General features: G+C 68.2%; 64 protein-coding genes (1 of these 64 only partly in view). 4 read left to right on the top strand and 60 right to left on the bottom strand.

Going from position 1 to position 54,967, the window contains the following annotated elements; translation table 11 throughout:
- Together ACIA8X_RS23905 and ACIA8X_RS23900 are read right to left on the bottom strand one after the other, a co-directional pair.
- On the bottom strand, positions 1 to 665 hold the 5' portion of the coding sequence (locus ACIA8X_RS23905; protein WP_393453298.1) for an ABC transporter permease. The gene continues 151 nt to the left of window position 1, outside the view; only the first 665 of its 816 coding nucleotides appear in the window; the start codon lies at positions 663 to 665; its stop codon lies off the left edge, out of view.
- On the bottom strand, positions 662 to 1,678 hold the full coding sequence (locus tag ACIA8X_RS23900) for an ATP-binding cassette domain-containing protein (protein WP_399459044.1): 1,017 nt from the start codon (positions 1,676 to 1,678) through the stop codon (positions 662 to 664). Before ACIA8X_RS23900 ends, ACIA8X_RS23905 begins: the two co-directional genes overlap by 4 nt.
- 183 nt (positions 1,679 to 1,861) lie before the next feature.
- Between ACIA8X_RS23900 and coaA the strand changes: the two genes are divergently transcribed.
- Both coaA and ACIA8X_RS23890 read left to right on the top strand, forming a co-directional pair.
- Complete coding sequence (gene coaA, locus ACIA8X_RS23895) at positions 1,862 to 2,830, top strand: type I pantothenate kinase (RefSeq protein WP_177000955.1); 969 nt, start codon at positions 1,862 to 1,864, stop codon at positions 2,828 to 2,830.
- 47 nt (positions 2,831 to 2,877) lie between these two features.
- Positions 2,878 to 3,825, top strand: a complete 948-nt coding sequence (locus tag ACIA8X_RS23890; protein ID WP_399459043.1) for a DUF389 domain-containing protein — start codon at positions 2,878 to 2,880, stop codon at positions 3,823 to 3,825.
- Here ACIA8X_RS23890 and ACIA8X_RS23885 read toward each other — a convergent pair.
- The 5 genes from ACIA8X_RS23885 to ACIA8X_RS23865 all read right to left on the bottom strand — a co-directional run bounded on the left by ACIA8X_RS23885 (position 3,822) and on the right by ACIA8X_RS23865 (position 8,649).
- Positions 3,822 to 4,352, bottom strand: a complete 531-nt coding sequence (locus tag ACIA8X_RS23885; RefSeq protein ID WP_393453288.1) for a hypothetical protein — start codon at positions 4,350 to 4,352, stop codon at positions 3,822 to 3,824. The genes ACIA8X_RS23890 and ACIA8X_RS23885 overlap by 4 nt on opposite strands.
- Positions 4,353 to 4,464: 112 nt before the next feature.
- A complete protein-coding gene (glmM, locus tag ACIA8X_RS23880) occupies positions 4,465 to 5,823 on the bottom strand; it encodes a phosphoglucosamine mutase (protein ID WP_399459042.1) in 1,359 nt (452 codons plus the stop codon).
- Between the two features lie 234 nt (positions 5,824 to 6,057).
- Positions 6,058 to 6,582: a 30S ribosomal protein S9 gene (rpsI, locus tag ACIA8X_RS23875; RefSeq protein ID WP_393453282.1), complete on the bottom strand. Its 525-nt coding sequence runs from the start codon at positions 6,580 to 6,582 to the stop codon at positions 6,058 to 6,060.
- 42 nt (positions 6,583 to 6,624) lie between these two features.
- Entirely contained in the window at positions 6,625 to 7,068 is a 444-nt protein-coding gene (rplM, locus tag ACIA8X_RS23870) for a 50S ribosomal protein L13 (RefSeq protein ID WP_030046395.1), read from the bottom strand.
- Positions 7,069 to 7,356: 288 nt separating this feature from the next.
- Positions 7,357 to 8,649 carry a glycosyltransferase family 87 protein gene (locus ACIA8X_RS23865; RefSeq protein WP_399459041.1) on the bottom strand — a complete coding sequence of 431 codons (1,293 nt, stop codon included), beginning with the start codon at positions 8,647 to 8,649 and terminating at the stop codon, positions 7,357 to 7,359.
- A 73-nt stretch (positions 8,650 to 8,722) separates the two neighbouring features.
- Between ACIA8X_RS23865 and ACIA8X_RS23860 the strand changes: the two genes are divergently transcribed.
- Positions 8,723 to 9,607, top strand: a complete 885-nt coding sequence (locus ACIA8X_RS23860; RefSeq protein WP_393453276.1) for a hypothetical protein — start codon at positions 8,723 to 8,725, stop codon at positions 9,605 to 9,607.
- Between the two features lie 77 nt (positions 9,608 to 9,684).
- On the opposite strand, the gene ACIA8X_RS23855 is transcribed toward ACIA8X_RS23860, so the two are convergent.
- From ACIA8X_RS23855 to ACIA8X_RS23600, 52 genes are all read right to left on the bottom strand, one after another.
- Entirely contained in the window at positions 9,685 to 10,458 is a 774-nt protein-coding gene (locus ACIA8X_RS23855) for a polyprenol monophosphomannose synthase (RefSeq protein WP_399459040.1), read from the bottom strand.
- Positions 10,459 to 10,486: 28 nt separating this feature from the next.
- Positions 10,487 to 11,797 carry a UDP-glucose dehydrogenase family protein gene (locus ACIA8X_RS23850; protein ID WP_399459039.1) on the bottom strand — a complete coding sequence of 437 codons (1,311 nt, stop codon included), beginning with the start codon at positions 11,795 to 11,797 and terminating at the stop codon, positions 10,487 to 10,489.
- Between the two features lie 42 nt (positions 11,798 to 11,839).
- On the bottom strand, positions 11,840 to 13,672 hold the full coding sequence (locus ACIA8X_RS23845; RefSeq protein WP_399459038.1) for an ArnT family glycosyltransferase: 1,833 nt from the start codon (positions 13,670 to 13,672) through the stop codon (positions 11,840 to 11,842).
- Positions 13,672 to 14,694, bottom strand: a complete 1,023-nt coding sequence (locus ACIA8X_RS23840; RefSeq protein ID WP_393453264.1) for a glycoside hydrolase family 26 protein — start codon at positions 14,692 to 14,694, stop codon at positions 13,672 to 13,674. The genes ACIA8X_RS23845 and ACIA8X_RS23840 overlap by 1 nt, the downstream gene beginning before the upstream one ends.
- A complete protein-coding gene (locus ACIA8X_RS23835) occupies positions 14,694 to 16,112 on the bottom strand; it encodes a glycosyltransferase family 2 protein (RefSeq protein ID WP_393453900.1) in 1,419 nt (472 codons plus the stop codon). The genes ACIA8X_RS23840 and ACIA8X_RS23835 overlap by 1 nt, the downstream gene beginning before the upstream one ends.
- Before the next feature lie 420 nt (positions 16,113 to 16,532).
- A complete protein-coding gene (truA, locus tag ACIA8X_RS23830; protein WP_399459037.1) occupies positions 16,533 to 17,399 on the bottom strand; it encodes a tRNA pseudouridine(38-40) synthase TruA in 867 nt (288 codons plus the stop codon).
- Between the two features lie 144 nt (positions 17,400 to 17,543).
- Positions 17,544 to 18,053, bottom strand: coding sequence for a 50S ribosomal protein L17 (gene rplQ, locus ACIA8X_RS23825; protein ID WP_399459036.1), 510 nt, complete (start codon positions 18,051 to 18,053; stop codon positions 17,544 to 17,546).
- Positions 18,054 to 18,241: 188 nt separating this feature from the next.
- A complete protein-coding gene (locus ACIA8X_RS23820; RefSeq protein ID WP_003966937.1) occupies positions 18,242 to 19,264 on the bottom strand; it encodes a DNA-directed RNA polymerase subunit alpha in 1,023 nt (340 codons plus the stop codon).
- Between the two features lie 148 nt (positions 19,265 to 19,412).
- Complete coding sequence (rpsK, locus tag ACIA8X_RS23815) at positions 19,413 to 19,817, bottom strand: 30S ribosomal protein S11 (RefSeq protein WP_003956432.1); 405 nt, start codon at positions 19,815 to 19,817, stop codon at positions 19,413 to 19,415.
- Between the two features lie 66 nt (positions 19,818 to 19,883).
- Positions 19,884 to 20,264, bottom strand: coding sequence for a 30S ribosomal protein S13 (gene rpsM, locus ACIA8X_RS23810; protein WP_391239637.1), 381 nt, complete (start codon positions 20,262 to 20,264; stop codon positions 19,884 to 19,886).
- Positions 20,265 to 20,459: 195 nt separating this feature from the next.
- A complete protein-coding gene (gene rpmJ / locus ACIA8X_RS23805) occupies positions 20,460 to 20,573 on the bottom strand; it encodes a 50S ribosomal protein L36 (protein ID WP_003998809.1) in 114 nt (37 codons plus the stop codon).
- Positions 20,574 to 20,637: 64 nt separating this feature from the next.
- Positions 20,638 to 20,859 carry a translation initiation factor IF-1 gene (infA, locus tag ACIA8X_RS23800; RefSeq protein WP_003948620.1) on the bottom strand — a complete coding sequence of 74 codons (222 nt, stop codon included), beginning with the start codon at positions 20,857 to 20,859 and terminating at the stop codon, positions 20,638 to 20,640.
- Positions 20,860 to 21,013: 154 nt separating this feature from the next.
- Positions 21,014 to 21,850 carry a type I methionyl aminopeptidase gene (gene map / locus ACIA8X_RS23795; protein WP_393453254.1) on the bottom strand — a complete coding sequence of 279 codons (837 nt, stop codon included), beginning with the start codon at positions 21,848 to 21,850 and terminating at the stop codon, positions 21,014 to 21,016.
- 139 nt (positions 21,851 to 21,989) lie between these two features.
- The gene (locus ACIA8X_RS23790; protein ID WP_393453251.1) at positions 21,990 to 22,652 is read right to left on the bottom strand and encodes an adenylate kinase; all 663 of its coding nucleotides are present in this window, start codon (positions 22,650 to 22,652) and stop codon (positions 21,990 to 21,992) included.
- A complete protein-coding gene (secY, locus tag ACIA8X_RS23785; protein WP_399459035.1) occupies positions 22,652 to 23,965 on the bottom strand; it encodes a preprotein translocase subunit SecY in 1,314 nt (437 codons plus the stop codon). Before secY ends, ACIA8X_RS23790 begins: the two co-directional genes overlap by 1 nt.
- Positions 23,966 to 24,210: 245 nt before the next feature.
- On the bottom strand, positions 24,211 to 24,666 hold the full coding sequence (gene rplO, locus ACIA8X_RS23780; protein ID WP_003974249.1) for a 50S ribosomal protein L15: 456 nt from the start codon (positions 24,664 to 24,666) through the stop codon (positions 24,211 to 24,213).
- Between the two features lie 2 nt (positions 24,667 to 24,668).
- A complete protein-coding gene (gene rpmD / locus ACIA8X_RS23775) occupies positions 24,669 to 24,851 on the bottom strand; it encodes a 50S ribosomal protein L30 (protein WP_003974250.1) in 183 nt (60 codons plus the stop codon).
- A 2-nt stretch (positions 24,852 to 24,853) separates the two neighbouring features.
- On the bottom strand, positions 24,854 to 25,459 hold the full coding sequence (gene rpsE / locus ACIA8X_RS23770; RefSeq protein ID WP_015658456.1) for a 30S ribosomal protein S5: 606 nt from the start codon (positions 25,457 to 25,459) through the stop codon (positions 24,854 to 24,856).
- A gap of 41 nt (positions 25,460 to 25,500) precedes the next feature.
- The gene (rplR, locus tag ACIA8X_RS23765; protein WP_007494754.1) at positions 25,501 to 25,884 is read right to left on the bottom strand and encodes a 50S ribosomal protein L18; all 384 of its coding nucleotides are present in this window, start codon (positions 25,882 to 25,884) and stop codon (positions 25,501 to 25,503) included.
- A 3-nt stretch (positions 25,885 to 25,887) separates the two neighbouring features.
- Positions 25,888 to 26,427, bottom strand: a complete 540-nt coding sequence (gene rplF / locus ACIA8X_RS23760) for a 50S ribosomal protein L6 (RefSeq protein ID WP_393453243.1) — start codon at positions 26,425 to 26,427, stop codon at positions 25,888 to 25,890.
- Between the two features lie 24 nt (positions 26,428 to 26,451).
- Positions 26,452 to 26,850, bottom strand: a complete 399-nt coding sequence (gene rpsH, locus ACIA8X_RS23755; protein ID WP_007384075.1) for a 30S ribosomal protein S8 — start codon at positions 26,848 to 26,850, stop codon at positions 26,452 to 26,454.
- 213 nt (positions 26,851 to 27,063) lie between these two features.
- Positions 27,064 to 27,249, bottom strand: coding sequence for a type Z 30S ribosomal protein S14 (locus ACIA8X_RS23750; RefSeq protein ID WP_003948630.1), 186 nt, complete (start codon positions 27,247 to 27,249; stop codon positions 27,064 to 27,066).
- Positions 27,250 to 27,254: 5 nt separating this feature from the next.
- Entirely contained in the window at positions 27,255 to 27,812 is a 558-nt protein-coding gene (gene rplE / locus ACIA8X_RS23745) for a 50S ribosomal protein L5 (protein ID WP_020135807.1), read from the bottom strand.
- Positions 27,812 to 28,135 carry a 50S ribosomal protein L24 gene (gene rplX / locus ACIA8X_RS23740; RefSeq protein ID WP_053674523.1) on the bottom strand — a complete coding sequence of 108 codons (324 nt, stop codon included), beginning with the start codon at positions 28,133 to 28,135 and terminating at the stop codon, positions 27,812 to 27,814. Before rplX ends, rplE begins: the two co-directional genes overlap by 1 nt.
- Positions 28,136 to 28,137: 2 nt before the next feature.
- Positions 28,138 to 28,506, bottom strand: a complete 369-nt coding sequence (gene rplN, locus ACIA8X_RS23735) for a 50S ribosomal protein L14 (RefSeq protein ID WP_003998823.1) — start codon at positions 28,504 to 28,506, stop codon at positions 28,138 to 28,140.
- A gap of 102 nt (positions 28,507 to 28,608) precedes the next feature.
- Entirely contained in the window at positions 28,609 to 28,896 is a 288-nt protein-coding gene (rpsQ, locus tag ACIA8X_RS23730) for a 30S ribosomal protein S17 (RefSeq protein WP_046263523.1), read from the bottom strand.
- A complete protein-coding gene (gene rpmC / locus ACIA8X_RS23725) occupies positions 28,896 to 29,120 on the bottom strand; it encodes a 50S ribosomal protein L29 (RefSeq protein ID WP_005481220.1) in 225 nt (74 codons plus the stop codon). Before rpmC ends, rpsQ begins: the two co-directional genes overlap by 1 nt.
- Complete coding sequence (gene rplP, locus ACIA8X_RS23720) at positions 29,120 to 29,539, bottom strand: 50S ribosomal protein L16 (protein ID WP_004927269.1); 420 nt, start codon at positions 29,537 to 29,539, stop codon at positions 29,120 to 29,122. Before rplP ends, rpmC begins: the two co-directional genes overlap by 1 nt.
- 5 nt (positions 29,540 to 29,544) lie before the next feature.
- Positions 29,545 to 30,369 (bottom strand): 30S ribosomal protein S3, encoded by an 825-nt coding sequence (gene rpsC / locus ACIA8X_RS23715; protein ID WP_147995161.1) that lies wholly within the window; start codon positions 30,367 to 30,369, stop codon positions 29,545 to 29,547.
- Entirely contained in the window at positions 30,369 to 30,716 is a 348-nt protein-coding gene (gene rplV / locus ACIA8X_RS23710) for a 50S ribosomal protein L22 (protein WP_393453236.1), read from the bottom strand. Before rplV ends, rpsC begins: the two co-directional genes overlap by 1 nt.
- Positions 30,717 to 30,759: 43 nt before the next feature.
- A complete protein-coding gene (rpsS, locus tag ACIA8X_RS23705; protein ID WP_093905264.1) occupies positions 30,760 to 31,041 on the bottom strand; it encodes a 30S ribosomal protein S19 in 282 nt (93 codons plus the stop codon).
- A 12-nt stretch (positions 31,042 to 31,053) separates the two neighbouring features.
- A complete protein-coding gene (gene rplB, locus ACIA8X_RS23700) occupies positions 31,054 to 31,890 on the bottom strand; it encodes a 50S ribosomal protein L2 (protein WP_007494772.1) in 837 nt (278 codons plus the stop codon).
- 40 nt (positions 31,891 to 31,930) lie between these two features.
- Positions 31,931 to 32,350, bottom strand: a complete 420-nt coding sequence (rplW, locus tag ACIA8X_RS23695; protein ID WP_399459034.1) for a 50S ribosomal protein L23 — start codon at positions 32,348 to 32,350, stop codon at positions 31,931 to 31,933.
- Positions 32,350 to 33,015 carry a 50S ribosomal protein L4 gene (gene rplD / locus ACIA8X_RS23690; protein ID WP_393453230.1) on the bottom strand — a complete coding sequence of 222 codons (666 nt, stop codon included), beginning with the start codon at positions 33,013 to 33,015 and terminating at the stop codon, positions 32,350 to 32,352. Before rplD ends, rplW begins: the two co-directional genes overlap by 1 nt.
- A gap of 8 nt (positions 33,016 to 33,023) precedes the next feature.
- Positions 33,024 to 33,668 carry a 50S ribosomal protein L3 gene (gene rplC / locus ACIA8X_RS23685; RefSeq protein ID WP_093905267.1) on the bottom strand — a complete coding sequence of 215 codons (645 nt, stop codon included), beginning with the start codon at positions 33,666 to 33,668 and terminating at the stop codon, positions 33,024 to 33,026.
- Positions 33,669 to 33,685: 17 nt separating this feature from the next.
- Positions 33,686 to 33,994, bottom strand: coding sequence for a 30S ribosomal protein S10 (gene rpsJ / locus ACIA8X_RS23680; protein WP_003948644.1), 309 nt, complete (start codon positions 33,992 to 33,994; stop codon positions 33,686 to 33,688).
- A 406-nt stretch (positions 33,995 to 34,400) separates the two neighbouring features.
- The gene (gene pqqE, locus ACIA8X_RS23675; RefSeq protein WP_399459033.1) at positions 34,401 to 35,558 is read right to left on the bottom strand and encodes a pyrroloquinoline quinone biosynthesis protein PqqE; all 1,158 of its coding nucleotides are present in this window, start codon (positions 35,556 to 35,558) and stop codon (positions 34,401 to 34,403) included.
- Positions 35,555 to 35,827, bottom strand: coding sequence for a pyrroloquinoline quinone biosynthesis peptide chaperone PqqD (gene pqqD, locus ACIA8X_RS23670; RefSeq protein ID WP_399459032.1), 273 nt, complete (start codon positions 35,825 to 35,827; stop codon positions 35,555 to 35,557). Before pqqD ends, pqqE begins: the two co-directional genes overlap by 4 nt.
- Positions 35,824 to 36,561: a pyrroloquinoline-quinone synthase PqqC gene (gene pqqC, locus ACIA8X_RS23665; RefSeq protein ID WP_399459031.1), complete on the bottom strand. Its 738-nt coding sequence runs from the start codon at positions 36,559 to 36,561 to the stop codon at positions 35,824 to 35,826. The genes pqqD and pqqC overlap by 4 nt, the downstream gene beginning before the upstream one ends.
- A complete protein-coding gene (locus ACIA8X_RS23660) occupies positions 36,558 to 37,406 on the bottom strand; it encodes an MBL fold metallo-hydrolase (protein ID WP_399459030.1) in 849 nt (282 codons plus the stop codon). Before ACIA8X_RS23660 ends, pqqC begins: the two co-directional genes overlap by 4 nt.
- Before the next feature lie 38 nt (positions 37,407 to 37,444).
- A complete protein-coding gene (locus tag ACIA8X_RS23655; protein ID WP_399459029.1) occupies positions 37,445 to 38,548 on the bottom strand; it encodes a PQQ-dependent sugar dehydrogenase in 1,104 nt (367 codons plus the stop codon).
- Between the two features lie 145 nt (positions 38,549 to 38,693).
- Positions 38,694 to 39,179 carry an adenylyltransferase/cytidyltransferase family protein gene (locus ACIA8X_RS23650; protein ID WP_393453212.1) on the bottom strand — a complete coding sequence of 162 codons (486 nt, stop codon included), beginning with the start codon at positions 39,177 to 39,179 and terminating at the stop codon, positions 38,694 to 38,696.
- On the bottom strand, positions 39,176 to 40,699 hold the full coding sequence (locus ACIA8X_RS23645; protein ID WP_399459028.1) for a fibronectin type III domain-containing protein: 1,524 nt from the start codon (positions 40,697 to 40,699) through the stop codon (positions 39,176 to 39,178). The genes ACIA8X_RS23650 and ACIA8X_RS23645 overlap by 4 nt, the downstream gene beginning before the upstream one ends.
- Positions 40,700 to 40,790: 91 nt before the next feature.
- The gene (locus ACIA8X_RS23640) at positions 40,791 to 42,335 is read right to left on the bottom strand and encodes an oligosaccharide flippase family protein (protein WP_399459026.1); all 1,545 of its coding nucleotides are present in this window, start codon (positions 42,333 to 42,335) and stop codon (positions 40,791 to 40,793) included.
- Positions 42,332 to 43,939, bottom strand: coding sequence for a hypothetical protein (locus ACIA8X_RS23635; protein WP_399459025.1), 1,608 nt, complete (start codon positions 43,937 to 43,939; stop codon positions 42,332 to 42,334). Before ACIA8X_RS23635 ends, ACIA8X_RS23640 begins: the two co-directional genes overlap by 4 nt.
- Positions 43,936 to 45,405 carry a hypothetical protein gene (locus ACIA8X_RS23630; protein ID WP_393453200.1) on the bottom strand — a complete coding sequence of 490 codons (1,470 nt, stop codon included), beginning with the start codon at positions 45,403 to 45,405 and terminating at the stop codon, positions 43,936 to 43,938. Before ACIA8X_RS23630 ends, ACIA8X_RS23635 begins: the two co-directional genes overlap by 4 nt.
- Positions 45,406 to 45,555: 150 nt before the next feature.
- Positions 45,556 to 46,764 carry a glycosyltransferase family 4 protein gene (locus ACIA8X_RS23625; RefSeq protein WP_393453197.1) on the bottom strand — a complete coding sequence of 403 codons (1,209 nt, stop codon included), beginning with the start codon at positions 46,762 to 46,764 and terminating at the stop codon, positions 45,556 to 45,558.
- A 28-nt stretch (positions 46,765 to 46,792) separates the two neighbouring features.
- A complete protein-coding gene (locus ACIA8X_RS23620; RefSeq protein WP_393453194.1) occupies positions 46,793 to 47,773 on the bottom strand; it encodes an NAD-dependent epimerase/dehydratase family protein in 981 nt (326 codons plus the stop codon).
- Between the two features lie 178 nt (positions 47,774 to 47,951).
- A complete protein-coding gene (locus ACIA8X_RS23615; RefSeq protein WP_393453191.1) occupies positions 47,952 to 48,797 on the bottom strand; it encodes a class I SAM-dependent methyltransferase in 846 nt (281 codons plus the stop codon).
- Positions 48,798 to 48,900: 103 nt separating this feature from the next.
- Positions 48,901 to 50,013, bottom strand: coding sequence for a glycosyltransferase (locus ACIA8X_RS23610; RefSeq protein ID WP_393453188.1), 1,113 nt, complete (start codon positions 50,011 to 50,013; stop codon positions 48,901 to 48,903).
- A gap of 20 nt (positions 50,014 to 50,033) precedes the next feature.
- On the bottom strand, positions 50,034 to 50,582 hold the full coding sequence (locus ACIA8X_RS23605; protein WP_393453185.1) for a putative colanic acid biosynthesis acetyltransferase: 549 nt from the start codon (positions 50,580 to 50,582) through the stop codon (positions 50,034 to 50,036).
- 45 nt (positions 50,583 to 50,627) lie between these two features.
- Positions 50,628 to 51,344 carry a CDP-alcohol phosphatidyltransferase family protein gene (locus ACIA8X_RS23600; RefSeq protein ID WP_393453182.1) on the bottom strand — a complete coding sequence of 239 codons (717 nt, stop codon included), beginning with the start codon at positions 51,342 to 51,344 and terminating at the stop codon, positions 50,628 to 50,630.
- Positions 51,345 to 51,575: 231 nt separating this feature from the next.
- Between ACIA8X_RS23600 and ACIA8X_RS23595 the strand changes: the two genes are divergently transcribed.
- Positions 51,576 to 53,297: a hypothetical protein gene (locus ACIA8X_RS23595; protein WP_399459024.1), complete on the top strand. Its 1,722-nt coding sequence runs from the start codon at positions 51,576 to 51,578 to the stop codon at positions 53,295 to 53,297.
- Between the two features lie 28 nt (positions 53,298 to 53,325).
- Here ACIA8X_RS23595 and ACIA8X_RS23590 read toward each other — a convergent pair whose 3' ends face one another.
- Positions 53,326 to 54,798, bottom strand: coding sequence for a sugar transferase (locus ACIA8X_RS23590; protein WP_393453176.1), 1,473 nt, complete (start codon positions 54,796 to 54,798; stop codon positions 53,326 to 53,328).
- Positions 54,799 to 54,967: the final 169 nt, after the last annotated feature.

Below are 54,967 nucleotides of genomic sequence, written 5' to 3'. Positions count from 1 at the left end.
ACGTCGCTCCACGCCTGCAGCCACCCCGGCATGGTGTCCACCATGACGAACGCGCTGCTGGTGAAGGTGATCGGGAAGATGAGTGTGAAGGCGAACGCCTGCACCTTCTCCGCGTCGCCCGCCAGCATCCCGATCAGCACCGCGCTCCACGACACGGCCGCCGCGAACACCACCACGAGCAGCGTCCCGAGCAGGAACCCGTCGACGCCGCCCGTGACCCGGAAGCCGAGCAGCAGGCCGAGGCCGATCATCAGCAGGAGGGCCCACACATGCTTGGCGAGGTCCGCGGTGATGCGGCCGATGAGCGGGGCGGAGCGGGCTATCGGCAGGCTGCGCAGACGGTCGAAGACGCCCTTGGTGAGGTCGGTGTTGAGCGCCATGGCCGTGTACATCGTCATGAACAGGGTGTTCTGGACGATGATCCCGGGCAGCGCGTACTTCAGGTACGCCTCGGGCGATCCGGCCATCTGCCCGCCCAGGACGTACGTGAAGAGGAACACGAACATGATGGGCGTGATGCTGTAGTCGACCAGCTCAAGCGGGTTGTGCTTGACCGCGACCAGGCTCCGCCAGGCCATGGTGAAGGTCTGCCGCATGCCGTCGAGCGGCCGCACGCGGCCCGATTTGGTGATCGGGGCCGTGATGGTCGTGGTGGTGGCGGTCATGACCGGCTCACCGCCTCTTCCAGATCGCTCGCATCGCCATCGTCCCGGACGGACGCGCCGCCATTGCCCTCCGGTGATCCCGGCTCTGCGCGATGGCCGGTCAGGGACAGGAAGACCTCGTCGAGCGACGAGCGGCGCAGGGCGAGCTCGCCCACCGCTATCCCCTCGCGGTCGAGCGTGCGCACCACGGCCGGCATCAGTTCGGGGTCCTTCACCGGGGCGGTGATCATCTCGCCCTCGATCCGGGCCTGCGGACCGGCGGCACCGGCCACCAGCCGGTGTGCCCGCGCGAGGTCCTGCCCCAGCACCGGCCGCAGTTCCAGCACCTGCCCGCCGACCTGGGACTTCAGCTGGTCCGGGGTGCCCTCGGCGATCACCCGGCCCTTGTCGATCACCACGATGTCGTCGGCGAGCACATCGGCCTCGTTCAGATACTGCGTGGTCAGCAGGGCCGTCGCCCCGTCCGCGACCAAGCCCCGCAGCAGGTCCCACAGCTCACCGCGACTGTGCGGATCAAGGCCGGTCGTCGGCTCGTCGAGGAAGAGGATGCTGGGCCGGCCCACCAGGCTGGCCGCGAGGTCCAGACGCCTGCGCATGCCCCCCGAGAAGGTCTTCACGGCCCGCCCGGCCGCGTCCGTCAGCTGAAAGCGCTCCAGCAGCTCGGCCGCGCGCGCCCTGGCCTCCTTCCTCGGCAGACCGAGCAGCCGACCGATGAGCAGCAGGTTCTCAGTGCCGGTCAGGTTCTCGTCCACCGCCGCGTACTGCCCGGTCAGCCCGACCATGGCGCGTACGACCCCGGCCTCCCGGACCACGTCGTGCCCGGCCACCCGCGCCCGGCCGGTATCAGGCCTGAGCAGCGTCGCGAAGATCCGCACCGCGGTCGTCTTCCCCGCGCCGTTGGGCCCCAGCAGCCCGAGCACCGAGCCCTTGCGGGCCCTCAGGTCGACCCCTGCCAGCGCCTCGGTCTCCTTGAACCGCTTGACCAGGCCTTCCGCCTCGATCGCATACGTCATGGGCCACCCCCTCGGGGTTGGTGGACCCGGCCTGGGCCCACCTCTCCCACAACTGTGACGCACGGCACTGACATTCCCCACCTTGCCCGGATTTCCGCCCATTGCGACCGCGCGTGACGGATCCCACGCCGCCGTCCGTTCGTACTGCCGTAACAATGGACTGTGATCTCTCCGGTCTCCTCGATGCCCCGGAGCGCCCACCGGCAGCGGCCGGAGGCGACTCCCTACGTCGACCTCACCCGTGCCGAGTGGAGCGCGCTGCGCGACAAGACCCCGCTGCCGCTCACCGCGGAGGAGGTTGAGAAGCTGCGCGGCCTCGGTGACGTCATCGACCTCGACGAGGTCCGCGACATCTACCTCCCGCTCTCCCGCCTCCTCAACCTCTACGTAGGCGCCACCGACGGCCTGCGCGGCGCCCTGAACACCTTCCTCGGTGAACAGGGCTCCCAGTCCGGCACCCCGTTCGTGATAGGAGTCGCCGGCTCGGTCGCCGTAGGAAAGTCCACGGTCGCCCGACTCCTCCAGGCCCTGCTCTCCCGCTGGCCCGAGCACCCGCGCGTCGAGCTGGTGACGACGGACGGCTTCCTGCTCCCCACCAAGGAGCTTCAGGCCCGCGGCCTGATGTCGCGGAAGGGATTCCCCGAGTCCTACGACCGCCGCGCGCTCACCCGCTTCGTCGCCGACATCAAGGCGGGCAAGGACGAGGTCACGGCCCCCGTCTACTCCCACCTCATCTACGACATCGTCCCGGACAGGAAGCTCACGGTCCGCCGCCCCGACATCCTGATCGTCGAGGGCCTGAACGTCCTCCAGCCCGCCCTCCCCGGCAAGGACGGCCGCACCCGCGTGGGCCTCGCCGACTACTTCGACTTCAGCGTGTACGTCGACGCCCGCACCGAGGACATCGAGCACTGGTACCTCAACCGCTTCAAGCGGCTGCGCGAGACGGCCTTCCAGAACCCCTCCTCGTACTTCCGCAAGTACACCCAGGTGTCCGAGGAAGAGGCCCTCGACTACGCCGGCACGATGTGGCGCACCATCAACAAGCCCAACCTGGTGGAGAACATCGCCCCCACCCGCGGCCGGGCCACCCTCGTCGTACGCAAGGGCCCGGACCACAAGGTGCAGCGACTGAGCCTGCGCAAGCTGTAGCGGGACTGGCGGGTCCGGCCGTAACGCGGGCCTGTTAAAAAGGCGTCATGCTGCATCTGCGCCTGATCACGCCGCCCGACAAGACGGACGACGTGGTCCGCCTGATCGAGAAGACGGTGGGCACGACCCACCTCGCCGTCCTGCCGGGCGCCGCCCGCAACCCCGCCGGGGATCTGGTGCTGTGCGACGTGGCGCGCGAGGCGGGCGACGAACTCCTCACCAACCTCCAGGAGTTGGGCATCGAGGAGAGCGGGTCCATCGCCGTCGAGAACATCGACCTGTCGCTGTCGAAGCGGGCCGACAAGGCCGAGGCGGAGGCCCCCGGCGAGGGCGCGGACGCGGTGCTGTGGGAGCACCTGGCGGACGCGACGCACGAGGAGTCGACCCTCTCCGTCACCTACCTCGCCTTCATCACGCTCGCCACGATGATCGCGGCCTGCGGTGTGGTGCTGGACAACGCGATCCTGATCGTGGGCGCGATGGCGGTCGGCCCGGAGTTCGGCCCGCTGGCGGGCTTCTGCACGGCGATCGTCCAGCGGGCGCCGCGCCTGGCGTTGCGGTCGCTGATCGCGCTACTGGTGGGCTTTGCGGTGGCCATGCTGGTCACGGTGGGCTTCAGCTACTTCATGGACTCCGTGCACCTGTTCAGTGCCGAACAGGTGGGCGCCGAACGCCCCAACACCAACTTCATCTACCGGCCCGACTGGTTCTCGTTCGTCGTGGCCGTCCTCGCGGGCTGCGCGGGCACCCTGTCCCTGACCTCGGCCAAGTCGGGCGCACTGGTGGGCGTCGCCATCTCGGTGACCACGGTCCCGGCCGCCGCGAACGCCGCGGTGGCCTTCAGCTACGCCAAGTACAAGCAGGCCTGGGGCTCCACCGAACAGCTACTGCTGAACCTGCTCGGCATCATCCTGGCCGGCACCCTCACGCTGCTGGCCCAGAAGTGGCTCTGGGCCAAGCAGCGTGACCGTACGGCGGAGGCAAGCAGCCTCTAGTACCGCACTTCGCAGTTCGCGGCGATGTTGTCACCGAGGTCGCGGATCACCACGTCGGAGCCGCCGTCACAGTTCACCGTGTCGTTCCCGGCCACGCGGTCGCTCACGCCGATCGTGTCGTTGCCGCTGCCGGTCGCCACGGTGTCGGCGCCCGTGCCGGCATCGACGGTGGTGCGGAGCGCGAGGGTGCTCCCCTGAAAACTGTCGTTCCGGTCACCCATCCCGATCGCGAGCCGGCTGACAGCGGTGACGCTGCCGCAGTCGGCGCTGGTGGCGGACACCCGGGTGCACCCCGGTCCCAGCGCGACCCCCGAGGTGTCCGTGAGGATCAGACGGCCGCCGGAGACGGTGGCCGTCATGTTGTTCTGCACGCCCTCGCTCGCACTGAGGAAGGCGATGCCGAAAAGGCGGAACGCGACGGAGCCGGGTGTCTGGGCCGCGGCCGGGGTGGCGAGCGCGGTGACGATGAGACCGGCGGCCAGGACCGGACCGACGGCTCGCTTCAGAGTGGTGCCCACGATCTTCATACAGTGTTTCTCTCTTTCGTCGAGGCAGGCGCGGAGCAGAGCCCCCCGACGAAAGTGAAACAGTCAGTTATCAGATATGCACTCTTTGTTACCTACATTGGAGTGACGGGGCCTAACCCAGCGCCGACTTCACCGCATCGGCCAAGCGTCCGGCAACGGACCGGGCCTGATCGATGTCGGCCGCCTCGACCATCACCCGCACCAGCGGTTCCGTACCCGACGGCCGCAGCAACACCCGCCCCGTGGAGCCGAGTTCCCGCTCCGCCTCGGCCACGGCAGCGGCGAGCTCGGCCGAGTTCCCGACCCGGGACCTGTCGACATCCGGCACATTGATGAGCACCTGCGGCAGCCGCTCCATCACGGCGGCGAGATCCCGCAGCGTACGCCCGGTCTCCGCGACCCTCGCCGCCAGCAGCAGCCCGGTCAACGTACCGTCACCGGTCGTGGCGTGATCGAGGATGATGACGTGCCCGGACTGCTCGCCCCCCAGGGCGAACCCGCGCTCCTTCATCTCCTCCAGCACATACCGGTCACCGACCGCGGTCTGCACCAGCCCGATGCCCTCACGCTCCATGGCCAGCTTGAAGCCGAGGTTGGACATCACGGTCGCGACCACGGTGTCGGACCGCAGCTCGGACCGCTCCCGCATGGCCAGGGCGAGGACGGCGAGAATCTGATCCCCGTCCACCTCGTCCCCGCTGTGATCCACGGCGAGGCAACGGTCGGCGTCACCGTCGTGCGCGATACCCAGCGCGGCCCCGTGCTCGATGACGGCGGCCTTCAGCTTGTCCAGATGCGTGGACCCGCACCCGTCGTTGATGTTGAGCCCGTCCGGCTCGGCCCCGATGGTGACGACGTCGGCCCCGGCCCGCGCGAAGGCCTCGGGCGAGACACCCGCCGCGGCACCGTGCGCCTCGTCGAGGACGACCTTCAGCCCGTCCAGCCGGTTGGGCAGCACGCCGAGGAGGTGGGCGACGTACTCCTCGAACCCCTGGTCGTACGACCGCACCCGCCCAACGCCCGCACCGGTCGGCCGCTCCCACGGCTCACCGTGCCGGTGGGCCTCGTACACGGACTCGATACGGTCCTCCAGCTCATCGGCGAGCTTGTGGCCGCCGCGTGCGAAGAACTTGATGCCGTTGTCGGGCATGGCGTTGTGGCTGGCGGAGAGCATGACGCCGAGGTCGGCACCGAGGGAGCCGGTGAGATGCGCCACCGCGGGCGTCGGCAGCACACCGACCCGCAGCACATCGACACCCGCGCTCGCCAGGCCGGCGACCACGGCGGCCTCCAGGAACTCCCCGGACGCACGCGGGTCCCGTCCGACCACCGCGGTCGGCCGGTGGTCCTCGAAGGTGCCCGCCTCGGCCAGTACGTGTGCCGCCGCCACGGACAGACCGAGCGCCATCTCGGCCGTCAGATCCGCGTTGGCGACGCCGCGCACGCCGTCCGTGCCGAAGAGTCGTCCCACTTGTCCTCCTGAGGAAACATCAGTTCCGAGAAGCGGAGCCGGTGCGTGCGATACGCCGCCGGGGGGCTCCCGCCTCCCAGGCATTCCATGCCGGGGGCATCGGATCACACAAGCCTTTGAACGCCTTGTGCCGTTATACGCCCGAGGCCGGTGATAAAACGAACGCCCCGGTGGCACTGTGGCGTGCCGCCGGGGCGTTCGGAGTACCGGAGTACGTGCAGAGGCAGCCCGCGCTTAGCGCTTGCTGTACTGCGGGGCCTTGCGGGCCTTCTTCAGACCGGCCTTCTTACGCTCGACCGCACGGTCGTCGCGCTTCAGGAAGCCGGCCTTCTTCAGCGGGCCACGGTTGTTGTCGACGTCGGCCTCGTTCAGCGCGCGGGCGACACCGAGACGGAGCGCACCGGCCTGACCGGAGACACCGCCACCGGCGATGCGGGCGATGACGTCGTAGCGACCTTCGAGCTCGAGCACCTTGAAGGGCTCGTTGACTTCCTGCTGGTGCACCTTGTTGGGGAAGTAGTCCTCAAGGGTGCGACCGTTGATCTTCCACTTGCCGCTGCCCGGCACGATGCGCACGCGGGCAATGGCGTTCTTACGACGACCCAGGCCGGCGGCGGGCTGGGGCTCACCGAAGCGCGAGGCGAGGGACTCGGAGGTGTACTCACCCTCCACCGGAACCTCGGACTCGGTGGTGTAGCTGTCGATGTCGATGTTCTCGACGTTCTCGTCGAGCGGCTGCTCGGCAGTGGTCTCGGCCACGATTCTCCTCAGATTCTCTTCAGGCTTAGGGGGTGGCCGGACTTACTGCGCGACCTGGGTGATCTCGTACGGCTGCGGCTGCTGCGCGCCGTGCGGGTGCTGGTCACCCTTGTAGACCTTCAGCTTCGAGAGCATCTGACGGCCCAGCGTGTTCTTGGGGAGCATGCCCTTGACGGCCTTCTCGATGGCCTTCTCGGGGTTCTTGTCGAGGAGCTCGTCGTAACGGACGGAGCGCAGACCACCCGGGTAGCCGGAGTGGCGGTACGCCATCTTCTGGGTCCGCTTGTTGCCGGAGAGGTGCACCTTGTCGGCGTTGATGATGATGACGAAGTCACCGGTGTCGACGTGGGGCGCGTAGATCGGCTTGTGCTTGCCCCGCAGGATGGAGGCGGCGGTGCTGGCGAGACGGCCCAGGACAACGTCCTGAGCGTCAATGACGTGCCACTGGCGCGTCACATCGCCGGGCTTGGGGCTGTACGTACGCACGGTTCGTAGCCTTCGCTTCGAGTGAATGGTCCTGACAAGGTCACCGAAACGATCACGACAGCCTGAGCCACTGCGGCGACGCATACCGCGTACGTGGGGTTGCTGGTCATCGGCCCGGTGGACCGGTGTAAGGGCCCGTCCCGTGAGAATGAGCAAGCCAATACACAACGAACATGCAGGATACCTGCGACGGCTCGGCCGGGTCAAAACGGGTTGCCACCGGGTCAGACACCACTCGACGCAGGCCCAGGCTTTTCAGCCCGTCCGGCGTTTGAGGACGAGGCCCCTTCAGGGCCGAAACGGGGGTCTGGGGGCGGAGCCCCCAGGAGGTGCCGGGGTCGAAGGGGCAGAGCCCCTGGAGGACGGGACGGGTAGGGGCGGCGGGGGCGAGAAAACCCGACCGAACCGCAAGCAGTGAACGGCGACCGCCACCGCCAGACCACACAGCGTGACCGCATCCCGAAAGGCCCGCCGCTGCACCGCTTCCAGATAGGGCCAGCTCACACCGGGAACCTGCGAAACCATCGCCATCCACACCCAGGGCCCCCGCCCCACCGCCCCCTCCCCCGGCACCCCCGCCACCAGCAGCGGCACCACAACCAGCAGATAGTGGTCGTACGACGGCCTGGAGACCAGAAACGCCGAGAGCATCAGCATCGCCGCAGTCTCCGCCAACCGCCCGGCCCCGCCCTCGCCCCCGACTCCGACCCCGCGCCCGACCCCCACACCTCCACACCCACCCCCACCCCGCCACCGCCGATACGCACACCCCACCCCCACCCCCGCCGCCACCACCGCACCCCCCGTGGCCACCACCCCCGGCACCCCCACCCTCGGCAGCACAGCAACAGGCGAGGCCTCATACAGCCGCACAAACCCATCACCACCACGCAACAGAAACGGCAGCGTCCGCGTAAAAAACCCCGCGGGATCCGGCATCAGCAACGCCGCCCCCACGGACGCCACCACCGGCACCCCGACCATCACCCCCAGCCCCCGCCACCGCCCCGCGAACACGAACAGCAACCCCACCGGCGCCAGCAACGGCTTCAACGCGACGGCCACCCCGATCACCACCCCCGCCGCCACCCACCGCCCCCGCCCCGCCAGCAGCAGCCCCCACGGCAACGCGAGCACGGCCGTGGCCGTCCAGTTCCCCAGCAGCACGAGGTGGGCGAACGGCGCGAACCCCACCGCGAGCCCGATCAGACCGAGCGCCGCGAAGCGGCTGCGCAACGCGACCCCGTGCAGTCGCAGGGCGCACGCCCAGCCACCCACCAGACACCCGGTCACCGCCACCGGCACCAGCACACCGAGCACATCCCGCGGAATCAGCGCCTGCGGAGCCGCCGCCAGAACGGCACTCGGGAAATAGAGGAAGTGGGAGTCGTCATACGGCGAGCCCCCGGCCAGCCAGACCCGCGCCGCCCGCACGACGATGGCGTTGTCCATCCCTCCGTCCGAGGTCACACGCGCCGTACGCACCACGAGCGCCGTCAGCACGACCCCGAGCACCACCCACAGATGCCACGTCGCCCGTCGTACCAACCACCCGGAGATGTCGCTTTTGCGCTCGCTCATCAATTGAACGCTAGGTGCCCATGGGCTCCTTGAGGCGGAGCGGCACACCCGCGACCCGTCTAAGATGCGCCCCATGAGCTATGGGCAGCAGGGGGGACCGCAGTCCCAGTGGGATCCCTGGAAACCGCACTCCCAGCAGCCGTGGAACAGCGGCGGTGACGAAACCCCGGACTGGGCCGCGCTCGCTGAGGCCTCCGAGTCGCGCAACAAACGGCGCCGGCTGATGTTCATCGGCGGCGGCGCGCTCGCCACCATCGCGGTCGGCACCGCCGTCGCCGTGGCCGTGGTGTCGGCGAACAGCGGCAACTCCGCCGACAACAGTCCGACTTCGGGCCAGTCCGGGACGGCTGCTCTGCCGGGCGCCACCGCCAAGGCCCCGTCGTTCGCGTCGACGAGCGCTCCGCCGCCGCTGGACCCGAAGGACTTCGTCTCCGACAAGAGCAAGGACACCGCTCCGCTCGGCGCACAGATCCTGTTCCCGGGCGCACAGCTCACCGAGGCCGGGACGCTGTACAAGAAGGGCGCGACGGACGACACGAAGAGCTGCTCGGCGGTCGCCAAGGGCGGGCTCCCGAAGATCCTCACCGACAACGACTGCACCCGCCTCCTGCGTGTCTCCTACGTCAAGGGCGGCGTCGCGGTGACGGTCGGCGTGGCCGTCTTCGACACCGAGGCCCAGGCCACCAAGGCCGCGAGCAAGGCCGACCCGCAGAAGGACTTCCTCAGGTCGCTCTCCGGCAAGGGCATCGGTGGCTTCTGCAACTCCACCGTCTGCCTGATGTCCGCCAACTCCTACGGCCGTTACGCCTACTTCACCATCACCGGCTTCACCAGCGGCAAGGACGTGACGGACAAGGACACGGCGGTCTTCCAGACCAGCAACAACCTGAAGGCCTTCACGTTCCGCCAGATCCGCACGCGGGGTGAGATCCAGGCGTCGGCGGCGGCCAACGAGTAGAACGAGTAACCGGTGAGCTGAGGCGGTGGTCGACTGCGTGTCGACCACCGCCTCGGTTCATCCGTACTCCCCCACCCTCACCGGTGCTTGAGACGCAGCCGGATCGGCACCACCGCCGACTCCAGCTGCGTCTTCAGCGTCATCTTCGACAAACCCTCGGTCCGCTCCTCGAAGCGGATCGGGATCTCCACCGCGCTGTGCCCGGCCCGTACGGCCTTGAACTTCAGCTCGACCTGGAAGCTGTAGCCCGCGCTGTCCAGGGTGGCGAGGTCGATGTCCCGCAGGGTCGCCGCCGACCACAGGTTGAAGCCGGCCGTGATGTCCCGGATCTTCGTGCCGAGCACGGTACGGGCGTAGCGGTTGGCGAACCGGGACAGCAGGACGCGGTGCATGCCCCACTCCTCGTCGAGCGAGCCGCCCTCGACGTACCGGCTGCCGACGACCAGGCCCACCCCCGAGGCCACCGCCGTCCCCAGCATCCGCGGCACCGCCTCCGCCGGATGGCTCCCGTCGGCGTCCATCTGGACGACGTACGCGGCGCCCTCCGCCAGCGCGGCGCTCATGCCAGCGACGTATGCCCGCCCCAGCCCGTCCTTCTCGGTGCGGTGCAGCACGCTCATCCGGCGCCGGCCGGCGGGTTGGTCGGCGTTGTACTTCTCGGCGAGTTCCTCGGCGAGCCGCCCGGTGCCGTCCGGGCTGGAGTCGTCGACGATCTTCAGGTGCAGCCCGTCGATCGGCAGGCCCAGCACCAGCTCGGCCATCCGCGGCAGGTTCGCGGCCTCGTTGTACGTCGGCATCACCACGGTGACCGGCACACCGGCGTGTCTGCCGTGGCTGTCGAGTTCCGTCATGTCGTTCTCTTCCCTCCCCTAGGAGCCCCTACCGGGGCGCCTCCCCAACGGGCGCGGGCCTTCCCAGCGCCCGGAACCGCCAGCCCGCCGCGGTCCAGCGGTCCGCGTCGAGCACCCCCCGCCCGTCCACGATCCGCGGACGGGAAACCAGCGACCGGGCCCGCTCCGGGTCGATCTCCCGGAACTGCGGCCACTCGGTCAGATGCAGCACGAGATCGGCGCCCCCCAGCGCCTCCTCGGCCGACAGCGCGTACCCGAGGAGCGGGAACGCCTTGCGGGCGTTGTCCATCGCCTCGGGGTCGTAGACCGTGACATCGGCGCCGTCGAGGCGCAGCCGGGCTGCGACATTGAGCGCGGGCGAGTCACGGATGTCGTCGGAGTCCGGCTTGAAGGCGGCCCCGAGTACGGCGATCCGGGCCCCCAGCACCGAGCCGCCGCACAGTTCCCGGGCCAGCTCGACGACCTTGTCGCGACGCCGCATGTTGATCGCGTCGACCTCGCGCAGGAAGTCCAGTGAGACCCCCAGCTCGTCGGCCCGGTGCGCGAAGGCGCGGATGTCCTTGGGCAGACAGCCCCCGCCGAAGCCGACGCCGGCCCGCAGGAACTTGGCGCCGATCCGGTCGTCGTACCCGATCGCCTCGGCGAGCACTCCGACGTCGCCGCTCGCGGCCTCGCACACCTCCGCCATCGCGTTGATGAAGGAGATCTTGGTGGCGAGGAAGGCGTTGGCGGCCGTCTTGACCAGCTCGGCGGTCGGGAAGTCGGCGGCGACGAGCGGGGTGCCGGCGGCGAGGACGGGCGCGTACACCTCGCGCAGGATCGTTTCAGCACGCTCCGACCGCACCCCGAACACCAACCGGTCCGGCCGCAGCGTGTCCTCGACCGCGAAGCCCTCCCGCAGGAACTCCGGGTTCCAGGCGACCTCGACCCCGGCATGCGCCTGCGCGAGCCGCCCGGCCGTCCCCACCGGCACGGTCGACTTGCCGACCACCAGCGCACCGGGAGCGGCGTACTCGGCGACGGCCGCGAAGGCGGAGTCGACGTACGTCAGGTCCGCGCCCTCGGAGTCCTTGAGCTGAGGCGTCCCGACGCACACGAAGTGCACGTCCCCGAAGGCCCCGGCCTCCGCGTAGTCGGTGGTGAACCTGAGCCGCCCGCTCGCCGTGTGCTCGGCGATCAGCTCGGGCAGCCCCGGCTCATGGAAGGGCACCCGGCCTGCCTGCAGCGCGGCGACCTTGTCCGGGTCGACGTCGACCCCGAGCACCTCGTGGCCGAGCTCCGCCATGCAGGCGGCGTGGGTGGCACCGAGGTAGCCGGTGCCGATGACGGTGAGCCGCATGGGTACGGCCTTTCTTGCTTCAGCACGGATGCACTGATGCACTCAGGAGGTCTTGATCCAGATGCGGTACTCGCTCGTACCGTTCGCGTTGCGGAACGGGATCTCGGCCAGCAGCCGGTAGTGCGAGTTGCCCTTGGCCGCGGCGGCGATGATGTCGTCCACCCTCGGGTTGGTGAGCCCGTCGAGGACGATCAGGTCGAAGTCGCCGTCCTTGACGGCCGCCTTGTAGGCCTCGTCACCGCTGTAGTACTTGCCCTTGGCGTCCTTGTACTCCATGCCGAAGAGGCTGTGCCACTGACGGTGACTGGACTTGTCGTACAGGTAGTAGACGGGCACCTCGGGCGTCGAGGCGAGGTAGTTGCCCTTGCGGTCCACATGGGGCTCGATGGAGTTGATCATCTTCGTGGAGTTCGGCCAGATGTCGAAACGCCAGTCCGCCTGCTGGATGCCCAGGCACAGCACCGCCGTCCAGAGCATGATGCCGAGCTGGGGATAGCGGAAGTGCGCGCCCACCAGGCGGGTCACGCCCACCCCGGCCATCGGCGCGGCGAAGAGCAGACCGAAGCCGACGTGCTTGAACAGCGAGACCACGGTCCCCAGATGGATCTGGTACGCCGGTGCCAGTACGGCCGTACCGCACAGCACCAGGCCGAGCAGCGCCCGCCAGCGCCAGCCGGGGTTGCCCAAGTGCAGGGCCAGCGGCGACTCGTTCATACGGCTGCGCCGGACGTACGAGACGGCGCCTCCGGCCGCGGCCAGGAACATCAGCCCGCCCCACTTGACGGTCTGCTCCAGCAGGAACGCGGTGGTGTCGGTGCCCTTGGCCCGGTCAGTGGTGGTCTGCCGCACACCGGCCATCAGGTCGGTGGTGTACATACCCGCCGCCAGCAGAGCGCCGATGCCGAGCGCGAGCAGCACCATCCGCGCGAACGCCTTTCCGCCCTTGTGCGGCCACGCGGTGAGCAGCGCCAGCACGACGATGGTCGGCAGATACAGCGCGGAGGCGTACTTCACGCCGACCGCCAGCACCCCGACGGGCGCGGCCAGCAGCACGGCGAACACCGGCGCCCGGTCGGTGCGCACGACGATCCAGGTGGTCAGGCCCAGCAGGAAGACCGCGGCCGCGTCGTAGGTCGCGAAGTAGCCCATGACGACGGTCGACTGGAGCACCGCGAAGAGCGCGGCGGCGGCCAGCGCGGCCCGCTCGTTGAACAGGCGCCGCGTGAACGAGTACAGCAGCCCGGTCGTGCACAGCATGAAGAACAGGCTCAGCGTCCGCGCCCCGGCAAGCCCGAACTTCGCGTCCACGATCGCCGCGAGCAGCGGGTAGAGCTGCGGTGAGCCGGAGAAGTACGCGGCGTAGTCGCGGGGCAGCTCGGTGCCGTTGAGCAGATGGTCCAGCTCGGCGTGGCCGGCCGCCAGATACAGGGCCTCGTCCTGGAACGCGGTGTTGGTCAGCCGCAGCGACAGTGCCGCTTGGATGGCCATGATGCACAGCAGCACGGCCCGGCTGACCCAGGCCCGCCGCCTGCTCGCCGCCATCTCCCAGCCGGCTTCCGGCGTTTCGGGGATGTGGTACTCGGGCTCGTCCGGCACCTGCTGGTACTGGACCGTGCGCAGCGCGTACGTCGGCTGGTCCTCGTGCTGCCCCTGCGGCTGCGGCGGGATCTGCGCCGGGTAGGGCTCCTGGAACTGCTCCTGGTACTGCTGCTCCTGGTACTGCTGCTCCTGCTGGTGCCCGTACGGGGCGTCGTCGTACCCATAGCCCTGCTGCGAGGACCGCTGCCCGTTCGAGTTGAACCAGCCGGAGGCCGACTCCTCCTCGGCGTACGGATCGTACGGCTGAGGCGTGTAGTGATCGTGTCGGGAGGTCATCACGGCTTCCTGACGTCGAAGCCGAAGCTGTCGTCGGCGGCCAGGCGCTTGAACTCCTTCAGCGCCAGCGGGCTCGCCTCCAGTCGCCAGTCGGCACGCTTTTTGTGGTTGAACCAGACGAAACCGAGCATGTCGTCGTCGGCCGTGACGCCCGCGAACAGATTGCGGATGTCGGCACGTCGCCGCTCACCCGCCATCGCGGCGGTCTCCAGCAGGATCATCGGCTTCTTGGTGAAGGTGCGGACCTGGTCCCGGGTCGCCCCGAAGACGCTGTCGAAGGCGTTGTCCTCCTCGATCGTCCAGTAGCCGATCAGGCCGACCCAGTCGACGTACGCGTCGCCCGGGTAGTACGGCTTGAGCTTGACGCTCTTGACCGGGTTGACGATGTTGGGCGACCAGACCCAGATGACGTTCGAGGCGCCGACGTCGATGAAGGTCTCGTGGATGTGCCGCCAGGCGGCCACGTAGTCCTTCGGGGTCACGTCCTTCGTGCCCCACTTCTCCCAGTGCCCGTTGAACTCGTCGGCGAAGGAGATCACGACGGGCAGGTTCAGCTTGCGCACCGCCGTCGCGTACTCCTTGATGTACGCGTCCGACTTGCCCGCCGCGATGTCGGCGACCGGGGTGTCGAAGGGCTCCCACGACATCAGCGTCATGGCGCCCTCACGCCAGGCGTTGCGCACCCCGGTGGCGTCGAAGCCGTCGCCCCAGGCGGCGTAGTACTCGATGAGGTTCGGCTGCTTGCCGACCATCTTCGTGTACGTGTCGATGCCCTTCATGGAGTTCGGCGCGCCGTCGACCGCGGCGCCGAAGTACTTCTTGCCCGGCTTCAGCAGCGGTACGACGTCGAAGGGGACGTCGCTCTCAGCACTGGCCTCGGCGTCGGCGCCGGCCTCGCCCTGCTGCCCGGACTGCGAGGAGCCGCCCGAGTCCCCACCGAGGGCCGAGCAGCCGGTGAGAGCGAGCGCACCGCTGAGGGCGCAGGCCGCCAAAGCCGTACGGACACGAGTGAACGACCGCATCAGGCAGCCACCGCCTTCTCACGGGGCTGCACCAGAACCCGGCCCACGACGAGGGCGTAGAACAGCCCGGAGGACAGGATCAGGGCGAAGTCCGGAGCGTCCATGGTGAACGACCGGTAGACCGCTCCCAGGACCCAGATCAGCGCGGTGCCGCCGCTCCAGAGCCACATCCCGATCCAGAAGCGCCGGGTCTTGTTCTTCTTGGCGCCGGAGGAGCCGGTGGGCTGCCAGCCCATGCGGTTCTTGCGGAGGATGTCCCAGATGGCGAAGACATGGGCCCAGCCGTACATCAGACGGGCCGCCCAGGCCTCCAGGCGGTAGGGCGCCTTGTGCCACATCGGGAAGATGATCGTGGTGTAGATGATGCTGGGCAGCACCAGGATCAGATGCTCGACCATCAGCTTCTCCGGCATCATGATCAGCAGCACGATCGGGATGACCGGGGCGGCGAAGGTGAACAGCGCCGTGTGGATGTAGTAGAAGAAGCCGGACATGTAGCACAGCCGACTGGAGAGCCTGATCTTCGCCTGCCAGAACTTCCGGCTGCCAAGCAAGCTCATCGAGCCCGAGCACCAGCGGTACTGCTGGTTGAAGAAGGCGCCCGCCGTGTCGGGGCACACCCCCGTCGACACGGCGACCGGCACATACCGCAGATCCCAGCCGAGGCCCCGCAGATCGAAGCCGGTGTGCACGTCCTCGGAGTGCTCGATCAGCGTCGTACCGCCGTTGGTCTCCAGGGCCGCCCGCCGGTACACCGCGCAGCTGCCGACGCAGATCGCGCCGTCGCTGCCCTGCCTCGACACCTGCACGGACCGGTAGAACAGCTCCTGCACCGCGCCAGCGCCGCGCTCGATCCAGTTCTGCGAGTCCAGCACCCGGAAGTACTGCGGCGACTGGACGATCCCGATGCGCGGGTCCGCCTCCATGTACGGCAGCAGCTCCTGGAGCAGATCGGCGCGCGGAGTGAAGTCGGCGTCCAGGATCAGGATGTACTGGCCGTCGGACTGCCCGAACCCGAAGTGCAGGTTGCCGGCCTTCTTGAACCAGCCCCGGTTCTCCCGGGTGCCGTAGCGAAACCCGAAGTCCCGTGCCATGGCGGCCAGTTCGGGACTGGCCCCGTCATCGAGCACGAACGGCACGCACACACCCGGATACCGGTCGGCCATCTCCCGCACATGCCGCCAGGTGTTGTGCAGCACCTCGATGGGCTCGCCGCACACCGGCAGGAAGACGTCGACCGTCGGGTACACCTCGGGCCGCCAGTTGTGCACCAGCCGCTTGTGGTGCGCGATGTCGAAGTCCCGGGTGAAGCCGTTCACCCGCAGCGACACCAGGTAGTACAGGACCGTGAAGACCAGCAGCGGCGTGTAGATCCACAGCACCGGCGTCGACTGGGCCAGCTTGAACTGGCTCATCACCAGGCAGCAGAAGCTGACCAGCGAACTGATCGTCAGGATCCACAGACGCCGTCTGGCGTAGCTGTACTTCTCCTTGTCCGTCGGCGGCAGCGGCAGCAGCCCCAGCGGAGCGCCGTCACCCCGCCCCGACTTGCGCCGTCCACCGCCGCCGTTTTGACGCGCGGCGCGTCGCCCCCCGGTCCGCGCAGGACCAACTGAACTCATGACAAACCCACCCCCGGGCCTGGATAAGACCCGTTGATCCCCACCCTCTACTCGGCCGTCCCCATGTCGATTTCTCGAACAAAGGCCGAGCAGCTCGAACTGGCGCCCGAGCGACGAAAGGTTATACGAGAGGTAAGAAGGCCGTAAGGGGCATCAAGAGGACTTACGCCCAGTAAGTCCAGACATGTGCGCTATCTGACCTCAAATGTCAGGTAACTAACAGGTTTCGCATCCGGACGTCCCGGGCAGCGATCGCCTGTTTCGCGCTTCCTTGTTCCGGGCGGCGAGCAACTCGTCGGCGGGGTACCCCACTTCTTCGAGCGTCAGCCCATGCGGCCGTACGACATGCACGGCGGAGTCCCTGACCCCGGCGGCGAGCACCTTGCCGGGCCAGTCGGCGGGCCGGTGCCCGTCCCCCACGAACAGCAGCGCCCCGATGAGCGACCGCACCATGTTGTGACAGAAGGCGTCGGCCCGCACGGTGGCGGTGACGATCCCGTCGTCCCCCCGCACGAGACTCAGCTCCTGCAGCGTACGAATCGTGGTCGCCCCCTCCCGCTTCTTGCAGTAGGCGGCGAAGTCGTGCTCCCCGAGCAGCCCCCGCGCCGCCTCGTTCATGGCGCCGACGTCGAGCGGCCAGTCGTGCCAGAGGACGTGACTGCGCAACAGCGGATCCACCCCGCCCGGGTTGTCGGTGACGCGATACGCATACCGCCGCCACACCGCCGAGAACCGCGCGTTGAACCCACTGGGCGCCTCCCTGAGCGCCCACACCCGCACGTCCTTGGACAACCGCCCGGCAAGCCGCTTCAGCAACTTCTCGTGGTGCTCACGCCAGACCGCCTCCGGCAGATCGACATGCGCCACCTGCCCCCGCGCGTGCACACCGGCATCGGTACGCCCCGCGACGGTCAGCTCATACGTCGCACTCCCCGACCGCGTAACGGTCCGCAGCGCATCCTCGATCTCCCCCTGCACGGTCCGCCTACCACCGGCCTGCTTGGCCCAGCCGTGAAACGCGGCACCGTCGTAGGACAGATCAAGACGGATACGAACATGCCCGGCAGCTACTTCATCACTCACACAGAGATCCTCTCAGGAACACAAAAGCGGGCCCGCTCCTGTGAAAGGAACGGGCCCACTGAGCGCCCCGTAAGGGGCACGGGGAACTGCGCGAGCAACCACGACGAGGCCGCAGCCGCCGAACAATCAGAACCCCGCAGACGCTTACGCGTCCTTGGACTCCTCGGCCGCAGCCTCCTCGGCCTCATCGGCCTTGGCGACATCGACCTTGGCCTCCTCGACGGCCGGCGTCTCGGCGTCCTTGGCGGCACGCTTCGTCGCAGCCTCGGCCTCACCCGTGGCCTCCTGCGCCACCGTCAGCGCCTCGACCAGCTCGATGACAGCCATGGGCGCGTTGTCGCCACGGCGGTTACCGATCTTGGTGATACGGGTGTAGCCACCCGGACGGTTCTCGTACCGCGGGCCGATCTCGGTGAAGAGCGTGTGGACGATGCTCTTGTCCGTGATGACCTGGAGCACCTGACGGCGGTTGTGAAGGTCGCCCTTCTTCGCCTTGGTGACCAGACGCTCGGCGTACGGCCGCAGACGACGGGCCTTCGCCTCGGTGGTGGTGATACGGCCGTGCTCGAACAGCGCCTTCGCAAGGTTCGCGAGGAGCAGCTTCTCGTGCGCGGCACTGCCGCCCAGACGGGCACCCTTGGTGGGCTTCGGCATGGTGTTTCTCCTAGGTGTCTGCCCCGGCCGTATCAGGTACCGGGGTCAGTATCCGAGCGGGCGGTTGCCCGTCGGAGATCCGGAGCTTTTCAACTCCGGAAGGGTCCGCGCCCCCGAAGGGGCGCGGGGAACTGCGCGATCAGCCACAACGATCCCGCAGCCAAGAACCGGCAGTCGGTCCCGAGCTCTTAGTACTGCTCGGTCTCCACAAAACCGGCGTCCGCGTCGTCGTCGGCACCAAAGGCGTCGGCGGCAGCGGTCGGGTCGAATCCGGGCGGGCTGTCCTTGAGCGCGAGGCCCATACCGGCCAGCTTCGCCTTGACCTCGTCAATGGACTTCGCACCGAAGTTACGGATGTCCAGGAGGTCGGCCTCGCTGCGCGCGACCAGCTCACCCACGGAGTGGATGCCCTCACGCTTGAGGCAGTTGTACGACCGAACGGTGAGCTCCAGCTCCTCGATCGGCAGCGCCAGATCAGCGGCGAGGGCGGCGTCCGTGGGGGACGGGCCCATGTCGATGCCCTCGGCGTCGATGTTCAGCTCACGGGCAAGCCCGAACAGCTCGACCAGCGTCTTACCGGCGGAGGCCATGGCGTCACGCGGACGCATCGCCTGCTTGGTCTCGACGTCGACGATCAGCTTGTCGAAGTCGGTGCGCTGCTCGACACGCGTGGCCTCGACCTTGTACGTGACCTTCAGCACCGGCGAGTAGATCGAGTCGACCGGGATGCGCCCGATCTCCTGACCGACCTGCTTGTTCTGCACGGCGGAGACGTAACCGCGACCGCGCTCGACGGTCAGCTCCATCTCCAGCTTGCCCTTGCCGTTGAGCGTGGCGAGGACGAGGTCGGGGTTGTGCACCTCGACACCGGCCGGGGGCGCGATGTCGGCGGCGGTGACCAGACCCGGGCCCTGCTTGCGCAGGTACATCACGACCGGCTCGTCGTGCTCCGAGGAGACGACCAGCTGCTTGATGTTGAGGATCAGGTCGGTGACGTCCTCCTTGACGCCCGGCACGGTGGTGAACTCGTGCAGCACGCCGTCGATACGGATGGACGTGACCGCCGCACCCGGGATCGAGGACAGGAGGGTCCGACGCAGGGAGTTGCCGAGGGTGTAACCGAAGCCCGGCTCCAGCGGCTCGATCACGAACCGGGAGCGGAACTCGTCGACGACCTCTTCGGTCAACGAGGGACGCTGAGCGATCAGCATGTGTGGATCAGATCCTTCTTTCGTGGACGCCCGCTATTTGACGCCCGACGGAAACCGCGCCCATGAAAAGCGCGGGTATTACAAGGGTACGGGCGATACAGCCCTTACGGACCGTACCGCCCAGAACCCAAGACCTACCGGCCGTGCGTCAGACGCGACGACGCTTCGGCGGGCGGCAGCCGTTGTGCGGGGTCGGGGTGACGTCCTGGATGGAGCCGACCTCGAGACCGGTGGCCTGAAGCGAACGGATCGCGGTCTCACGACCGGAACCCGGGCCCTTCACGAACACGTCGACCTTGCGCATGCCGTGCTCCTGGGCGCGGCGGGCAGCCGACTCGGCGGCCATCTGCGCGGCGAACGGCGTGGACTTCCGGGAGCCCTTGAAGCCGACGTGGCCGGCGGAGGCCCAGGAGATCACGTTGCCGGACGGGTCCGTGATGGAGACGATCGTGTTGTTGAACGTGCTCTTGATGTGCGCGTGGCCGTGAGCGACGTTCTTCTTTTCCTTGCGGCGCACCTTCTTGGCAGCGCCCTGACGACCCTTGGGGGGCATCTATAACTCCTACGGGAGGTGGTCGGTCCTACAGCGAAGACCGCTGGACGGCGAGTCCGCTGCGGACTACTTCTTGCCCGGCTTCTTCTTACCGGCGATGGCGCGACGCGGGCCCTTGCGGGTACGGGCGTTCGTGCTGGTGCGCTGACCGCGGACGGGCAGACCACGACGGTGACGGAGACCCTGGTAGCAGCCGATCTCCACCTTGCGGCGGATGTCGGCCTGGACCTCGCGACGGAGGTCACCCTCGGTCTTGATGTTGTTGTCGACGTACTCACGAATCGCGACGAGCTGCTCCTCGGAGAGGTCGCGAACGCGGGTGTTCGGGTCGATGCCGGTCTCGGCCAGCGTCAGCTGGGAGAGCGTCCGGCCAATGCCGAACACGTAGGTGAGGGCGACCTCCACGCGCTTGTCGCGCGGGATGTCAACACCGGAAACGCGTGCCATTCAATGGCTCCTGGTGATCGTCGGAGGTCTTCCGCAGAACCGGATCCCAGCCGCCGTACCAGGTACGAACTGGGTCCCCGGCCTCCGAACCGGGGGTGTCAGACGAACGCATGCGCCGCCTGGGCTCCACGTATTTACATATTCAGCTCGCGTCGCGCGAATCCCTGCGAATGCAGAGGGAGAGATCTGCTGCGATCAGCCCTGGCGCTGCTTGTGGCGCGGGTTCTCGCAGATGACCATGACCCGACCGTGACGGCGGATCACCCTGCACTTGTCGCAGATCTTCTTGACGCTCGGCTTGACCTTCATTGGGTGAGGTTCTCCGGGTCAGTTGCCGACAGTCCCGCGCGGAAACGCGGGACCTGGGCAAGATCTACTTGTACCGGTAGACGATCCGGCCACGCGTGAGGTCGTACGGAGACAGCTCCACCACGACCCGGTCGTCAGGGAGGATGCGGATGTAGTGCATACGCATCTTGCCGCTGATGTGTGCCAGGACCTGGTGGCCGTTCTGGAGCTCGACCTTGAACATGGCGTTCGGCAGAGACTCGACGACAGTGCCCTCGATCTCGATGGCACCTTGCTTCTTGGCCACGCTTCGCCCTTCGGAATCGACTACCTTGATCGACCCCTGCACTGTTCCCTTACGGGCGCATGCGGACATGCGAGTGCACGAGAGCCGACGAGTCAGTCTACGTCAGCGCACCCGGAAAGACGAATCGGGGAAGCCTGCCCCACAGCGGTGATCATTACGCCAGCGGATCGGGCGCGGCGGTGATCCCGTACTCGGCGAGCTTCGCCTTGCCCCCGTCGGGAGCCGTGAGCACGAGCGGACCTGCCTCCGTCAGCGCCACCGAGTGCTCCCAGTGGGAGGACCATGTGCCGTCGGTGGTGATGACCGTCCAGTCGTCCGAGAGGACCTCGGTCTTCGGGGTGCCCAGCGAGACCATCGGCTCGATCGCGAGGCAGAAGCCCGGCACCAGCTTGGGGCCCTTCCCGCGCCGGCGCTCCACGTAGTTCAGCAGGTGCGGGTCCATGTGCATCTCGGTTCCGATGCCGTGGCCGCCGTAGTCCTCGATGATCCCGTACTTGCCGCCGCCGGGCTTCGGCTGACGGCGGATGTACGTCTCGATGGCGCGGGAGACGTCGACCAGACGATTGCCCTGCTTCATCGCCGCGATGCCGGCCCACATCGACTCCTCGGTCACCCGGGAGAGCTCCACCAGCTCCGGAGCGTGACCGGAGCCCACGAAGGCGGTGTACGCGGCGTCGCCGTGCCAGCCGTCGATGATGGCGCCGGCGTCGATGGAGATGATGTCCCCGTCCTTGAGGACGACGTCGTCGGACGGGATGCCGTGGACCACGACCTCGTTCGCGGAGGTGCAGATGGTCGCCGGGAACCCGCCGTAACCGAGGAAGTTCGACTTGGCCCCGTGCTCCGCGAGCACCTTGCGAGCGACCTCGTCCAGATCCTTGGTGCTGGCTCCGGGCACGGCGGCCTCGCGGGTGGCCGCGTGAATGGCGGCGACGACCAACCCCGCCTCACGCATCTTGGCGATCTGCTCGGGGGTCTTGATCTGCACCATGGGGACGGGGGCCTTTCTCGGACCGGACAACGGGACTGTTCAACCATAAGGGCGGAGTCGGCGCACCCCACCCCATGCAGCAGCCGCGGCCCCCGCATCGGGAACCGCGGCCTGAGCTGCGTACGCGCCGCGAACGCTCCTACTTGCCGTCCTCGTCGCGCTGGAGGGCCTCCATCGCGCGAGCCGTGACCTCGTCGACCTTGCCCAGCGCCGAGATGGTGACGACCAGTCCCTGCGCCTTGTAGTAGTCGATGATCGGCTCGGTCTGCGTGTGGTAGACCTCCAGCCGCTTGCGGACGGTCTCCTCGGAGTCGTCGTCCCGCTGGTACAGCTCGCCGCCGCAGGCGTCGCAGACGCCCTCCTGCTTCGGCTGGCTGTACGTGACGTGGAAGACGTGGCTGGAGTCCCTGCGGCAGACCCGCCGCCCCGCGATCCGCTTGACGACCTCTTCCTCGGGGACCTCCAGGTCCAGCACTGCGTCCAGCTTCATGCCCTCGGACTGCAGCATCTCGTCGAGCGCCTCGGCCTGGGACACATTGCGCGGGAAACCGTCCAGCAGGAAGCCGCCCTCGGCGTCCGGCTTCTCCATGCGGTCCTTGGCCATCCCGATGGTGACCTCGTCCGGCACCAGGTTGCCCGCGTCCATGTAGGACTTCGCGAGCTTCCCGAGCTCCGTCTGCTGGCTGATGTTGGCGCGGAACAGGTCGCCCGTGGAGATGTGCGGGATCGACAGGTTCTTGGCGAGGAACGCGGCCTGCGTTCCCTTGCCGGCACCCGGCGGCCCGACGAGGACGATACGCATCAGCGGAGGAACCCTTCGTAATTGCGCTGCTGGAGCTGGCTCTCGATCTGCTTCACGGTCTCGAGACCGACACCCACGATGATCAGGATGCTGGTCCCGCCGAACGGGAAGTTCTGGTTTGCCCCGAAACCAGCCAACGCCATCGTCGGCACGAGAGCGATCAGACCCAAGTACAGCGAGCCCGGCCAAGTGATCCGGTTGAGTACGTACGAAAGGTACTCAGCGGTCGGTCGGCCAGCCCGGATGCCCGGGATGAAGCCACCATACTTCTTCATGTTGTCCGCGACTTCCTCGGGGTTGAACGAGATGGCCACGTAGAAGAAGGCGAAGAAAATGATCAGGAAGAAGTAGAGGACGATGTGCGTCGGAGCGTCCGTCTTCGCGAGATTCGCTTCGATCCAGCTCTTCCAGCCGGCGTTTCCACCGGCGAACTGCGCGATCAGTGCCGGGATGTAGAGCAGCGACGAGGCAAAGATCACAGGGATGATGCCCGCCTGGTTGACCTTCAGCGGAATGTAGGTCGACGTGCCGCCGTAAGAACGGCGGCCGATCATGCGCTTCGCGTACTGCACCGGAATACGGCGCTGGGCCTGCTCGACGAAGACGACCAGGCCGACCATGAACAGACCGACGGCGATGACCGTGCCGAACTCGATCCAGCCACCGGCCAGGGAACCCTGCTCCTTGATGGCCCACAGCGCCGACGGGAAGGTCGCGGCGATCGAGATGAACATCAGGATCGACATGCCGTTGCCGATGCCGCGGTCGGTGATGAGCTCACCGAGCCACATGACGGCGGCCGTACCGGCGGTCATCGTGATGACCATCACGACGGTGGTGAAGATCGAGCGGTCCGGAACGATCTGGCCGGCCTGCTGGCAGGTCGGGAACAGCGAGCCGCTGCGGGCGGTGGCCACCAGGCCGGTGCCCTGCAGGATGGCCAGCGCCACCGTCAGGTAGCGGGTGTACTGCGTGATCTTCGCCGTACCGGCCTGGCCCTCCTTCTTAAGGGCTTCCAGGCGCGGGATCACGACGGTGAGCAGCTGAAGGATGATGCTCGCCGTGATGTACGGCATGATGCCGAGCGCGAAGATCGTGATCTGAAGCAGAGCGCCACCGCTGAACATGTTGACCAGGCCGAAGAGGCCTTGGTTAGTGCTCGCCTGGTCGATGCAAGCCTGGACGGCCCTGTAGTCGACGCCGGGGATCGGAATATGCGTACCGATCCGATAGATCACGATGATGCCGAGCGTGAAGAACAGCTTCTTGCGCAGGTCGGGCGTCTTGAACGCCCGGGCGAACGCGGTGAGCACGGTGCCTCCTGCGACCCCCGCGCTACTGCGTCAAGGGTGACGGTCTTGAGGATCGACTAATAGGAACGACTTAGCTAACGGTCAACTGCCGCTCAGAGTGCCCCACAAGAAGCACTCCGTAAAAGTGGGCAGTGCAGGCCACCATACCGGCGAGACTGCCCCCCTTGGAACGACCAACCGGGGATACCCCATTTGTGGGGTATCCCCGGTCGGGATCGCTCAAGTCATCGAGACGCCTGATGTGTTCAGACGAGCTCGGTGACGGTACCGCCGGCGGCGGTGATCTTCTCCTTGGCGGAGCCGGAGACGGCGTCGACCGTCACCTGCAGCGCCACGGAGATCTCGCCCTGGCCGAGGACCTTGACGAGGCTGTTCTTGCGAACGGCACCCTTGGCCACGAGGCCCTCGACGGTGACTTCGCCACCCTCGGGGTACAGCGCGGCCAGCTTGTCGAGGTTCACGACCTGGAACTCGGTCTTGAACGGGTTCTTGAAGCCCTTCAGCTTCGGAAGACGCATGTGGAGGGGCATCTGGCCACCCTCGAAGCGCTCCGGAACCTGGTAACGGGCCTTCGTACCCTTCGTACCACGACCGGCCGTCTTACCCTTCGACGCCTCACCACGACCCACACGGGTCTTGGCGGTCTTGGCGCCCGGGGCGGGACGGAGGTTGTGGATCTTGAGCGGGTTGTTCTCCGCCATGATCAGTCGACCTCCTCGACCGTCACGAGGTGGCGGACGGTGTGCACCATGCCGCGGAACTCGGGGCGGTCCTCCTTGACGACCTGCGTGTTGATCCCCTTGAGACCAAGGGAGCGCAGGGTGTCTCGGTGGTTCTGCTTGCTGCCGATGTAGGACTTGACCTGCGTAATCTTGAGCTGCGCCATGATTACGCACCCGCCCCGGCACGTGCACGGAGAAGAGCCGCGGGGGCGACGTCCTCGAGCGGCAGACCACGGCGGGCCGCGACCTCCTCGGGACGCTGCAGGCCCTTGAGGGCCTCCACGGTCGCGTGCACGATGTTGATCGCGTTGTCGGAGCCGAGCGACTTCGACAGGATGTCGTGGATACCGGCGCACTCCAGGACGGCACGCACGGGACCACCGGCGATAACACCGGTACCCGGCGAAGCCGGCTTGAGGAGAACGACGCCGGCAGCCTTCTCACCCTGGATCGGGTGCGGGATGGTGCCCTGGATACGGGGGACCTTGAAGAAGTGCTTCTTGGCCTCCTCAACACCCTTGGCGATGGCGGCCGGCACCTCCTTGGCCTTGCCGTAACCGACACCCACGGTGCCGTCACCGTCGCCCACTACGACGAGCGCAGTGAAGCTGAAGCGACGACCACCCTTCACAACCTTGGCGACACGGTTGATCGCGACAACGCGCTCAACGTAAGCGGTCTTCTCGGCGGCAGCTGCGCCGCCGTCACGGCCCTTCCGGTCCCGCCGCTCGCCGCCACCGGCACCGCCACCGCGGCGCTGGGGTCCAGCCATTGGAATTACCTCTCTCTTTTTCCGCTAGCTACGGAAGCGGCTCAGAACTTGAGCCCGGCTTCGCGGGCGGCGTCCGCCAGGGCGGCAATGCGCCCGGCGTACTGATTGCCACCACGGTCGAATACGACAGCCTCGACGCCGGCGGCCTTGGCGCGCTCGGCGACCAGGGCGCCGACCTGCTTGGCCTGCGCGGACTTGTCGCCCTCGCCACCGCGGATCGAGGTGTCCAGGGTGGACGCCGACGCAAGGGTGTGACCCTTGATGTCGTCGATCACCTGGGCCACGATGTGGCGGTTCGAGCGGGTAACGACCAGACGCGGACGCTCCGCCGTTCCGTTGATGTGCTTACGGATCCGGATGTGGCGGCGCTTGATCGCGGCGCGCTTGTAGGCGTCGCCCTTAAGGATCTTCTGTCCGTATGCCATGGCTTACTTACCCGCCTTTCCGACCTTGCGGCGGATGACTTCGCCCTCGTACTTGACGCCCTTGGCCTTGTACGGGTCGGGCTTGCGCAGCTTGCGGATGTTGGCCGCAACCTCGCCGACCTTCTGCTTGTCGATGCCCTCGACCGAGAACCGGGTGGGGGCCTCCACCTTGAAGGTGATGCCCTCGGGGGCCTCGACGGTGATCGGGTGGCTGTAGCCCAGAGCGAACTCCAGGTTCGAACCCTTGGCCGTCACGCGGTAACCGACACCGCTGATCTCGAGCTTCTTCACGTAACCCTGGGTCACGCCGGTGATCATGTTCGCCACCAGCGTGCGGGACAGGCCGTGCAGGGCCTTGTTCTGACGCTCGTCGTTCGGGCGGGTGACGTTCAGAACGCCGTCCTCACCCTTGACGATGTCGATCGGCGCGGCAACGGTGTGGGTCAGCGAGCCCTTGGGGCCCTTGACCGAGACCGTACGGCCGTCGATGGTGACGTCCACGCCGGCGGGAACCGTGATGGGGAGCTTGCCAATGCGCGACATAGCTGTTTCCTCCGTTCCCTTCCGCTACCAGACGTAGGCGAGGACTTCCCCACCCACGCCCTTCTTGCCGGCCTGCTTGTCGGTGAGGAGCCCGTGCGACGTGGAGATGATCGCCACGCCGAGGCCGCCCAGCACCTTCGGCAGGTTGGTGGACTTCGCGTACACCCGGAGACCGGGCTTGGAGATCCGCTTGATGCCCGCGATGGAGCGCTCACGGTTCGGGCCGAACTTCAGCTCGAGAACGAGGTTCTTGCCGACCTCGGCGTCCTCGACCTTCCAGCCCGTGATGAAGCCCTCCTGCTGGAGGATCTCCGCGATGTGCGACTTGATCTTCGATGCCGGCATCGTCACGGAGTCGTGGTATGCCGAGTTCGCGTTCCGCAGACGCGTAAGCATGTCTGCGATCGGATCAGTCATGGTCATGAATTGGCCTTCGGCCTCTCTCGCCGGGGTTTCCTGGTGCGCCATCCCTCTCCCCGATCCGAGACGGGACGGGTGCGGCGCGGTGGACCTACGGCGTAGTAAGTCGTACGGGCGACCGTCAGGCGCCCAACCCTCCAAGCCTAAGCCATGAAAGGGAGGGCGCCTGACACGCCCAGTGCTTACCGAGAGCCTCTGGAATCCCTAAAAGCGGGACTACCAGGAGCTCTTGGTCACGCCCGGCAGCTCGCCACGGTGAGCCATCTCACGAAGGCACACGCGGCACAGGCCGAACTTGCGGTACACGGAGTGGGGACGGCCACAACGCTGGCAGCGCGTGTAGCCACGCACGCCGAACTTGGGCTTGCGGGCAGCCTTCGCGATCAGAGCCTTCTTCGCCATCTCGCTCACGCCTCCTTGAAGGGGAAGCCGAGGTGACGAAGGAGGGCACGGCCCTCAGCGTCGTTGGTCGCCGTGGTGACCACGGTGATGTCCATACCCCGGGTACGGTCGATCTTGTCCTGGTCGATCTCGTGGAACATGACCTGCTCGGTGAGACCGAAGGTGTAGTTGCCACGGCCGTCGAACTGCTTGGGGGACAGACCACGGAAGTCGCGGATGCGCGGCAGCGCGAGCGACAGGGTGCGGTCCAGGAACTCCCACATGCGGTCGCCACGGAGCGTGACGTGGGCACCGATCGGCTGGCCCTCACGCAGCTTGAACTGCGCGATGGACTTGCGGGCCTTGGTGACGGCCGGCTTCTGACCGGTGATCGTGGTGAGGTCGCGGATGGCGCCCTCGATCAGCTTGGAGTCGCGGGCGGCGTCGCCCACACCCATGTTGACCACGATCTTGACGAGGCCGGGGATCTGCATGACGTTCTCGTACTTGAACTCGTCACGCAGCTTGCCCGCGATCTCCTCGCGGTACTTCGTCTTCAGACGCGGAGTGGTGGTGGTAGCCATCAGATGTCCTCACCCGTCCGCTTGGCAACGCGGATCTTGTTGCCTTCGTCGTCGAAGCGGTAACCGACACGCGTGACGACCTTGTTGCCGTCCTTCTCAACGACCAGCTGGACGTTGGAGACGTGGATCGGCGCCTCGGTCGTGACGATGCCGCCGGCCTGGGAACCGCGAGCGGTCGGGCCGGCCTTGGTGTGCTTCTTGACCCGGTTGACACCCTCGACCAGGACGCGCTCGTCGCGCGGGTAAGCGGCAATGACCTTGCCCTGCTTGCCCTTGTCCTTACCGGTGATGACCTGGACCAGGTCGCCCTTCTTGATCTTCATGCTTACAGCACCTCCGGCGCGAGCGAGATGATCTTCATGAACTTCTTCTCGCGCAGCTCACGGCCGACGGGGCCGAAGATACGGGTGCCGCGAGGGTCGCCGTCGTTCTTCAGAATGACGGCGGCGTTCTCGTCGAAGCGGATGTACGAGCCGTCCGGACGGCGGCGCTCCTTGACGGTGCGAACGATGACCGCCTTGACGACGTCACCCTTCTTCACGTTGCCACCCGGGATCGCGTCCTTGACGGTGGCGACGATGACGTCACCGATGCCCGCGTAGCGGCGACCGGAGCCACCGAGCACACGGATGCAAAGGATCTCCTTCGCACCAGTGTTGTCGGCGACACGCAGTCGCGACTCCTGCTGGATCACGTCTATCTCCTGTTTGTCTGCCGGTTCCCGGGGCGGGTGTGCAAGTTACACACCCACCCCGAGCCTGGCGGAACTGACCTGCGGGATTACCCCCGCAGGAAATTACTTGGCCTTCTCGAGGATCTCGACGATGCGCCAGCGCTTCGTCGCGGACAGCGGCCGGGTCTCCGCGAGGAGGACACGGTCGCCGACACCCGCGGCGTTCTGCTCGTCGTGCGCCTTGAGCTTGTTCGTACGGCGGATGACCTTGCCGTACAGCGCGTGCTTGACGCGGTCCTCGACGGCGACGACGACGGTCTTGTCCATCTTGTCGCTGACGACGAGACCCTCACGGGTCTTGCGGAAGCCGCGGGCCTCTGCAGTCTGCTCAGTCACGTTGCTCTCACTCATCAGGCGCTCTCCACCGTCTCGATGCCCAGCTCGCGCTCACGCATCAGGGTGTAGATCCGCGCGATGTCCTTACGGACGGCCTTGAGCCGACCGTGGTTCTCGAGCTGACCCGTCGCCGCCTGGAAGCGGAGGTTGAACAGCTCTTCCTTGGCTTCGCGGAGCTTGTTCAGCAGCTCCTCGTCACCCAGTTCGCGCAGCTCGGACGCCTTGGTACCGGCCGACATCACGCTTCACCTGCCTCGCGCTTGACGATCCGGCACTTCATCGGCAGCTTGTGGGCTGCGCGAGTCAGCGCCTCACGGGCGATCTTCTCGTTGGGGTAGGACAGCTCGAACATGACCCGGCCCGGGTGCACGTTCGCGATCCACCACTCCGGAGAACCCTTACCGGAACCCATGCGGGTCTCAGCAGGCTTCTTCGTGAGCGGGCGGTCCGGGTAGATGTTGATCCAGACCTTGCCGCCACGCTTGATGTGGCGGGTCATCGCGATACGGGCCGCCTCGATCTGGCGGTTGGTCACGTACGCCGGCGTGAGGGCCTGGATGCCGTACTCGCCGAACGCAACCGTCGTACCGCCCTTGGCCTGACCACGGCGCTTCGGGTGGTGCTGCTTGCGGTGCTTGACCCTACGGGGGATCAGCATGTCGGTCAGGCCTCCGTTCCGGTGCTCTCAGCCGGAGCGGCGGGGGCCTCGGCCTTGGGGGCCTCGGCGCCGGCAGCCTGCTGCGGCTTACGACCGCGCCGCTCGCCACCGCGGCCACCACGGGCCGGGCGGTCGGAGCCGCCGCCACCGCGAGCCGGGCGGTTACCCGCACGGGCGGCAGCGTTCTCAGCGCGGACCTCGGCGATGTTCTTGACGTCGCCCTTGTAGATCCAGACCTTCACACCGATGCGGCCGAAGGTCGTCTTGGCCTCGAAGAAGCCGTAGTCCACGTTCGCGCGGAGCGTGTGCAGGGGCACACGGCCCTCGCGGTAGAACTCCGAGCGGGACATCTCGGCGCCACCGAGGCGGCCACCGCACTGGATCTTGATGCCCTTGGCGCCGGCCTTCATCGCCGACTGCATGCTCTTACGCATGGCGCGGCGGAAGGAGACGCGGGAGGAGAGCTGCTCGGCAACGGCCTGAGCAACCAGCTGAGCGTCCGTCTCGGGGTTCTTGACCTCGAGGATGTTCAGCTGGACCTGCTTGCCCGTGAGCTTCTCGAGGTCACCGCGGATGCGGTCGGCCTCGGCGCCACGGCGGCCGATGACGATGCCCGGACGCGCGGTGTGGATGTCCACGCGGACACGGTCACGGGTGCGCTCGATCTCAACCTTCGAGATACCGGCGCGCTCCATGCCGGACGTCATCATCCGACGGATGGCGACGTCTTCCTTGACGTAGTCCTTGTACAGCTTGTCGGCGTACCAACGCGACTTGAAGTCGGTCGTGACACCGAGCCGGAACCCATGCGGGTTTACCTTCTGGCCCATTACCGGGTTCCTTCCTTGCTGCTGACGACCACGGTGATGTGGCTGGTCCGCTTGCGGATCCGGTAGGCACGGCCCTGGGCACGCGGACGGAACCGCTTCAGGGTCGGGCCCTCGTCGACGTACGCCTCGCTGATGACCAGCGAGGAGGCGTCCGTGTGGTCGTAGTTGTGCGCGGCGTTGGCAATGGCGCTGTCGAGCACCTTGCCGACCGGCTCGGAGGCTGCCTGCGGAGCGAATCGCAGGACGGCCTGGGCCTCCGTGGCGTCCATGCCACGGATGAGGTCCACCACGCGGCGGGCCTTCATGGGCGTGACGCGGATGTACCGCGCCTGGGCCCTGGCTTCCATGGTTGTCCCTTCAGTTACTTACGTGTCTGAATGCGATCCGCTACTAGCGGCGCTTCGACTTCCGGTCGTCCTTGACGTGACCCCGGAAGGTGCGCGTCGGCGAGAACTCGCCGAGCTTGTGGCCGACCATCGACTCGGTGACGAACACCGGGATGTGGGTCTTGCCGTTGTGCACCGCGAGCGTGTGGCCGAGCATGGCCGGCACGATCATGGAGCGACGGGACCAGGTCTTGATGACGTTCTTGGTGCCGGCTTCGTTCTGAGCATCCACCTTCTTGGCGAGGTGCTCGTCGACGAAGGGCCCCTTCTTGAGACTGCGCGGCATCTAAACCCGCTCCTAGCGCTTCTTGTTCGTCTTGCGGCGGCGGACGATGTACTTGTTCGAAGCCTTCTTCGGCGAACGAGTACGACCCTCCTTCTGACCCCACGGGGAGACCGGGTGGCGACCACCGGAGGTCTTGCCCTCACCACCACCGTGCGGGTGGTCGACCGGGTTCATCGCCACACCGCGAACGGTCGGGCGAACGCCCAGCCAGCGCTTGCGGCCGGCCTTGCCCCAGTTGATGTTGCTCTGCTCGGCGTTGCCGACCTCGCCGACCGTGGCGCGGCAGCGCTGGTCGACCAGGCGGATCTCACCGGAAGGCATGCGGAGGTGGGCCATCGAGCCCTCCTTCGCGAGCAGCTGCACGGAGGCACCGGCGGAGCGGGCGAACTTGGCGCCGCCACCGGGACGGAGCTCGATCGCGTGGATCGTGGTACCGACCGGGATGTTGCGGAGCGCCAGGTTGTTGCCCGGCTTGATGTCGGCCCCGGGACCGTTCTCGACGCGGTCACCCTGCTGCAGGTTGCGCGGGGCGAGGATGTAGCGCTTCTCGCCGTCGGCGTAGTGCAGCAGCGCGATGCGCGCGGTGCGGTTGGGGTCGTACTCGATGTGCGCGACCTTCGCCGGCACGCCGTCCTTGTCGTGACGACGGAAGTCGATCACGCGGTAGGCGCGCTTGTGTCCGCCACCCTGGTGGCGAACGGTCACACGACCGGCGTTGTTACGGCCGCCCTTGCTGTGCAGCGGGCGGACCAGCGACTTCTCCGGCGTGGACCGCGTGACCTCGACGAAGTCGGCGACGCTGGAACCACGACGGCCCGGCGTAGTCGGCTTGTACTTGCGGATTCCCATTTCTCAGTCCTCGTCCGATATCGGACGATCCGGACCGCCCTTAGGCGGTCGGACCGCCGAAGATGTCGATACGGTCGCCCTCAGCAAGGGTCACGATCGCGCGCTTGGTACCGGCACGCTGGCCGAAACCGGTGCGGGTCCGCTTGCGCTTGCCCTGGCGGTTGATCGTGTTGACCCCGGTGACCTTGACCGAGAAGACCGCCTGGACGGCCTGCTTGATCTGGGTCTTGTTGGCGTTCGGGTCGACGATGAACGTGTACTTGTTCTCGTCCAGGAGCGCGTAGCTCTTCTCCGACACGACCGGCTTCAGCAGCACGTCACGGGGGTCCGTGTACGCCTTGCTGGCCGGGGTGACGACGGTGTTCTTGCCCTCGGCGGCGTAGCGACGCGCCTTGGCGACGCGCGCGGCCTTGGCGGCCTTCGCAGCCTTGGAGGCAATGCTCGGGTGACGCGTAGCCATCAGGCCTCGCTCCCTTCGGTGTCAGCAGCCGACGACGAGCGCGGGCCGGACACGAAGGACTCGAACGCGGACTGGGTGAAGACCACGTCGTCCGAGACGAGAACGTCGTACGTGTTCAGCTGGCCCGGCTCCAGGATGTGGACCTGGGGCAGGTTGCGGGCGGACAGCCACGCGGCCTCGTCTGCGCGCTCGACGATCAGGAGCAGGTTCTTGCGCTCCGAGATCTTGCCGAACAGCGACTTGGCGGCCTTCGTGGACGGGTTGTCGCCCTCGATGACGCCGGAGACGACGTGGATGCGGTTGTTACGGGCCCGGTCGGTGAGGGCGTGGCGCAGGGCCGCGGCCTTCATCTTCTTCGGGGTCCGCTGCGAGTAGTCACGCGGCACGGGACCGTGCACGACGCCACCACCGGCGAACTGCGGAGCGCGGGTCGAACCCTGACGGGCGCGGCCGGTGCCCTTCTGGCGGTAAGGCTTCTTGCCACCACCACGGACTTCGCCGCGGGTCTTGGTCTTGTGCGTGCCCTGACGGGCCGCGGCCAGCTGCGCGACGACGACCTGGTGAAGCAGCGGAACGCTGATCTTCTCGACGTCGAAGATCTCCGCGGGGAGCTCGACCGTCCCGGTCTTGTCGCCTGCCGGCGAAAGGATGTCAACAGTGCTCATCGGTTACCTCAGGCCCCCTTGGCCGCGGTGCGGACCAGGACGAGGCCGCCGTTCGGACCGGGAACCGCGCCCTTGATGAGCAGCAGACCCTTCTCCGCGTCAACGGCGTGGACGGTCAGGTTCTGGGTGGTGACCCGCTCGTTGCCCATGCGACCCGCCATGCGGAGGCCCTTGAACACACGGCCCGGGGTGGCGCAGCCACCGATGGAACCGGGAGAGCGGTGCTTGCGCTGGGTGCCGTGTCCGGCGCCGAGGCCCTTGAAGTTGTGACGCTTCATGACACCGGCGAAGCCCTTGCCCTTGCTCTTGCCGGTCACGTCGACCTTGATGCCGGCCTCGAACACCTCGGCGGTGATCTCCTGGCCGAGGGTGTACTCGCTGGCGTCAGCGGTACGGATCTCGACGAGGTGGCGGCGGGGAGTGACGTCGGCCTTGGCGAAGTGGCCCTTGAGGGGCTTGTTCACCTTGCGCGGGTCGATCTCGCCGAACGCGATCTGGACCGACTCGTAGCCGTCGGCGTCGTTCGTGCGGACCTGGGTGACGACGTTGGGGCCGGCCTTGACGACGGTGACCGGAACAACACGGTTGTTCGCGTCCCACACCTGCGTCATGCCGAGCTTCTCGCCCAGGATGCCCTTGATCTGCTTAGCCATTCTCAGATCACCGGCCTTCAGAGCTTGATCTCGATGTCGACACCGGCCGGAAGGTCGAGTCGCATCAGAGAGTCAACGGTCTTGGGCGTCGGGTCGAGGATGTCGATCAGGCGCTTGTGCGTGCGCATCTCGAAGTGCTCGCGCGAGTCCTTGTACTTGTGCGGCGACTTGATGACGCAGTACACGTTCTTCTCAGTGGGCAGCGGCACCGGGCCCGCGACCGACGCACCAGTGCGGGTCACCGTCTCGACGATCTTCTTCGCCGAGGAGTCGATGACCTCGTGGTCGTAGGCCTTGAGCCGGATGCGGATCTTCTGTCCCGCCATGGCTACTCCGTAGTCCTGTCTCTTCTTACGCTCTGGAACCCGGTGTTCCCGTCCCCGCCCCTCCGACCCACGCGGTCGGGCGTGTCGCGCCCCCGCTGACACAGATGCCCCTTGTTCGAGCATCCCTTGTCTGGGAACACGGCCCTTCCGGAACCGCAAGCCGGGGGCGGAAGGCCCACCGGGTGCCTGGACGGTGCTGCACTGACACTTCCCGAAAGATTCCCGTACGTCCGCCCCAGCGCTGCCTTACGGCAGTTAGGGCGACGAGTACTGTGGGACTCGCTTTCAGTCCTCCCGGCGGGAGGCGCGCAGCATCAACACTCGACCGAGCAACCCCGCTAGTCTGCCATACGGGGCAGGGGGCTGGCCAATCGAGCCGGAGAGAATACCCCGAGGGTGACGTAGGTCAAACCCGGGCGTCCGCGCCCTTGAACCGACCGGGCACTCGACGCGTGATCTGGGCGTTTCCGGCCGTGTTGTCCTCTGTGTGGTCTTCTGTGTCGCCCTCTGCGCTCTCCTCGGCCAGCGCCCGGATCACTGCGTGGTCGGGGGACAGCCGGCACGCCGGGTCCGTGCGGGCTGCGTCTCCGGTGAGGGCGTACGCCTGGCAGCGGCAGCCGCCGAAGTCCTCGCCGCGTCGGGAGCAGCTGCGGCAGGGGTCGGGCATCCAGTCGGTGCCGCGGTAGCGGGTGAACGCCTTCGAGTGGTCCCAGATCCACTCCAAGGGATGGTCCCGGACGTTCGGCGCGTCCAGGTCCGGCAGCGTGACCGCGGCCGGACAGGGCAGGACGGTGCCGTCCGGGGTGACGGTGAGGGAGACCGCGCCCCAGCCGCCCATGCAGGGCTTGGCGACACCGTCGAAGTAGTCGGGGACGACCCAGACGAGCTCGGGTCCGGTGGTGAGCCTCTCCCGCCAGCGCCGCACGGCGTCCCGCGCCCCGGCCAGCTGCTCGCGCGTCGGCAGCAGCGCGGCGCGGTTGAGCAGGCCCCAGCCGTAGAACTGCGCGTTCGCCAGCTCGATGCGGTCCACGCCCCAGGCGACGCCCAGCTCGACGACGGCGTCGAGGGCGTCGAGGTTCTCGCGGTGCAGGACGACGTTGAGGCCGAGGGGGAGGCCGGCGGCACGTACGAGCTCGGCGGCCCGTTCCTTCTGGGCGAAGGACCTGCGTCCGGCGATGCGGTCGGAGGCGCGTGGGTCGGCGTGCTGGACGGACAGCTGGACGCTCTTGAGGCCCGCGGTGGCGAGCGCGGCGAGGCGGGCCTCGTCCAGGCCCACCCCGCTGGTGACGAGCTGGGTGTAGATGCCGGCGGACTCGGCCGCGGTGACGATCCGCTCCAGGTCCCGGCGCAGCAGCGGCTCGCCGCCCGAGAGATGCGTCTGGACGACGCCGAGCGCGCCCGCCTGACGCAGCACGTCCGTCCACTGCTCGGCGGTCAGCTCGCGCGAACGGCGCGTCAGTTCAAGGGGGTTGGAGCAATAGCCGCAGTGCAGCGGGCAGGCGTGAGTGAGCTCGGCCAGCAGGGCCCAGGGGCGGGCGGGTGGCGGCGGGTCGGCGGAGGTCATCGGAGCCAGCCCTCCCTGCGCAGCCGTTCGAGGAACGGGGGGACGTCGTCGGCCACCGGGGCGCCGGGGAAGCGTTCGGTCAGTTCGTCGACGATGTCGCGCACGCTGCGGCTGCCGTCGCACAGGCCGACGACCGCTTCGGCCGAGCCCGTGAGGACGCCGACGCGCTCGGGGAGAAGCAGCAGGTCGGCGTCGCGTACGGGGTCGTGGCGGCGCACGATGGCGGGGGCCAGGGCGGGCCGCCAGTCGGTGCCGGACGGCGCCGTCACCGCTGCTCCCGGGGGCCCGCTCGGTCCACGGCGTCCAGCAGCGACCACAGGACGTCGCACTTGAAGCGCAGCGCGGCCACGGCCGCCTCCTGCTCGTCCCGGTCGCGGGCCCAGGTCAGCACCAGGTCGAGGGCCTCGCGGCTGTCGCGGCGGCCCTGCGAGACACGGGTGCGGAAGTAGGCGAGGCCCTCGGGTTCGATCCACCGGTAGTGGCGCTCGAAGGCCTCGATGCGAGTGCGCATCAGGTCCGGCGCGGACAGTTCGGTCAGCGAGGCGGCGACGGCTTCGAGGGGCGGGCGCAGCCGGCAGAAGTTGACGTATCCGTCGACCGCGAGCCGTACGCCCGGCAGCACCGCGTCGGCGCGCAGCAGCATCTCGCGGTCCACGCCGGCCGCCTCGCCGAGCCGCAGCCAGCGCTCGATGCCGCCCTCGCCCGTCTGCGCCCCGTCGTGGTCCTGGATGCGGCGCAGCCACATCCGGCGCAGCTTGGAAGTGGGCAGTTTGGCGGTGATCAGGGCGTCCTTGACGGGGATGTGGCGCTGGTAGTGGAAGCGGTTGACGATCCAGCGGCGCAGTTCCTCGGGGCCGAGGTCGCCGCTGTGCATCCGTATGTTGAAGGGGTGGCGGTGGTGGTAGCTCTCCTCCCCCACCGCGCGCAGTCGTGCCTCGAACTCCGCGGGGCTCCAGGGCTCCGCGGGCGAGGCGGGGGGCGTGGGCGCGGCTGCCGTGTTCACGGCTCGATCACCATCCCGTCGTACGCCACCTCGATGCCCAGCCGGGCGAGCCGCTTGTGCTGGGGTGCCGCCGGGTCGACGAGGGGGTTGGTCAGATTAGCTCGATCGTGTGATCGTCGGCTCGTGGGCTTGCGGTGCCTTGAGCCGATCGGCGTAGCGTGATCAACACGATCTGGGACGCCGGGTGCGGCGCCAGCGTGCGGGGCCCCCGTTCCACCGGAGTGATGGTCCGGGGCCTCTCCGCCGTCATTGGCCGCATCCGTCTGGCCAGGTCGTGCAGGGAACCGGCCTCCCGGGAACGGACCACGCACGTGATGCGTGTCGCCGTCCTGGGGTCGAGTACGCCGGGGACCAGTGCGCCCAAGACCGTTCGGGGCGTGCGGCTGCGCAGACTCAATCCTGCTCAGCCTCCAGGAACGGTTGGTGTTGTTGAGGTGCGCGTAGAAGCACCGGGTAGCGAGGCGGGCGAAGCGTAAGACGGCCCCGATTCGGCCCCTCGCTGGGCGCTGGACCGGGGCGGTCGCCGTCACCTGGAGGCGGTCCGCCTCGCGCAGCCGTGCGAGGCCGAGGGTGTGGTCGAGTTCGGCGTCGGTGAGGACGACTCCGGCGATCGGGGTCTGCCGGGGGCCGGGGCCGGGGTGGAGCTCGGGCCGGTCCTCGATCTGGTCGCCGATGTCGGGGGTCGCGTTGACGACGTACCAGCGGCCCTCGCCCGTCCGTACGGCGAGCGAGGCGTGCCGGCGGCGCCGGTGCGGATGGGCGCGGGCCCCGGAGCAGCCGGGGCACGCGCAGTTCCACTGGGGGATGCCACCGCCGGCGGCGGTGCCGAGTACCAGCAGCAGCATGTGGGGCCTTCCCGTCGGGAGGGTTGCTCGACCGAGGTCTACTGGACGGTCACGCGGAGGACCATGTCGTTGCCGTCCGCGCTGCGCGCGGTGCCCAGCCACAGTTCGTTCCTGCCGGGGACCTTCGTGAGTGCACGCAGTGCGTGGCCGCCGAAGACGTTGGTCTTCGCCTGGTCGCCCGTGCCCCCGATCGCCGCGTCGATCCCGACGCGCCACAGCTGGTAGCCGCGCAGCGACGACACGTAGAGGTTGTCGCCGGCCACGGCGACCTGGGCGGGGGCGGTGGTGTGCGCCCAGGTGACCTTCGGGTTCGTCATGCCCTTGGCGGTGCAGCGGCCCTCGCAGCTCGGCCAGCCGTAGTTGCGGCCCGGCTCGATCAGGTTGAGTTCGTCCGTTGCTTCCTGGCCGATTTCCACCGACCACAGCCGGCCCGCGCCGTCCCAGGCGAGGCCCTGGGGATTGCGATGGCCGTAGCTGTAGATGTGGTTGCCGAACGGGTTGCCGGGGGCCGGGGCGCCGGTCTTGGTGATCCGGAGGATCTTTCCGTTGATGGAGTTCGTGTCCTGCGCGAGCTCCGCCTGTGTGGCCTCCCCCGTCGCGACGTAGAGGTACCCGTCGGGACCGAAGGCGATCTTGCCGCCGTTGTGGTTCGAGCCCCGTCTGATGCCGTCGAGGACCACGGTGTAGCCGCTCAGTGACGTGCCGCCGTCGTAGTTCATCCGCACGACCCTGGTCTCGGTCTTCGTGGTGTGCATGAAGAACACGGCCTTGTCCTTCTTGCCGTCCCAGGTCGGCGACACGGCGACGCCCAGCAGCCCGCCCTTGGCGGAGTCACCGGGCAGGTACACGACCATGTGCGGGACCCGGCCGACCAGGGTCCTGGAGCCGTCGTCGCGGAGGCGGAAGACGCGGGAGGTCTCGTTCTCGGTCACCAGCGCCGAACGCCCGTCGGGCAGGAAGGACATGCCCCAGGGGTTGGACCAGCCCGAGGACAGCGTGGTGACGTCGGCGGCGGCGTACACCGAGAGGTCCTCGGGGTCGGCGGTGGACGGCACCGCTGTCGCCAGCAGAGCGGCGGCGGCGGTGAGCGAGGCTATGCAGAACCGCGCGGGACAGCGCACCCAGCGGCCGGAACGTGCCATGTCGACACCCTTCGTCATGCCCCGAGTGAGCCGACGCGGCGCGACGGGAGCCGCGCCGCTGTGCACAGCAAATCTTTACGAGGCATGACCGACCTGCCACATGAGGGGAGCCGCGGGGGTGAGTCCCGAGTCCCGCGGCCCCGTGTCAGCCCTCCGTGCCCGTCCGGCGTGGTCCCGCGAGCTGTGGCGGGGGCGGCTCGGAAGGGTTCTCCCGGGTGAGGAGGAGTGCGTCCCGTAACAGCGTGCTCGATGTGTGCACGGTGTACGGGAAGTAGACGACCTCCACGCCCACCCTCGCGAACTCGGTCTCGTAGGCCGTCCAGACATCGGTGCCGAGCCAGTCGTCACCTTTGAAGATGACGTCGAAACCGACTTCCTTCCAGATCTCGATCTTGTCGTCCACGGTCGCGACGAACGTCTCGTCCACATGGCGCACGCTGCGGACGATCTGCAGTCGCTCGGCGAGCGGTACGACGGGCGGCCTGCCTTTCAGACGCACCACCAGCTCGTCCGAGCAGACACCGGCGATGAGCCGGTCGCAGTGCCCGCGCGCCCGGCGCAGGATGTTCAGATGGCCCACGTGGAAGAGGTCGAAGACCCCCGGCGCGTAGCCGAGACGTTCTCCCGTCAACGCTTGTCCTTCGGACCCTTGTCGGCGGTCGCGGTGACTACGAACGCTTTCGACCTGAGCGAGGTGTTCTTTCCGTCGGTGACGGCGATCCGGTAGCGGTGGCGGGAGCCGGGGGCGACGGAATCCGTGTACTCCATCATGGGGCGGTCCCACTCCGCGGACCGCCGCGTCGGCGAGGCCACGAGAACGCCGTCCCGGTAGATCAGGTACTTCAGCTCCGCGTCGTCGCGGTCCCAGGCGGCACGCCAGGAGAGCCTGACCTGGCCGGCCTTCGAGGGCAGGGTCTCAAGCTTGGGCACCACCTCCGGGGCTCCCCGGTCGGGTCCGGCCGCGAAGCGGGTCAGGCTCTGCTGCCGTTCGCCGTTGACCTCGGTGAACTCGCCGCCCGCCCACAGGACTCCGCCGGCCATCGCCATGGCTCGGGGGCCGTTGCCCTCGCCGGTCCCTCCGTTCGTGTCGGGGAACCAGTGCAGGATGCGCCGGTCGCGGACGGACTGGGCGAGGAGGTGCTGACGGTTGTTGAACTCGGGGAAACCGCCCGGGGTGTCACGGCAGTCGTGGGCGTGGGACCCGCTGTAGAGGACGCCCTGGTGCACGGCGACGGCCTGCGTCGCGCCCAGGCAGGTGTCCTTCCACACCATCTTGCCGTTGTCGAGGCGACCGGCGATGCGGCCGTCGAAAATGCCCGTGCCCCTGCCCTCGGCCGCGACGTAGAAGTTGGTCTCGTCGCTGGCCAGCCCCTTCACGGACGATCTCGGCGGCAGCCAGTCGGCGTACGAGTCCACCGTCTTGCCCGTGCCGGGATGCAGGGCGACGAGCGACTTCTCCAGCTCGCCGTTGAGCAGGTAGAAGTCGCCGCCGACGAGGAGCTTGCCGAACTTGGGCGCGGCGAGGATGGCCCGTACGGGAGCGTCGATCTCCGCCTTGAACGGCAGCAGCTTCCCGCCGGGGGTGAACGCCGCGATGCGCTCGCGGTCCTGGCCGTTGACGACCGTGAAGTCGCCGCCCAGATAGACCGCGTCGCCCATGACCTCGATGGCACGCACGAACGACGTCATGGTCGGCCGGAAGTCGCCGCGCAGCGAGCAGTCGGCCCGGTTGAGCGCGACCGCACTGGCCACCTCGGTCTTGCCGGCGTTGGTGAACGAGCCACCGACGTACAGCACTTTGCCGTCCCGCGTCGCCTTCAGCGCCCGTACGGTGTCACCGCCGCCGGTGAACGGCACGGCGCACGGCAGGAGCCGGCCGGTGGCGGCGTCGAACGCGGCGAAGTTCTTGCGTGCGACCTCCTGCTCGCCGGGCTTGGCGCCCGGCGGGCGGACCTTGTCGAAGGTCCCGCCGACGTACACGACACCGTCCACGTACTCGATCGACCAGACGATGCCGTCGGTCTGCCAGGTCGCCAGCGTGTCGGCGGTCAGGGTCTTTTCGTCGCCGTCGGCTGCCGACGCCGTAGCGGTGATGAGCGAGGCAGCCGCGAGGAGGGCCACAGCCGAAGCCGTGGTGGCCCCTCTCTTCATGCTTTTTCTGAGGCGCATGGAACTTCCCGGGTTGCAGCGAGTACGGGTGGTGAGAAGGGGAGAAGCTGGCGGTCTCGGTCCTGAGACGGCCTCATGTGGCGCGTTCGCGCAGCACACCGACGAGTTCATGCACTCCCAGAGGTGTGCGAAATCGCCACAAACTTATACCAAATACGGAAAATCCAGTGGTGATTGCGACGGCAAGTCCGATGGCCGTGTCACCCGCGAGCAGCCTCGCGGGAAGCACCAGCGCCACCGTGAGGCACAGGCCGGTGACCGTCGCGAGGAGGTACCCGCGGTCGACGACCGTGAAGCCCGGATGCCGCCGCACCAACGCGGCCGAGATGAGGTTCTCGACGACGGTCGCCGCACCCCAGGACAGGGCCGCGCCGAGGACGCCGAAATGGGGTACGGCGAGGAGGCCGACCGTCAGCTGCACCGCGAACGCGACACCGGTGACCGCCAGATGCCAGGAGCTCTTGCCCGCCATGAGCAGCACCGTCTGGGCGTTCCCGACCCCCACGTTCACCGCCGCCGCCACACAGAGCACGACCAGCGCGGTCGCCCCCTGCTCGAACTCCGGCCCGAACAGGGACAGGACGGTGCCCGGGAAGCTCGTGAGCAGGACCAGCAGGGGCCAGGAGAACAGGACGATCCAGCGCGTCGAGACGCGGTACAGATGGCAGGCCTGCGGGAAGTCGCCCACCGCGAGGAGGCGGCTGATCTCCGGGGCGACGGCCAGCCGGATGGCGAGCTGCAGCAGGGTCGCCGCGATGACGACCCGGCCGACGGCGGTGTAGATGCCCGCCTCCTCGCTCGTCGCCAGGCAGGACAGCAGGACGACGCCCACCCAGACCGCGCTGATGTCGAAGACGGAGGAGACCGCCCGCGGCGCCGCGAACGCCCAGAACCCCCGCCGGGCGGCGGCCGTTGCCCCTCCCGATGCCGGTCCCGGGCTCGTCCGACGGCACCTGCGCACCGCGTACCAGGCGATGAGGAAGCCGGCCAGCGAGGGCACGAGCCAGGCGACGGCCAGGCTCAGCACCCCGGGGGCCAGCAGCACGACCGGTACGGCGATCAGCACGCGCAGCACCGGTTTGCCGATCTGCTCGACACCGACGAACGGGATCACGGTCCCGTAGCCCTGGGTGGCGCCCAGCAGGATCAGGGTGACCGTGGCCAGGGGGAGGAACACGGCGAACAGCCGGACCAGGGTCACCGCGTCGTCCGGGGCGAGATTCGGCAGCAGCGAGGTGGCCGTCCAGGGCGACAGGAACAGCAGTGCGGCGGCTGCAGTGCTCGCCGCGGCGCCCGGCAGCACCGCGCAGCGCAGGAGTGCGCCCACCTCGCGGCCACCGGTGGTGGCCAGGTCACCGGGGACGAAGCGCACCAGCCCGGTGTCGGCGCCCAGCTTGCAGGTGTTGCACAGGATGGTGAAGGCCGCGACGCCGGTGAACACCGCTCCCGCCCCGTACGCCCCGAGCCCGCGGGTGACCAGGGCGACCAGGGCGTAGCCGAAGACCGCGTTGACCGTCGAGCCCAGAAAGCCCCACCACCCGCCGCGCGCGGTGGCGGCGACCCCGCACCGGGCGGCCGACTCGCCGTGGGCGGCGACGGTCGTACCGGGGGCGCTCACCGGGAGGCGGCGAGCGTGTCGTCCTGCACAGGCGCGGTCGGTTTGTCCACGGCGTCGTCGGCCGGAGCGGGCGGTGTCGTGGGAGAGATCCGCTCCCTCGTACGACGCACCCAGTCGCCGTCCCTGACACGGCGGAGCAAGCCGCGCCCCGGGCCGCCTTGGAGCGCCGCGCCCGCGATGTGCCCTCCCGCGCAGTCGATCAGCTCGCGCAACTGCCTGAGGTCGTCGCGCCTGGTGTCCGCCAGGGCGCCCACGACGAGAACGCCGTCCACGCGTTGGGCGAGCGAGAGGTCCTCGGTGTGGTCCAGCAGAGGCGCGGTCAGCAAGAGCGTCGGCCTTCCGGGATCGGCATACGGCAGGGTGCGCGCCGCCGTCGGGGCAGCCGGCCTGTCGTCGCCGGTGGCGCCACGGCCGTCGGGGCAGAGCGTGAACCGCCCGGCCGTGCCCGCGTCGACGACCACCGCGCCCTCGGGTACGCCGTCCGGCGCGGCGTCGGCCGACAGCGGCAGCCGTGCCGACAGACCGGGGGTCTGCCCGGTCGCGTCCACGAGCAGGACGTCGTCGCCGGACTCGGCGAGGGCGGCGGCGAGATTCACGGCGACGGCTTCGACGCCTCGTTCCCGCTTCGGCGCCACGACCATCAGCGTGCCCATCGACGTACGGCCGTCGCCGCCCCGCAGCCGGAAGGCGAGGGCGCGGTACGCCTCCGCGCGGCTCCCGTCGGCCCGGCCGACCTCCAGGAGTTCGCCGTCGGCGCCGGGGGCCGGGAGGATGCCCAGCACCGGGGCGAACAGCGCTCCTTGGACCTCGGCGACCGAGCGTGCCCGCGGTTCGAGGGCGGAGCGCAGCCAGGCGAGCACGATGCCCAGGACGAGTCCGGCGATCAGGCCGAGCGGGATGAGCCAGCCGGGCCCCGGGCCGGAGGGCCGTGCCGCCGGTTCGGCCCTGCGGACGACGTCACCACCGGAGGTGTCGTAGGCCCTGATGTCGGAGATCCGCTTGTGCAGAGTGCCGATCTGTTGCTGCAGGCCCGCGGTGCCGGGGGCGGCCTCGCCGGACTTCTTCGCGTTGATCCGCTTGGTGAGCTGGGTGAGCTGCTGCTCCAGCCCGGAGGTCATCCGCGTGATCATGGACTTGGACCGGGCCTGGCGATCGGCGAGATAGGCCTCCGCGAACGCGTTGGTCACCCGAGCCGCACCCTTCGCGGTGCCCGCCGTGTACTCGAACCGGAGCACCTGGGTGTCCGGGGCGTTCGTCACGCGCAGGTCCGCCGACAGCGCGTTGGCGCGCGAGGGCTGCCGCAGTGCGGTCGCCGCCCGGGCCGCGACCGTCGCGCTGAGCGCGATCTGCCGCTCGGTGGCCATGCTCACCTGGTTGTCGACGGCCAGCCCGAACGTGCTGAAGGGGTCCGTTCTCGGGCGGACGAGCACCTCGCTGGTGGAGGTGTAGGTGCCCGCGCGCAGCACGACCAGGAACAGTCCGCCGAGCAGCCCGAGGAGCACGCCCAACGCGATGGTGGCGCGGTACCTCAGCAGGAGGCGCACCTGGTCGCGCAGCTGGTCGGGGTCGTCGTACCGATCGTCGAGGCCGGCGGGGCTGGTCACGGATGCCTCCTGTGTCCGGGAATGGGTCCGGGGGTGGGTCCCGGGATGGGCGCGTGGCCCGTGGTCGCGGGCGGCCGCACCGGTGACGGGGACCGGGACGGCCCGGTGGCGCGGGTGGCGGCGCGGGTGGTGATGAGGAGCGGAACGGTCAGGAGCAGCAGCAGGGGGCCGACGATCCCCATGAGACTGCCGCGCAGGAACACCAGCTGGTAGAAGGCGAAGGCGGGGACCAGCAGAACCGCCAAGGTGCTGTGCCGGTGCCGCAGCCGCTCCCGGATGTCGTCCATGCGCCGTCCGGCCGCGCCCAGCAGGCAGAACACCAGGACGACACACGGAGCACCGCCCCACAGGTAACTCTCGATCCATACCGGCGCGGAGAGGTTGTGGAAGTCGTAGCCCGCGTACTGGGCGAGTTCGATGCCCGTGGCCTGCGGTTTGTCGGGCCACATGGAGCGGGGCACCATGAACAGGAGGAGACCGAGCGCCGCCGACGGCGAGAATCCGTTCTCCCGCACATAGTCGATACCGGTCTGCATTTGCTGGAAGGCGTCGTAGTCCATGCTGGTGCTGAACTGCTCCGCAAGCGCCAGGACTTGTACCGCTTCACGTTCGTCGTAACGGAAGTAGTCGCTGTACGGGAATGCGAACAGCACCGCGGTGGTGATCACCGCGGCGGCGACGCGAAAGGCCCGGGGGGTGCTGAGCCGGCGCCAGGAGAAGAGCAGGACCAGAAGGACGGTGCCCGCCCAGAAACGCGGCCTGCTGATCGGGTTGTTGACGATCGCGTTGAGCACGAGGAGGGCCGGGAGCGCCGTCCAGCGGATCGCCCGCAGCAGCCGGTCTCTCCCGGCCGGGCGGGGCAGCTGGACCAGGGCCACCAGGGCCCAGAAGGCGGGGACGGCGAGGGCCCAGACCCGCAGCGCGTGCGTGGGGTCGGCTTCGGCGCGCGACTGCCACAGGGCCTGTCTGCTGGTGAAGAAGGCCCGCAGACCGCCCTCCTGCCCGGGGATCAGCACGACCGCGAGCACGAGCGACAGGCCGCACAGCAGGAGCACCGGCAGCGGCGAGAGCCTGCGGGACAGCAGTGGTTCGAACACGACCGATCTGCCGCCCTTGCGTCCGGCGGCCAGCGCCACCCCCGCGCTGTACGCGAGGAGCCCGAGTTCGGTCAGCGTGGCAGCCGCGAAGGCGGTCGTCTCACCGGTGCGGTACCCGAGCGGGTAGGAATCGGTGGCGAGCATGGCCAGCGGTGCCAGTCCGAGCCACACATAGGTGAAGAGCCAGAACCCGAAGGCGACAAAGCGGACCGAGGTGTCGGTGAGTACCCGGGTGAGTCCCCCTCCGGCGTGCGCCACGACGACGCATTGCACGGCGAGGGCCGCCCCGAATCGAGTGTCGGTGGACTGCAGGATCAGCGCCGGCAGGAAGACGATGATGAGAAAGGCCCAGCAGCACACGGCTGCCACGCAACGCTTTTGACTGCCTCGCACCTGCACTCCCGATGAGCGGGCAAACGGAATTAATCGGCGCAGATAGATTTATAACCTTGGAACCCGGCTGATTGCCCGTATTTCAGATGGGTGTTTCGCTCGACGGGAATTGCCGGGAATTCACCGTCATCGCCGGCCGGACCCGCTCACCGCCACCGCCCGGAGAATTTCCTCGAATCGCGAAGCGCACCCCTCCAGGGCGAACTCCCGCTCGGCCAGCGCCCGGCTCTCCTTGCCCAGCGTCTCCGCGCGCATCGGGTCGTTCAGGACCTCGCGGACCCATGTGGCCGCGTCGGCCAGCGAGGACTCCTCGGGGGCGAACACCGCCGAGCCGGCCTGCCGGAGCAGCTTCGCCGCCAGGTTGTCGGCCGGCATCAGGCCCAGCACCGGGCGTCCGGAGCACAGATAGGACAGCGTCTTGGAGGGGACCGAGAACTCCCCGGCGTCCGCCGCCAGCAGCACGACCAGCACATCGCCCGTGCCCAGCACCTCGGGCAGCCGGTCGTAGGGCTGGAAGGGCAACAGGGTCAGATCGACGCCACGGGCGGCGGCGGCCTCCTTGATGACCGGCACGGCCGGGCCGTCGTTGACGACGACGAGACGGACCCGTTGGCCCTGCTCGCGCAGCGTCTCGGCGAGCCGCACCAGCAGGGCGGGGTTGTGCTTGAGGCCGATCGTGCCGGAGTACAGCAGGGTCCGGACGCCGGTGAGACCGTGCTCGGCCGCCCAGGCGTTGGCCCGGCCCACGGGGCGGATCTCGTCCAGCGGTGCCCAGTTGGGGATGACGGTGACCTTGTCGGCGGTGCCCCACTCCCGGTGGATCCGCACGAAGGAGTCGGCGATCACCACGACCGCCGAGGCGCGTCGCGCCGACCACTTCTCACCCTGCTCGAAGACCCTGGCGGCGACGCCCATCAGCCTGGACACACCGGCTGCGGCAAAGCTCTTGAGGGCGACGGCGGTGATGTCCTGGTGCCACAGCACCCAGGGGATGCGCAGCGCCCTCAGCGCCGCCGCGGCCACGACCAGGGTCGGGATCGGCAGGTTCCCCAGCATCGCCACGTCGGGCTTCTCGCGCCGTACCTGTCGGGCCAGTTCCAGACCGAGCCGGGTCTCCTGGAAGAGGCGTCGGACGTAGGCGCCCTTGTCGAGCACGATGCGGTCGCCGATGGTGACGAAGCGCAGGCGGGCGACCGTGTCCTTCGCGAGGTTGCCCTTCCCGGAGACGTAGGCCGGGCAGGTCGAGTGGACGACGTCATGGCCTCGGTGCGCCAGCTCACGGCTGAGCTGGGCCTGGAACGGGTGCCCGCTGTAGTCGTGGACGAGGATCCTCATCGGCTGCCCTCCCGGCCGGTTCGAGGGATCAGGAGTGCGCGAGCTTGACCTGGTCGTAGACCCAGGCATAGGTCTTCTCCAGGCCTTCGACCAGGGGGATCGACGGCTCCCAGCCGTAGAGTTCGCGGATCAGGGTGTTGTCGGAGTTGCGGCCGCGTACGCCCTGCGGGGCGTCCAGCTGGTACTTGCGTTCACAGCGGATGCCCGCGATCTCCTCGACGATGTCCACCAGTTGGTTGATGGTGACCAGCTCGGAGGAGCCGAGGTTGACGGGGACACTGCTGGTCCCGTTCATGAACATCTGCGTGCCGCGCAGACAGTCGTCGATATACATGAAGGAACGGGTCTGCCGGCCGTCGCCCCAGATGTCGATCCGGTGCTCACCGGAGACGACCGCCTCGGCGATCTTGCGGCACACGGCCGCCGGAGCCTTCTCGCGGCCTCCGTCCCAGGTGCCCCAGGGGCCGTACACGTTGTGGTAGCGCGCCACACGGCAGGTGAACCCGTAGTCCTCCTCGAAGTGGCGGCACATGCGCTCGGAGAACAGCTTCTCCCAGCCGTAACCGTCTTCGGGCTGGGCCGGGTAGGCGTCCTCCTCCTTCAACGCGGTGACGTTCGAGGCGGTCTGCTTGCCGGCGGCGTACACACAGGCGGACGAGGAGTAGAAGTAGCGCTCGACGCCGGCCTCCTGGGCGGCCTTGAGCATATGAGTGCTGGTCAGCACCGACATCATGCAGGCGGCCTTGTGGTTCTCGATGAAGCCCATGCCGCCCATGTCGGCGGCCAGCATGTACACCTGGTCGGCGCCCCGGACTGCGGCACGGGCGTCGTCGAGGAGTGACAGGTCGGCGACGACGTTCTCGGCCGCGGGGTGCAGTTGGTGCCACTCGTGCTGCGGCTTGATGTCGACGCAGCGTACCGACAGCCCCTGCGCCAGGAGGTCGGCAGCGAGGTGCCCCCCGATGAATCCCCCGCCTCCGGCAACAACGACGTTCACCTGCTTGGTCATGGCAGCTCCTCCAGAAACCCGGGATCTGATGTCCGGTAGGCTATGTGCCATATTTACCAATTTGCGTTAAATGCCACGCGCATCCGTGTCCCGAGTCACCTGATGCCTCCGTATGGGCCTGTCATCGCCGGACCTCGGGGCCCATCAGCAGATCTCGGGCGTCAACAGACCCCAGGCATCAACAGATCTCGAACCACAGCGAGGCGGGAAAGTGCCCCTCCCCGGATACGAGACCGTCGCGGTGGGGCGCCGGCCGATAGTCCGGGAACACCGCCCGCATTTCGCCGGCCCTCTCGTAGTGCAGATGCGACATGCACGCGAGGACCCTGGCGTGGTCGTTGTGCGTCAGAAAGGCGCGTACGAGCGAGGTTTCCGCCCAGTGCAGCACGCTGTCCAGCAGGTCGCACTGATAGTCGTACGGCAGATAGATGTCGTGGACGTGCACGATGACACCGGGTGCGAGACGCGGGAACACCTCCAGGACGAGGAAGTTCACATCCGAACCGGGTTTGACCACATGGGACGAGTCCACGAACAGCACGTCACCCGCGGTCAGGGAGGTGAACGCCGCCAGGTCGACGGCCTGGACCGGCGTGCGGTGCAGGTGCACGCGGGCGTCGCGGGTCAGCCAGTCGCGCGGGTACGGTTCGATGCAGGTCACCGTCCCGGGATGGCCCTCCCCGGCGTTGCGGGTGAGTGCCTGCAGCGCGATGTGCGTGGAGACACCGCTGCCCACTTCGAGATACCGGCCGGGGCGGAGCGTACGCAGAATGCCGTGCAGGGCCTGCGCCTCGATATAGCCGTATCCGGGGCCGAGTTCACCCGCCTTCTCGAACACCGCGTTTCCGCGGTACTCGTCGACGTACGGCATGCACGCCTTCTCCAGCCAGGCCATCTGTTCATCAAGGTCGATCCGCAGGCCCGGCAGAGAGGACGGGGCACGCCACAGCTCACGGGATTCCGCCAGGCCGCGCAGATCCGGAGCCGAGGAATAGTAGTGACGCGGCGCGACAAGGATTCCCACGCGGGAGAGGGCCTTGTTCGCAACGACTGTCTGGCGCTTGACGAATCGCTTGACCTGCTGCCGAACACGCGGCGAAATTCGACTGTCTTCCATGGTCGTCCCACTATCCGTTTCGGTAGATGTCTTCCAGCCGGTCTGCCACCGCGTGAATGGAGAAGCACTCCTCCACCGCACGCTTGCCCGCCGCCACCAGCCGGGCCCTCTGCTCCACGTCGGTGAGCACCTCGCAGACCGCGTCGGCCATGGCCTGCGGGCTGCCGTCCGTGACGATCGCCGCCCCGCGGCGCGCGAGTTCGTCCGCCATGCCGCAGGTGTCGGTGCACACCACCGGAGTTCCCGCGGACAGGGCCTCGATCACGGTCATGGGGAACGGCTCGTCCACGCTCGGCAGCACGTACACCGCCGCCTTCGCGTAGGCACGCAGAGCCTCGTTGTACGACAGCGCCCCTCCGTAGGAGACGACCTCCCCGAGCCGATGGCCGGCGATGAGCTGACGCACCGTCGGCAGCAGGCCCTCGTCCGCCCCGTGCAGGGTGAAGCACACCTCGGGCAGCTTCCGGTGCACCAGCGCGGCCATCTCGACGAACGCGTCCGGGCGCTTGCGCGGGTGCAGCCGCGCCATGAAGAGCACCTCCGGTGCGCGCGGCCGACGCTCCACCACGGCGCCCTGCCCGGGCCGCACCCCGTTGGGCAGCCTCAGCAGCGGGGGCCCCTCCGGTCCGATGACCTCGGACACGGCCCGCCGCTCCCTCTCGGTGAGCACCAGACAACCGCGCGCCCGGCGCAGAAGAGGTACGTACAGCCGGTCGAAGAGCCTGGCGACAGCCCTGTGGCGCGGCTCCACCATGCCGTGGGTCTGCGTGAAGAACCTCTTCCTGCGCAACACGGCCACGGCGAGCGCGGTCAGGGAGACGAGGTCGCGCCCCGCGTGGATGTGCACGACATCGGCCCTGCCCATCGAGCGCCACATGTCCCCGACGAGCAGCGGGTGCATGATCCCGGTGAAGCGACCGGGCAGCAACGCGCGCGCCGGACGCGTGCGCAGCGGCACCGAGCCGATGTAGGCCGGAGCGCCGGACCTGCCCCGCCACAGGGACAGCAGCGTGACCTCGTGGCCGCGCGCGGCGCACTCCTCAAGTTGCCCCGTCGCCACGCTCGTAGGACCGCCGTACGCTCCGTCCTCGCTGACGAGCGTCACCACATGAACGAGCCTCATCGCCCGCCCCTCCGCATGCCTCATCGCACGCCCCTGCCCGTGATGACCTCACCCGGCGCGACGTCGCGATGGGCGACCGCCGCGGCACCCACCACGGCGCCCCGGCCCACGGTGACCCCGCGCAGCACGACGCCCCGCGCCGCGATCCAGGCTCCGGGCTCCAGGTGGATGGGCCCGTTGTCGAACTCGAAGGTGGGGGTGTGGTGCTGATGGCTTCCGGTGCACAGCAGCGCGTCCTGGGAGACGCAGACATTGCTGCCGATGGTGATCCGCTCCAGGTTCAGCAACCAGGCGCCGTCGCCGATCCACACGTCGTCGCCGACCTCCAGCCGCCACGGCCAGTGCACACGGACCCGCTGGCGGATCAGTACCCGTTGCCCGATCCGCGCGCCGAAGGCCCGCAGCACAGCGGGCCGCCAGCGGTCCGGGAACCACCACTTGACGAAGACGAGGTGGAGTACGGCGAACCAGGCCGCCTGAACGAGCAGCGGACGCCCCTTGTCGTAACCGGCTCCGGTGAACCCTCGCAGCGAGCGTTCCACGGCGGTCGGCGCTGCGGTGTCTGCCATGGATGGGCCCTTCTTTGCGAATTCGAGGCGATCGGGTCGGTCGGCTCATGAGAGTTCCCGGAACCATTTGGCGAGGAATGTCGGCACGAACAGCAGGTGGGCCACAAGTAATGCGGCATACAGCGTGAAGAAGATCTTCTGGTTCCCAAGGAACACGAAGATCAGGCACAACAGGCCGTAATCCAAAGGCAGCAGCGCCATGCCACGCACAGCGGAGGGCGGGCGCGTCGGCCGGGATGCCGGACCGGCCTGCACCTCGGCCGCTCGCCGCCGGAGCTGCTCCGTGAGCATCCCTCCGAAGAACAGCAGGACGGCGGCGAACTGGAAGGCGATCGGTGTGAGCAGCAGGACCGGACGCGGCAGGTCGAAGAAGCGGTAGAAGGAGATCAGCACCGCCGCATGGACGCCCAGGACCTTCGCGCAGTCCACGACATGGTCCGTCCACTCCCCGGCCGGGCTGGCCGCCCCGTGCAGCCGGGCGAGTTGACCGTCCGCGGAGTCAAGCGCGAAGCCCACGAGCAAGGCGAGCGCGACCCATCCCCCGAGCGTGTGCGAGGGCGAGCAGGAGGCGATCGCGGCAATGGCCGGGAAGGTGACCAGCGCGCTCGCTGCGGTCACGTGGTTGGGCGAGAGCCCGATGCGATGCGCCGCGGCCGCAAGCAGCCTTCCGGCAGGCCGATTGACGAATCGCGCATAGCCGGGAACCCCGCGAGCGGGCTTCTGCACCTGCGAGAGCTGCCTCAGTGCGCTGGGGAAGTCCACGCTCTCTCCGGTGGAACGCTAGTCGGGGATGTGATGGAGCACCTCTCACCTCGATGACGGCCATGTCCCGAACGTAGGCGCTCGATCCCACGGCGCCCGATTGGACAAGCGGGCTTATCGTGAGATCCACCCGATCGGCTCACCTGATTTATCGGCAAGGCGCCTTGAGATGCCTGCCCCGGATTGATTGAGTGGCGAAAAGAGCGGGATTCCGAAGCAAGGGCAGAAAGCATGTACGTCGAGCAGACGGCAGCCGATCCTCAAATCATCCGCAATCCGGAGGCCCTCGCATCGCCACCCCGACAGGTGGACAAAAAGAGAGACCGCCCCTTTACCGACCACGCCCCCGCCCTCGGACTGTTCTGTGCGACCCTTTTCACGCACGCGGCCCTCGCCCTGTTCATCGGTGCGAACGGCTGGGACGACGGATCCATCACGCTGGCGTTCGCACGCGCCTTTGCCGATTCCGGCCAGATCGCGCTGACACCGGCATCGGAAACGGTCGAGGGTTTTTCCAGTCCCTTTTGGTTTCTGCTGACGGCGGGCACCTTCCGCGTGCTGCCCTTGGATTTCGACGGCATGATCCTGGCGGGCCAGCTGTGGTCCGGGGCCTTCGCGGCCCTTGGTGCCATGCTCGTTCACGCCATGGTGCGACCGTACGGCCGCGTCCAGGCCTGGCTGCTCGGCCTGGTGCTCTTCGGGTACGGGCCGTTCCTCAACGAGACCATCAACGGCATGGAGATGACGTCACTGTCCGCGGTGGCGCTCGCGATCGTATGGCTGCTGCGCAGCGGCCGTCGGCATGCGTGGATCGGACTGACGCTGCTGGCCGCCACGGCCCCTTGGATCCGGGCGGAATCCGTCGGCTACGTCGTCGCCGGCGCCGTGGTGCTGGCGATCGCGTCGAAGCGGTATCGCCAAGCATGGGCCCTGGCTGCGGGGGCCGTTCTCTCACTGGCGGCGCTCACGGCGGTTCGCCTGGCGATCTTCGGCTCGCTGCTGCCGAACACGATGCTGGCGAAGCAGTCCAGCCCGTACAGCGCGAATTCGACCGTCAAACAGGTGCTGCAGATGTTCGTGGCGGCGGTCGAGGTCCTGTACGTCCTTCTGCCAGCGGCGGTCATCGTCATCACGGCGTTGGCGGGCATGCGCGGCGGGTCGCGGTCCGTGGGCACGGAGGCGTTCAGGCGGATGCGCTCACGGAGTTGGCATCCCGTCGCGGCGTTCGGCCTCGGGTACATCGCGGCTGTCGCCGCGTTCAACGTGGGGATCGGCCGGAATTGGGGCTACATCGGACGGATGGAGCAGTCCGCGATCGCGCTGGGCGTGGTGGCGGTCGTGCTGTCGAAGCCCCGTGTCATGCAATTCCTGAAATCCACCCGACGTCTCGTCGCCGTGATCGCCGCGCTGCTCCTGCTCACGTCCTGCGCCATCGAAAGGCAGTTCATCGCCGCGCGGCTCCACCCCGACAATCAGGTGGCCGTCACCCCGGCGGTGTACCGCACGGCCGGCGAGGCGATGGATGACGTACGGGTGAAGCTGGGAAAGCCGGAGTTGGCCGTGTTGACTCCGGATGTCGGCGGGTCGAGCCTGTGTTGCTCGAATCTGAAGATCCTTGACCTTGCGCTGCTGGCCAACGTTGCGCTCGCCCGCGACGGATACGCCGCGATGCCGTCGTATCTGAAGGCCACCAAGCCCGATCTGGTGGAGACACACGGCATGTGGTCGGAGGCCTCGAAGCTGTACGACGTCGACCATTTCCGCGACAACTACACACCGGTCGTCGTGCGCGGAATGTGGATGTACCTGCGAAACGACCTCCGCCTGAAGCTCGATTCACGTTGCACACCCATCACTCCTCAGGAAACACGCCATCTTCGCTACCGCGGCGCCGATGTCGACGAGCGATATGTGCGCTCCCTGAACCTTGATTCGGTGTGCCGGATTTCCTGACCGGTCAGCCGGGTTTCTCCCGACCGTGTCAGTATGCCCCGCGCCCGTCCAGCACCGCGCGAACCGTTCGAGCCATAACCCTCATGTCCCAGTCCCACGACCAGTTGTCGACGTAGCGCAGATCGAGCGAGACGGTCTCGTGCCAGGACAGGTCGGACCTGCCGCTCACCTGCCACAGTCCCGTGAGGCCAGGTTTGACACTCAGTCGGCGCATCTCCACCTGGTCGTAGCGGGCGACTTCCTCGGGCAGCGGCGGGCGGGGTCCCACCAGCGACATATGACCGAGCAGGACGTTGACCAACTGGGGCAGCTCGTCCAGCGAGTAGCGGCGCAGGAAGCGCCCGACGGACGTGACCCGCGGATCCTGGCGCAGCTTGAACATATGGCCGTCGTGTTCGTTCGCCGCCGCCAGGTCGCCCTTCATCCGGTCCGCGTCCACCACTATGGTCCGGAACTTCCACATGGGGAAGGGCGTCCCGTTCCGGCCGACGCGCACCTGGCGGTAGATGACCGGCCCCGGCGAGCTGACGCGTACGGCGAACGCCAGCAGCGCGAACAGCGGCGCCAACGCCATGAGCAGGACCAACGAGCCCGCTCGGTCCGTGGCGGCCTTCAGCAGCGTCGGCAGGCCACGGCGCGTCGGCGGTGAGATGTCCAGCAGGGTGAGTCCGGCCGCCGAGGCGATCCGGACCCTGCGCCGGGCCACTTCGACGACGCCGGGCAGCACCATCATCCGGCGGCCGCAGTCGTGCAGGGCCCAGGACAACCGCCGAAGCCGGTCCCCGCACATACTCCTGCCCGTGGTGACGAAGACCAGGTCGGCACCGAGCACTTCGGCCGCTTTCGCCACGGGCGCGGCATCCTCGTCCGGAGCGGCCGGCTCGCCGACCCGCAGCCGGGCGGACACCGGCACCCCGGACAACACGTCGCCCTCGCCCAGCACACAGGCCCCGACCACCACGTACCCGTGGTCGGTACGCTCGGCCAACTGTCCGACCACGGCGTCCACGGCCCCGGCCTCACCGATGACCAGGACGCGTCGAAGACTTCGGGCGCTCCGACGTACGGCCAGGACGTGGCGGTGGATCGCCTTGCGGCAGACCACGGTGGCCGCCAACGATGGACACAGTGCGACAAGAACCGCCGCCGGCGCGTCGCCGAGCCCGAACACGGTACGCAGCACGGCCAGGACGCCGAGCAGCACCAGCCAGTCCCGCACGAGCGGTCCGACCGGGGCGCCCTCGTCCCAGGTCCAGGGTGCGTAGCGGCCCGCGGCGAGGCCCACGAGGACCCAGACGACGGTGATCGCCACCGCTTGCTGCACGGGGTGGGCCGCACCGATCGCGGAGAAGGCCAGCACCGCCGGCAGGGCCATACCCGCGGCGTCGAAACAGACCGCGACCGGTGCGTACCACCTGTCGGCAGGGCCTTCGCGTGTGGTCGTCCGGTGCGGTGGGCGGGCCACCGCCTGCCCTGGCACCGTGCTGATGGACTGCCGCATGGTTCTCCCTGTGACCCCGGCCCTCGACGTAGTAGTGGGGGGGGGGGGGGGGGGGGGGGGGGGGCCGCCCCCCCCCCCGGTTTATTTAAAAAATTTTTTTTTATTTTAAAAATTAAAAACAAAAAAACACCCCGGGGGGGGGGGGGTAGGGGGGGAGGGAAAAAACACA

Origin of the sequence: Streptomyces sp. NPDC051738 (assembly GCF_044453205.1) — a bacterium.
Lineage (GTDB): Bacteria > Actinomycetota > Actinomycetes > Streptomycetales > Streptomycetaceae > Streptomyces.
The sequence above is the reverse complement of the archived record's forward strand: the minus strand, read 5'-3'. Positions and strand labels throughout refer to the sequence as shown.

Coding starts and splice junctions, on each gene's coding strand:
- ACIA8X_RS23900 (WP_399459044.1), bottom strand. CDS start 1,678: ATGACGTATGCGATCGAGGCGGAAGGCCTGGTCAAGCGGTTCAAGGAG.
- coaA (WP_177000955.1), top strand. CDS start 1,862: ATGCCCCGGAGCGCCCACCGGCAGCGGCCGGAGGCGACTCCCTACGTC.
- ACIA8X_RS23890 (WP_399459043.1), top strand. CDS start 2,878: ATGCTGCATCTGCGCCTGATCACGCCGCCCGACAAGACGGACGACGTG.
- ACIA8X_RS23885 (WP_393453288.1), bottom strand. CDS start 4,352: ATGAAGATCGTGGGCACCACTCTGAAGCGAGCCGTCGGTCCGGTCCTG.
- ACIA8X_RS23865 (WP_399459041.1), bottom strand. CDS start 8,649: ATGAGCGAGCGCAAAAGCGACATCTCCGGGTGGTTGGTACGACGGGCG.
- ACIA8X_RS23860 (WP_393453276.1), top strand. CDS start 8,723: ATGAGCTATGGGCAGCAGGGGGGACCGCAGTCCCAGTGGGATCCCTGG.
- ACIA8X_RS23855 (WP_399459040.1), bottom strand. CDS start 10,458: ATGACGGAACTCGACAGCCACGGCAGACACGCCGGTGTGCCGGTCACC.
- ACIA8X_RS23850 (WP_399459039.1), bottom strand. CDS start 11,797: ATGCGGCTCACCGTCATCGGCACCGGCTACCTCGGTGCCACCCACGCC.
- ACIA8X_RS23845 (WP_399459038.1), bottom strand. CDS start 13,672: ATGACCTCCCGACACGATCACTACACGCCTCAGCCGTACGATCCGTAC.
- ACIA8X_RS23840 (WP_393453264.1), bottom strand. CDS start 14,694: ATGCGGTCGTTCACTCGTGTCCGTACGGCTTTGGCGGCCTGCGCCCTC.
- rplQ (WP_399459036.1), bottom strand. CDS start 18,053: ATGCCGAAGCCCACCAAGGGTGCCCGTCTGGGCGGCAGTGCCGCGCAC.
- ACIA8X_RS23820 (WP_003966937.1), bottom strand. CDS start 19,264: ATGCTGATCGCTCAGCGTCCCTCGTTGACCGAAGAGGTCGTCGACGAG.
- rpsK (WP_003956432.1), bottom strand. CDS start 19,817: ATGCCCCCCAAGGGTCGTCAGGGCGCTGCCAAGAAGGTGCGCCGCAAG.
- rpsM (WP_391239637.1), bottom strand. CDS start 20,264: ATGGCACGCGTTTCCGGTGTTGACATCCCGCGCGACAAGCGCGTGGAG.
- rpmJ (WP_003998809.1), bottom strand. CDS start 20,573: ATGAAGGTCAAGCCGAGCGTCAAGAAGATCTGCGACAAGTGCAGGGTG.
- map (WP_393453254.1), bottom strand. CDS start 21,850: ATGGTGCAGATCAAGACCCCCGAGCAGATCGCCAAGATGCGTGAGGCG.
- ACIA8X_RS23790 (WP_393453251.1), bottom strand. CDS start 22,652: ATGCGTATCGTCCTCGTCGGGCCGCCGGGTGCCGGCAAGGGAACGCAG.
- rplO (WP_003974249.1), bottom strand. CDS start 24,666: ATGGCGGAGAACAACCCGCTCAAGATCCACAACCTCCGTCCCGCCCCG.
- rpmD (WP_003974250.1), bottom strand. CDS start 24,851: ATGGCGCAGCTCAAGATTACGCAGGTCAAGTCCTACATCGGCAGCAAG.
- rpsE (WP_015658456.1), bottom strand. CDS start 25,459: ATGGCTGGACCCCAGCGCCGCGGTGGCGGTGCCGGTGGCGGCGAGCGG.
- rplR (WP_007494754.1), bottom strand. CDS start 25,884: ATGGCATACGGACAGAAGATCCTTAAGGGCGACGCCTACAAGCGCGCC.
- rplF (WP_393453243.1), bottom strand. CDS start 26,427: ATGTCGCGCATTGGCAAGCTCCCCATCACGGTTCCCGCCGGCGTGGAC.
- rpsH (WP_007384075.1), bottom strand. CDS start 26,850: ATGACCATGACTGATCCGATCGCAGACATGCTTACGCGTCTGCGGAAC.
- ACIA8X_RS23750 (WP_003948630.1), bottom strand. CDS start 27,249: ATGGCGAAGAAGGCTCTGATCGCGAAGGCTGCCCGCAAGCCCAAGTTC.
- rplE (WP_020135807.1), bottom strand. CDS start 27,812: ATGGCTACCACCACCACTCCGCGTCTGAAGACGAAGTACCGCGAGGAG.
- rplX (WP_053674523.1), bottom strand. CDS start 28,135: ATGAAGATCAAGAAGGGCGACCTGGTCCAGGTCATCACCGGTAAGGAC.
- rpsQ (WP_046263523.1), bottom strand. CDS start 28,896: ATGAGTGAGAGCAACGTGACTGAGCAGACTGCAGAGGCCCGCGGCTTC.
- rpmC (WP_005481220.1), bottom strand. CDS start 29,120: ATGTCGGCCGGTACCAAGGCGTCCGAGCTGCGCGAACTGGGTGACGAG.
- rplP (WP_004927269.1), bottom strand. CDS start 29,539: ATGCTGATCCCCCGTAGGGTCAAGCACCGCAAGCAGCACCACCCGAAG.
- rpsC (WP_147995161.1), bottom strand. CDS start 30,369: ATGGGCCAGAAGGTAAACCCGCATGGGTTCCGGCTCGGTGTCACGACC.
- rplV (WP_393453236.1), bottom strand. CDS start 30,716: ATGGAAGCCAGGGCCCAGGCGCGGTACATCCGCGTCACGCCCATGAAG.
- rpsS (WP_093905264.1), bottom strand. CDS start 31,041: ATGCCGCGCAGTCTCAAGAAGGGGCCCTTCGTCGACGAGCACCTCGCC.
- rplB (WP_007494772.1), bottom strand. CDS start 31,890: ATGGGAATCCGCAAGTACAAGCCGACTACGCCGGGCCGTCGTGGTTCC.
- rplW (WP_399459034.1), bottom strand. CDS start 32,350: ATGGCTACGCGTCACCCGAGCATTGCCTCCAAGGCTGCGAAGGCCGCC.
- rplD (WP_393453230.1), bottom strand. CDS start 33,015: ATGAGCACTGTTGACATCCTTTCGCCGGCAGGCGACAAGACCGGGACG.
- rplC (WP_093905267.1), bottom strand. CDS start 33,668: ATGGCTAAGCAGATCAAGGGCATCCTGGGCGAGAAGCTCGGCATGACG.
- rpsJ (WP_003948644.1), bottom strand. CDS start 33,994: ATGGCGGGACAGAAGATCCGCATCCGGCTCAAGGCCTACGACCACGAG.
- pqqE (WP_399459033.1), bottom strand. CDS start 35,558: ATGACCTCCGCCGACCCGCCGCCACCCGCCCGCCCCTGGGCCCTGCTG.
- ACIA8X_RS23660 (WP_399459030.1), bottom strand. CDS start 37,406: ATGCTGCTGCTGGTACTCGGCACCGCCGCCGGCGGTGGCATCCCCCAG.
- ACIA8X_RS23655 (WP_399459029.1), bottom strand. CDS start 38,548: ATGGCACGTTCCGGCCGCTGGGTGCGCTGTCCCGCGCGGTTCTGCATA.
- ACIA8X_RS23645 (WP_399459028.1), bottom strand. CDS start 40,699: ATGAAGAGAGGGGCCACCACGGCTTCGGCTGTGGCCCTCCTCGCGGCT.
- ACIA8X_RS23625 (WP_393453197.1), bottom strand. CDS start 46,764: ATGAGGATCCTCGTCCACGACTACAGCGGGCACCCGTTCCAGGCCCAG.
- ACIA8X_RS23620 (WP_393453194.1), bottom strand. CDS start 47,773: ATGACCAAGCAGGTGAACGTCGTTGTTGCCGGAGGCGGGGGATTCATC.
- ACIA8X_RS23610 (WP_393453188.1), bottom strand. CDS start 50,013: ATGAGGCTCGTTCATGTGGTGACGCTCGTCAGCGAGGACGGAGCGTAC.
- ACIA8X_RS23605 (WP_393453185.1), bottom strand. CDS start 50,582: ATGGCAGACACCGCAGCGCCGACCGCCGTGGAACGCTCGCTGCGAGGG.
- ACIA8X_RS23595 (WP_399459024.1), top strand. CDS start 51,576: ATGTACGTCGAGCAGACGGCAGCCGATCCTCAAATCATCCGCAATCCG.
- ACIA8X_RS23590 (WP_393453176.1), bottom strand. CDS start 54,798: ATGCGGCAGTCCATCAGCACGGTGCCAGGGCAGGCGGTGGCCCGCCCA.